At 27.6% G+C, this 57,671-nt stretch carries 45 protein-coding genes and 2 pseudogenes (1 of these 47 running past the window's edge); 32 read left to right on the forward strand and 15 right to left on the reverse strand.

Translation table 11 applies throughout. The features are described from left to right. Positions 1 to 69: 69 nt before the first annotated feature. From rpmA to Q1K13_RS07835, 7 genes are all read left to right on the forward strand, one after another. The gene (gene rpmA, locus Q1K13_RS07805; protein ID WP_300349168.1) at positions 70 to 372 is read left to right on the forward strand and encodes a 50S ribosomal protein L27; all 303 of its coding nucleotides are present in this window, start codon (positions 70 to 72) and stop codon (positions 370 to 372) included. A 165-nt stretch (positions 373 to 537) separates the two neighbouring features. After that, positions 538 to 1,824, forward strand: coding sequence for a GTPase ObgE (gene obgE / locus Q1K13_RS07810; RefSeq protein WP_300349170.1), 1,287 nt, complete (start codon positions 538 to 540; stop codon positions 1,822 to 1,824). A 16-nt stretch (positions 1,825 to 1,840) separates the two neighbouring features. Next, on the forward strand, positions 1,841 to 2,143 hold the full coding sequence (gene yhbY / locus Q1K13_RS07815) for a ribosome assembly RNA-binding protein YhbY (RefSeq protein ID WP_300349173.1): 303 nt from the start codon (positions 1,841 to 1,843) through the stop codon (positions 2,141 to 2,143). A 1-nt stretch (position 2,144) separates the two neighbouring features. Further along, positions 2,145 to 2,753: a nicotinate-nucleotide adenylyltransferase gene (nadD, locus tag Q1K13_RS07820; RefSeq protein WP_300349176.1), complete on the forward strand. Its 609-nt coding sequence runs from the start codon at positions 2,145 to 2,147 to the stop codon at positions 2,751 to 2,753. A 2-nt stretch (positions 2,754 to 2,755) separates the two neighbouring features. Further along, a complete protein-coding gene (gene yqeK, locus Q1K13_RS07825) occupies positions 2,756 to 3,325 on the forward strand; it encodes a bis(5'-nucleosyl)-tetraphosphatase (symmetrical) YqeK (protein WP_300349178.1) in 570 nt (189 codons plus the stop codon). 76 nt (positions 3,326 to 3,401) lie between these two features. Then, positions 3,402 to 4,697 (forward strand): LCP family protein, encoded by a 1,296-nt coding sequence (locus Q1K13_RS07830; protein ID WP_300349181.1) that lies wholly within the window; start codon positions 3,402 to 3,404, stop codon positions 4,695 to 4,697. Next, a complete protein-coding gene (locus Q1K13_RS07835; RefSeq protein WP_300349184.1) occupies positions 4,694 to 5,590 on the forward strand; it encodes an RluA family pseudouridine synthase in 897 nt (298 codons plus the stop codon). The genes Q1K13_RS07830 and Q1K13_RS07835 overlap by 4 nt, the downstream gene beginning before the upstream one ends. A gap of 31 nt (positions 5,591 to 5,621) precedes the next feature. Here the strand turns inward: Q1K13_RS07835 and Q1K13_RS07840 are convergent, their stop codons facing one another. Then, complete coding sequence (locus Q1K13_RS07840; protein WP_300349186.1) at positions 5,622 to 6,959, reverse strand: D-alanyl-D-alanine carboxypeptidase family protein; 1,338 nt, start codon at positions 6,957 to 6,959, stop codon at positions 5,622 to 5,624. Positions 6,960 to 7,112: 153 nt separating this feature from the next. Between Q1K13_RS07840 and Q1K13_RS07845 the strand changes: the two genes are divergently transcribed. The 6 genes from Q1K13_RS07845 to rlmD all read left to right on the forward strand — a co-directional run bounded on the left by Q1K13_RS07845 (position 7,113) and on the right by rlmD (position 14,349). Next, positions 7,113 to 7,937, forward strand: a complete 825-nt coding sequence (locus tag Q1K13_RS07845; protein ID WP_300349189.1) for a helix-hairpin-helix domain-containing protein — start codon at positions 7,113 to 7,115, stop codon at positions 7,935 to 7,937. Positions 7,938 to 7,982: 45 nt separating this feature from the next. Then, on the forward strand, positions 7,983 to 9,014 hold the full coding sequence (selD, locus tag Q1K13_RS07850; RefSeq protein ID WP_300349192.1) for a selenide, water dikinase SelD: 1,032 nt from the start codon (positions 7,983 to 7,985) through the stop codon (positions 9,012 to 9,014). 17 nt (positions 9,015 to 9,031) lie between these two features. Continuing rightward, positions 9,032 to 10,420: an L-seryl-tRNA(Sec) selenium transferase gene (gene selA / locus Q1K13_RS07855; protein ID WP_300349195.1), complete on the forward strand. Its 1,389-nt coding sequence runs from the start codon at positions 9,032 to 9,034 to the stop codon at positions 10,418 to 10,420. Position 10,421: 1 nt separating this feature from the next. Continuing rightward, on the forward strand, positions 10,422 to 12,335 hold the full coding sequence (selB, locus tag Q1K13_RS07860) for a selenocysteine-specific translation elongation factor (RefSeq protein ID WP_300349198.1): 1,914 nt from the start codon (positions 10,422 to 10,424) through the stop codon (positions 12,333 to 12,335). Between the two features lie 181 nt (positions 12,336 to 12,516). Further along, entirely contained in the window at positions 12,517 to 12,963 is a 447-nt protein-coding gene (locus Q1K13_RS07865) for an RDD family protein (protein ID WP_300349200.1), read from the forward strand. Between the two features lie 30 nt (positions 12,964 to 12,993). Beyond that, the gene (rlmD, locus tag Q1K13_RS07870) at positions 12,994 to 14,349 is read left to right on the forward strand and encodes a 23S rRNA (uracil(1939)-C(5))-methyltransferase RlmD (RefSeq protein WP_300349202.1); all 1,356 of its coding nucleotides are present in this window, start codon (positions 12,994 to 12,996) and stop codon (positions 14,347 to 14,349) included. Positions 14,350 to 14,514: 165 nt separating this feature from the next. On the opposite strand, the gene Q1K13_RS07875 is transcribed toward rlmD, so the two are convergent. Beyond that, on the reverse strand, positions 14,515 to 15,936 hold the full coding sequence (locus Q1K13_RS07875; protein WP_300349205.1) for an MFS transporter: 1,422 nt from the start codon (positions 15,934 to 15,936) through the stop codon (positions 14,515 to 14,517). Positions 15,937 to 16,293: 357 nt separating this feature from the next. On the opposite strand from Q1K13_RS07875, the gene Q1K13_RS07880 reads away from it, so the two are divergent. Next, the gene (locus tag Q1K13_RS07880; RefSeq protein WP_300349207.1) at positions 16,294 to 16,743 is read left to right on the forward strand and encodes a GNAT family N-acetyltransferase; all 450 of its coding nucleotides are present in this window, start codon (positions 16,294 to 16,296) and stop codon (positions 16,741 to 16,743) included. A 374-nt stretch (positions 16,744 to 17,117) separates the two neighbouring features. Here Q1K13_RS07880 and Q1K13_RS07885 read toward each other — a convergent pair whose 3' ends face one another. Next, positions 17,118 to 17,789: a helix-turn-helix transcriptional regulator gene (locus Q1K13_RS07885; RefSeq protein WP_300349210.1), complete on the reverse strand. Its 672-nt coding sequence runs from the start codon at positions 17,787 to 17,789 to the stop codon at positions 17,118 to 17,120. A 115-nt stretch (positions 17,790 to 17,904) separates the two neighbouring features. Between Q1K13_RS07885 and Q1K13_RS07890 the strand changes: the two genes are divergently transcribed. Continuing rightward, positions 17,905 to 19,635: an alpha-glycosidase gene (locus Q1K13_RS07890; protein ID WP_300349212.1), complete on the forward strand. Its 1,731-nt coding sequence runs from the start codon at positions 17,905 to 17,907 to the stop codon at positions 19,633 to 19,635. Positions 19,636 to 20,045: 410 nt separating this feature from the next. Here Q1K13_RS07890 and Q1K13_RS07895 read toward each other — a convergent pair whose 3' ends face one another. Further along, entirely contained in the window at positions 20,046 to 20,906 is an 861-nt protein-coding gene (locus tag Q1K13_RS07895) for a 50S ribosomal protein L11 methyltransferase (protein ID WP_300349214.1), read from the reverse strand. Positions 20,907 to 21,226: 320 nt separating this feature from the next. On the opposite strand from Q1K13_RS07895, the gene Q1K13_RS07900 reads away from it, so the two are divergent. Further along, positions 21,227 to 22,984, forward strand: coding sequence for an SUV3 family DEAD/DEAH box RNA helicase (locus Q1K13_RS07900; RefSeq protein ID WP_300349216.1), 1,758 nt, complete (start codon positions 21,227 to 21,229; stop codon positions 22,982 to 22,984). A 92-nt stretch (positions 22,985 to 23,076) separates the two neighbouring features. Then, the gene (locus tag Q1K13_RS07905) at positions 23,077 to 23,469 is read left to right on the forward strand and encodes a hypothetical protein (RefSeq protein WP_300349218.1); all 393 of its coding nucleotides are present in this window, start codon (positions 23,077 to 23,079) and stop codon (positions 23,467 to 23,469) included. A gap of 93 nt (positions 23,470 to 23,562) precedes the next feature. On the opposite strand, the gene Q1K13_RS07910 is transcribed toward Q1K13_RS07905, so the two are convergent. After that, a complete protein-coding gene (locus Q1K13_RS07910) occupies positions 23,563 to 24,342 on the reverse strand; it encodes an EFR1 family ferrodoxin (RefSeq protein ID WP_300349220.1) in 780 nt (259 codons plus the stop codon). A 178-nt stretch (positions 24,343 to 24,520) separates the two neighbouring features. On the opposite strand from Q1K13_RS07910, the gene Q1K13_RS07915 reads away from it, so the two are divergent. Together Q1K13_RS07915 and Q1K13_RS07920 are read left to right on the forward strand one after the other, a co-directional pair. Continuing rightward, positions 24,521 to 26,029 carry an ABC transporter permease subunit gene (locus Q1K13_RS07915; RefSeq protein ID WP_300349222.1) on the forward strand — a complete coding sequence of 503 codons (1,509 nt, stop codon included), beginning with the start codon at positions 24,521 to 24,523 and terminating at the stop codon, positions 26,027 to 26,029. Between the two features lie 17 nt (positions 26,030 to 26,046). Then, positions 26,047 to 26,784 carry an amino acid ABC transporter ATP-binding protein gene (locus Q1K13_RS07920; protein WP_300349224.1) on the forward strand — a complete coding sequence of 246 codons (738 nt, stop codon included), beginning with the start codon at positions 26,047 to 26,049 and terminating at the stop codon, positions 26,782 to 26,784. 140 nt (positions 26,785 to 26,924) lie between these two features. Here the strand turns inward: Q1K13_RS07920 and Q1K13_RS07925 are convergent, their stop codons facing one another. The 7 genes and pseudogenes from Q1K13_RS07925 to Q1K13_RS07955 form a co-directional block, all read right to left on the reverse strand. Next, a complete protein-coding gene (locus Q1K13_RS07925; RefSeq protein ID WP_300349227.1) occupies positions 26,925 to 27,230 on the reverse strand; it encodes a PadR family transcriptional regulator in 306 nt (101 codons plus the stop codon). A gap of 318 nt (positions 27,231 to 27,548) precedes the next feature. Next, positions 27,549 to 28,886: a lipid II:glycine glycyltransferase FemX gene (locus Q1K13_RS07930; RefSeq protein WP_300349230.1), complete on the reverse strand. Its 1,338-nt coding sequence runs from the start codon at positions 28,884 to 28,886 to the stop codon at positions 27,549 to 27,551. 162 nt (positions 28,887 to 29,048) lie between these two features. After that, complete coding sequence (locus Q1K13_RS07935; protein WP_366522625.1) at positions 29,049 to 30,182, reverse strand: RNA-guided endonuclease InsQ/TnpB family protein; 1,134 nt, start codon at positions 30,180 to 30,182, stop codon at positions 29,049 to 29,051. Next, a pseudogene (locus tag Q1K13_RS07940) lies at positions 30,154 to 30,783 on the reverse strand (IS607 family transposase). The gene Q1K13_RS07935 and the pseudogene Q1K13_RS07940 overlap by 29 nt, the downstream one beginning before the upstream one ends. 317 nt (positions 30,784 to 31,100) lie before the next feature. Beyond that, complete coding sequence (locus Q1K13_RS07945; RefSeq protein ID WP_300349236.1) at positions 31,101 to 31,274, reverse strand: hypothetical protein; 174 nt, start codon at positions 31,272 to 31,274, stop codon at positions 31,101 to 31,103. Positions 31,275 to 31,341: 67 nt separating this feature from the next. Continuing rightward, positions 31,342 to 31,671, reverse strand: coding sequence for a TIGR01906 family membrane protein (locus Q1K13_RS07950; RefSeq protein ID WP_300349239.1), 330 nt, complete (start codon positions 31,669 to 31,671; stop codon positions 31,342 to 31,344). 203 nt (positions 31,672 to 31,874) lie between these two features. After that, positions 31,875 to 32,552 (reverse strand): YesL family protein, encoded by a 678-nt coding sequence (locus Q1K13_RS07955; RefSeq protein WP_300349242.1) that lies wholly within the window; start codon positions 32,550 to 32,552, stop codon positions 31,875 to 31,877. Between the two features lie 340 nt (positions 32,553 to 32,892). Between Q1K13_RS07955 and Q1K13_RS07960 the strand changes: the two genes are divergently transcribed. From Q1K13_RS07960 to fabV, 10 genes are all read left to right on the forward strand, one after another. Then, positions 32,893 to 34,632 carry a sensor histidine kinase gene (locus Q1K13_RS07960; RefSeq protein WP_300349246.1) on the forward strand — a complete coding sequence of 580 codons (1,740 nt, stop codon included), beginning with the start codon at positions 32,893 to 32,895 and terminating at the stop codon, positions 34,630 to 34,632. 1 nt (position 34,633) lies between these two features. After that, positions 34,634 to 36,160: a response regulator transcription factor gene (locus Q1K13_RS07965; protein WP_300349248.1), complete on the forward strand. Its 1,527-nt coding sequence runs from the start codon at positions 34,634 to 34,636 to the stop codon at positions 36,158 to 36,160. Between the two features lie 377 nt (positions 36,161 to 36,537). Next, positions 36,538 to 37,506, forward strand: coding sequence for an ABC transporter permease (locus tag Q1K13_RS07970; protein WP_300349250.1), 969 nt, complete (start codon positions 36,538 to 36,540; stop codon positions 37,504 to 37,506). Positions 37,507 to 37,522: 16 nt separating this feature from the next. Beyond that, complete coding sequence (locus Q1K13_RS07975) at positions 37,523 to 38,479, forward strand: carbohydrate ABC transporter permease (protein ID WP_300349252.1); 957 nt, start codon at positions 37,523 to 37,525, stop codon at positions 38,477 to 38,479. Between the two features lie 180 nt (positions 38,480 to 38,659). Continuing rightward, entirely contained in the window at positions 38,660 to 41,797 is a 3,138-nt protein-coding gene (locus Q1K13_RS07980) for an alpha-mannosidase (protein WP_300349254.1), read from the forward strand. Positions 41,798 to 42,057: 260 nt separating this feature from the next. After that, complete coding sequence (locus Q1K13_RS07985; RefSeq protein WP_300349256.1) at positions 42,058 to 43,506, forward strand: ABC transporter substrate-binding protein; 1,449 nt, start codon at positions 42,058 to 42,060, stop codon at positions 43,504 to 43,506. A gap of 354 nt (positions 43,507 to 43,860) precedes the next feature. Continuing rightward, a complete protein-coding gene (locus Q1K13_RS07990; RefSeq protein ID WP_300349258.1) occupies positions 43,861 to 44,754 on the forward strand; it encodes an ROK family protein in 894 nt (297 codons plus the stop codon). Between the two features lie 18 nt (positions 44,755 to 44,772). Next, a complete protein-coding gene (locus Q1K13_RS07995) occupies positions 44,773 to 47,013 on the forward strand; it encodes a glycoside hydrolase family 31 protein (protein WP_300349260.1) in 2,241 nt (746 codons plus the stop codon). A 432-nt stretch (positions 47,014 to 47,445) separates the two neighbouring features. Beyond that, on the forward strand, positions 47,446 to 48,930 hold the full coding sequence (locus Q1K13_RS08000; protein ID WP_300349262.1) for an amino acid permease: 1,485 nt from the start codon (positions 47,446 to 47,448) through the stop codon (positions 48,928 to 48,930). Positions 48,931 to 49,101: 171 nt separating this feature from the next. Then, a complete protein-coding gene (fabV, locus tag Q1K13_RS08005) occupies positions 49,102 to 50,271 on the forward strand; it encodes an enoyl-ACP reductase FabV (protein ID WP_300349265.1) in 1,170 nt (389 codons plus the stop codon). A 175-nt stretch (positions 50,272 to 50,446) separates the two neighbouring features. On the opposite strand, the gene ytaF is transcribed toward fabV, so the two are convergent. From ytaF to Q1K13_RS08020, 3 genes and pseudogenes are all read right to left on the reverse strand, one after another. Then, a complete protein-coding gene (ytaF, locus tag Q1K13_RS08010; RefSeq protein ID WP_300349268.1) occupies positions 50,447 to 51,055 on the reverse strand; it encodes a sporulation membrane protein YtaF in 609 nt (202 codons plus the stop codon). Between the two features lie 84 nt (positions 51,056 to 51,139). After that, positions 51,140 to 52,378, reverse strand: coding sequence for a UV DNA damage repair endonuclease UvsE (gene uvsE, locus Q1K13_RS08015; RefSeq protein ID WP_300349270.1), 1,239 nt, complete (start codon positions 52,376 to 52,378; stop codon positions 51,140 to 51,142). A 204-nt stretch (positions 52,379 to 52,582) separates the two neighbouring features. Continuing rightward, a pseudogene (locus tag Q1K13_RS08020) lies at positions 52,583 to 52,828 on the reverse strand (RNA-guided endonuclease TnpB family protein); the annotation flags it as partial. A gap of 936 nt (positions 52,829 to 53,764) precedes the next feature. Here Q1K13_RS08020 and Q1K13_RS08025 point away from each other — a divergent pair. The 3 genes from Q1K13_RS08025 to Q1K13_RS08035 all read left to right on the forward strand — a co-directional run. After that, positions 53,765 to 55,165, forward strand: a complete 1,401-nt coding sequence (locus Q1K13_RS08025; protein ID WP_300349272.1) for a glycosyltransferase family 2 protein — start codon at positions 53,765 to 53,767, stop codon at positions 55,163 to 55,165. Positions 55,166 to 55,376: 211 nt separating this feature from the next. Beyond that, complete coding sequence (gene mnmH, locus Q1K13_RS08030) at positions 55,377 to 56,459, forward strand: tRNA 2-selenouridine(34) synthase MnmH (protein ID WP_300349275.1); 1,083 nt, start codon at positions 55,377 to 55,379, stop codon at positions 56,457 to 56,459. Further along, positions 56,449 to 57,671 carry the 5' portion of a DNA gyrase/topoisomerase IV subunit B gene (locus tag Q1K13_RS08035; protein WP_300349278.1) on the forward strand. The gene runs 724 nt beyond the window's last position, so only the first 1,223 of its 1,947 coding nucleotides appear in the window; its start codon is at positions 56,449 to 56,451; its stop codon lies off the right edge, out of view. Before mnmH ends, Q1K13_RS08035 begins: the two co-directional genes overlap by 11 nt.

Here is a 57,671-nt window from a genome sequence, read left to right on the forward strand (position 1 = left end):
CTGGATAGCAGTTTAGGAAAGAAAACGCGTTGTAAATATATAGAGATAATAAAAGAGGAGGTGTAGACTATGTTAATAATGAACCTTCAATTATTTGCACACAAAAAAGGGGTTGGTAGCTCAAAGAACGGTAGAGATTCTGAGAGTAAAAGACTTGGTGTTAAATGTGCAGATGGACAATTTGTTCTTGCTGGAAACATATTAGTAAGACAAAGAGGAACTAAGATTCATCCAGGTGCTAACGTAGGTAAAGGTGGAGACGATACTTTATTCGCTAAAATCGATGGTGTTGTTAAATACGAAAGACTTGGAAGAGACAAGAAAAAAGCTTCTGTTTACCCAGTAAACGTAGAAGAAGTTATAGCTGAATAATATATTTAGTTTTATTAAAGCACCCTTACTTTGAGGGTGCTTTTTAATTAAAAATAAAAATTTACTATAGAGAAGCATAGCTTTTTAAAAGCTGTGTTTTTATATTAAACTAAGGTTATAATATAAATAAAAATATATTTTATAGAGAAAGCAAGGTGAGAAAACATGTTTATAGATACGGCCAAGATATTTGTGAAATCTGGAGATGGTGGTCATGGATCAGTTTCTTTTAGAAGAGAAAAATACGTTCCACTTGGAGGTCCAGATGGTGGAGATGGTGGAAAAGGTGGAGATGTTACTTTTGTAGTAGATCCAGGAATGACAACACTTTTAGATTTCAAATATAAGAGAAAATTCGTAGCAGGTAGAGGACAAGATGGTCAAGGATCAAAATGTTACGGAAGAGATGGTGAAAACCTAACAATAAAAGTTCCAATGGGAACTATCATAAGAGATGTTGAAACTAACAAGGTAATGGCAGACCTTTCTCATAGAGATGACACTTATACTATATGTAGAGGTGGAAAAGGTGGAAAAGGAAATTGTAAATTCTGTACACCTACAAGACAGGCACCAACTTTTGCTGAGCCAGGAATGCCAGGAGAAGAAAGATGGGTTGGACTAGAATTAAAACTTTTAGCTGATGTTGGTCTTTTAGGCTTCCCTAATGTTGGTAAATCAACATTGCTTTCAGTTGTAACAAAAGCTAAACCAAAGATAGCTAACTATCACTTTACAACATTAAAACCTAATTTAGGGGTTGTGGCAGTTCCAGGAATAGAACCATTTGTTATGGCTGATGTACCAGGTATTATAGAAGGAGCGTCAGAAGGTGTAGGTCTTGGATTAGACTTCTTAAGACATATAGAAAGAACAAGACTTTTAATACATGTTGTCGATATTTCTGGAGTTGAAGGAAGAGATGCTGTTGAAGACTTTAAGAGAATCAATGAAGAATTAAAGAATTATAGTGTAAAACTTTGGGATAGACCTCAAATAGTTGTTGCAAATAAATGTGATATGTTATTTGATGAAGAAATCTTCGAAAACTTCAAAGCTGAAGTTAATAAAATGGGATTTGATAAAGTATTTAAGATGTCAGCAGCTACTTCACAAGGAGTAGAGGAAGTTATTAAAGAAGCAGCTAGAATGCTTAAAGATATTCCAGTAACTGACCTAGAAATTCCAGAAGATGAAAGATTCATCCCAGAAGATAAGAAGTTTACATATACTATAAACCCAATAGATGAAGATGGATTAAGAGTTTATGTAATAGAGGGTACATTCGTAGATAGATTATTATTAGCTGTTAATGTAAATGATCCAGATTCATTAAGATACTTCCATAAAGTTCTTAATAATAAAGGAATATTTAATGAATTAAGAGAAATGGGAATAGAAGATGGAGATATGGTAAGACTAAACGACTTTGAGTTTGAATACTTACTATAATATTGGAGGATAAATAATGATAACAACTAAACAAAGATCATACTTAAGAGGAATTGGTGCTAAATTAACACCTATATTCCAAATAGGAAAAAATGGAATAGAAGAGAACTTCTTAAAGCAAGTTGATGATGCTTTAGAAGCAAGAGAAATACTCAAAATAAACGTTCTAGAGAACAGTGGATTAGAGACAAGAGAAGCTTCAAATTTCATCTGTGAAAGATTAAATTGTGAAGGTGTTCAATCTATAGGAAATAAGATTGTTATTTACAGAGCATCAAAAAATAATCCTAAAATAGAGTTACCTAAAAAAGGAAAATAGGATGAAAAGAATAGGAATTATTGGGGGTACATTTGACCCAATACACATAGGTCATATTTATATAGCCTATGAAGCCTATAAAGAATTGGAATTAGATGAAGTTATATTCATGCCAAATGGTAATCCTCCACATAAGAAGGATAAGAATATAACTTGTGAAAGAATTAGATACGAAATGGTTAAAAAAGCTATAGAACCTTATAGCTTTTTTTCCATAAGTAACTATGAAATAGAGAAAAAAGGATTGAGCTTTACTTATGAAACTTTAGGATATTTAAAAGAAAGTTTTAACGAGGTAGAGCTCTATTTTATAACTGGTGCAGATTGTCTTGTAAATCTTAATTCATGGAAAAATATAAGTGAAATTTTTAAATTAAGCAATTTAGTGGTTTTTAATAGACCTGGATTTGATAAAGAAGATTTATTAAAGAGGAAAAGAGAGTTTGAAAAAGAATATAATACTCATATCTTTTATTTAGATTTACTTAATATTGAGATAAGTTCTACTTTTATAAGGGAGAGAATTGAGAATTCTTTTGAGGTTTCTTTCTTTTTACCGTCTGGTGTAATGGATTTAATAAATAAAAATAAACTTTACAGGAGAGAGTAACTATGTGGGAATTAGAAAAAATATATGACTATATAAAAGATAATTTAAAAGAAAATAGATACTCACATACATTAGGAGTGATTAAAACTTCTAAGGAATTGGCAATACTAAATAATGAAGATGAAAGTAAGGCTGAACTTGCAGCTCTTATTCATGATGTTGCTAAATATATGCCTGTTGAAGAACAGATAAATATTTTAAAAAACAATGGGTATGAACTAGATGAAATAACTTTAAAATCACCTCAAGTTTTACATGGATTTGTAGGTGCTATAATTGGAAAAGAAAAGTTTGGAATAGATGATTGTGATGTTTTAAATGCTGTAAAATATCATACACTAGCTAAGGAAAATATGACTACTTTAGAAAAGATAGTTTATATAGCTGATTATATTGAGCCAAACAGAGATTTCAAAGGTGTGGAAGAATTAAGAGAAATAACTAAGGAAAACTTAGATAAGGGTGTATTAAAAGGTTTAGAAAATACAATTTTATTTGTAATAAAGCAGGGAAATCTTATTCATCCACAAACTATAGAAGCTAGAAATTTTTTAATATTAAATATGAAATAATTTAAGTTAGCTTTAAATAGTAAAAATTTAATATGAAATGAATATGAAATCCCAATAATTTATTTGGAGGGGATTTATGGGAAATGAAGAAAGAAAAGACTTAGAGAAAAGTAATAGAGGGAATAAAAAGGGAAGAAAGATTTTATTAATCATCTTACTTGTTATTTTATTTTTCTTTGTGAGTGTTTTTGGAATTGTTTATGCTAAATATGGTGATTTTCTAGGAAATGTTTTTCATATTGTAAAAGATGTTAAGAAAGAGAAAATTAAGGTGGAGAAGCCTTTGAATGTTCTACTTTTAGGCATGGATATAGGTGATACTAATGATATGGAAAATGAAGCTATCAAAAGGACTGATACTATAATCCTTGCAAACTTTGATCCTATAAGTAAAAATGTTAAGTTAGTATCTATTCCAAGGGATACGAGAGTGAAAATTAATGGGAAATCTCAAAAAATTAATGTTGCTTATCCAATAGGTGGAGAAGAGCTTGTTGAAGAACTTGTTGAAGATATTCTAGATATAAAAGTAGACTATGTTATGAAAATAGACTATGAAGGATTTAGAGGAATAATAGATGCCATTGGTGGTGTTGATATGTATATTGAGCAGAATATGAACTATGATGATTCTTCTCAAAATCTACACATTCATTTTAATAAGGGTGAAACAGTTCATCTAAATGGAGAAAAGGCAGAAGAGTTTTTTAGGTGGAGAAAGAATAATGATGGTACAGGGCTTCCAAATGGAGATATTGATAGAATAACAAATCAACAGAAGCTAATAGATGCTGTTATAGAGAAATTACTTTCTTTATCAACATTAACTAAGATTGATGATATAGTTAATGTTTTGAAGAACAATGTTGAAACAGATATTCCTTTAGAAGTTCTAGTATCTTATGGAATGGAAGGAATAAAGGTAGATAGCAATAATATAGAAATGATAACCTTACCTGGAGAAGGAAAATACGTTGGAAATGTTTCTTATTTTATTGAGGATAAAAAGGCTACAGAAGAACTTAAAAGTCAATTGAAAAGTAGTGATTCAAAGGAAGGTAGTCCATCTAAAATTTCAAGAAATGATTTATCAATAAAGGTTTTAAACTGTACAAAAATAAATGGATTGGCAGGAATTGTTGAAAAAGAGTTGAAAGAAAAGGGATATTCTAAAGTTGATATTGGAAATGGAGTTGAAAGAGCAACTTCTCAAATATTAATAAGAGAAGAGAGTGCTAGAGGTTTCATGGAAAATGATATGAATATTAAGGATATAGAAGAGGGAATACCATCTAAATATGATAAGAATGATTCATACAATGTAATAATTTTCTTAGGAAAAGATTATAAGGATTTTGGAGAAACAAAATGAGTATTTTAGAAAGTAAAATAACTAAGGAATATGATAATAGAAAGATACGAGAATTTTTAAAAGAGGAATTAGGTCTTTCATCTAGATTAATAAGAAGTGCTGCCATAGATAAAAGAATTAAGGTTGATGGTGTTGCTGTAAAAATGAATTATGTTGTTAAAACTGGGGAAGAGATAAAGATAGAACTTTCTAAGAAAGAAACTCAAAATATAGAACCAGAAAATATAGATATAGAAATTGTTTATGAAGACAGTGATATATTAGTTTTAAATAAGAAGCCATTTATGGTTGTGCATCCTACTAGAAGCCATCCAAATGGAACTTTAGCTAATGGAATCTTATATTACTTTAAAGAAAGTGGGCAAGATTGCATAGTTAGACTTGTTAGTAGACTTGATATGAATACTTCTGGACTTATTATTATTGGTAAAAATCAGTACGCTCATATGGTGTTATCTAATGAAATGAAAACAGATAAATTCCAAAAGAGATATTTAGCAATAGTACATGGAAATTTAGAAGAAAAAGAAGGGACTATAAATAGACCTATATATAGACCTAAAGAAGATACAATAAAAAGAGTTGTTGATGAAAGAGGACAGGAAAGTATAACTCACTATAAAGTTGTAGAAAGTTTTGAGGGAGCAGACTTAGTTGAATGTCTTTTAGAAACAGGAAGAACTCACCAAATTAGAGTTCATTTAAGTAGTTTAGGCCATCCAATCTATGGTGATTCACTTTATGGAACCGAGGATTTAGATGATATAAGTAGGCAGGCATTACATGCTTATGGATTAGATTTTTATAGCCCTAAAACTAAGAAATCATTAAGTCTTAGAGCTGAACTTCCAGATGATATGAAAAAATTGATAAATAAATTAAAAAACAAGTAGTTTTAGGCATTGCTTAAAACTACTTGTTTTTTTATTTATAAAAATAAGTGTTATTACGTTTTTTTCTATTTCTAAATCTTTTTATTGAAGATACTATTCTTATTATAAATAGTATTAATATTACTAAAGCTACTAATGAAACTATAGTTAATGTAATATAGAATCCTTTAAAACTTTGTAGTTTTATCATAATTTTTTCAAATTTTGAAGTGGTTATATTGTTACCATTTAATAAGCTGATGCTTTTATAAGGTGTATTACCAATCATAATTGTTCCAGTAAAATTAGATTTATTTTTAGTTAAATCTGTTCCTCTTGAAATAGGAGTATTTGATTTAACAGTAAATTGTATATGCTCCTTGCTTCTTATTTCAGGTATAGAAAGATTTTTAACTTCTTCTTTTGGAAAAACCATATATATATCTTCAGGAACTATAAGTTTTAAAGTATTTTTATCATTTATGAAGTATTCTTTTGCTATATCTCCTTTAGAATATATTTTTTCTTCAACAAAATTATTAAATCCATAATCTAATAAGGGTTTTACTTCCTCATAGTATTGTTCTTTTGTATCATAGTAGAAAAGAGTAAGTATAAGGGTTCTATCCCCTCTTTTAGCAGCACAGGCAAATGTATGTTTAGATTTTGTAGTATAGCCAGTTTTGCTGTAAATAATATCTTTATAATAATATTTACTTGTTTTATGTATAATTTGGTCATTATTATTTGCCCAAATAGGTTCTCCGCTTACTACGCTTTTAGGCATTTCATAAACTATTTTTCTTGTTATTTCACATAGTTTAGGCATTTTAGAAGCATAGTTTACTATTAATGCTAAATCATGAGGAGTGGTGTAGTGATCATCTTCATAAAGTCCACTAGAATTTACAAAGTGAGTATTTGTACATCCAATTTCTTTAGCTTTTTCATTCATAAGTTTAGTAAAGTTAGCTTCAGAACCAGAAATATGCTCTGCTAAGGCCATTGCAGCATCATTAGCTGACTGAACTAACATTGCATTTAAAAGCTGTTCAACAGTATATTTATCTCCTTCTTGAAGCCCTACGCGAGTTCCGTCTGCAAAAGGAGGATTCTTTCCAATAGTAACTACATCATTTAGATTACATTTTTCAATTGTAAGTATAGCTGTCATTGTTTTAGTTGTTGAGGCTGGGGCCATTTTTTCATTAGCGTTTTTTTCAGCTAGTATTTGGCCAGTTTTTCCATCCATAAGAACCATTCCTCTTCCAAGTGTCTTAGGTGGATTAGTATTAGCAAATGCATTTACATTAGAAAATAATATAAAGACAAAAGCTAATGAAATTATAAACTTTAATTCTTTTTTTAAATTTTCATATGTTATATTCATTTAGACCTCCAATAAATACTATAGGTTACAATATTTTTATTATAGCAATTTTCAATTTTATTTTCTATATATTTCTATTATGTATGAGTTAAAATTTATTGAGGTGTCAATAATATTAAGGAAAATTATAATTTTAATAAGATGGAGAATTTTATGAAGAAAAAAGAGAAAATTATAGGTTCTTTGGTTATAGCTATTTTAGCTTCAATATTTTTGTTTGTAGGATATTCAAAATCAAATGATAAAAATATTAGTGAAAAGGAAATGGAAAAATTATTTTTAGACAATGAGGAAAATAGCCAGAGGGATGAGAATAAAAATTATAAAGCTGGCTCAGAGCATAAGGAAAATGATTTAAATGAAGGGGACAACAAAAATGATAAAACTCTAAAATCAAATGGTGATTCAGATGGAAAAGAAATAAGTTTAGAAGAAGGAATAAGTAGTGGAGAGAATGAGAGTGAAGTTTCCAAGAAAAATTCAAATAAAATTATGGTTGAAGTAAAGGGAGAGGTTAGAAATCCTAATGTTTATGTTTTAGAAGATGGAAGTAGAATTTTTGAGCTTATAGAAATGGCAGGTGGACCTACTGAAAATGCAGATTTAAGTAATATTAATAGGGCTTTATATTTAAGTGATGGTCAATGTATTGTAGTTAACAATATAAATGAAAAAACTTTAGAAAAAGTAAATGAAGAAAACCCAGTTAATATGGGTAATAGTAGAATAGTAACAAGTACTAAACCTAAAAATAATAATGAGGAAAGTAAAGAGGATAATGGAGAAGTTATAAATATAAATTCGGCATCTAAAGAAAAACTTATGACCTTAAATGGAATAGGAGAAAGTAAGGCTCAGGCCATAATAGATTATAGAGAAGAAAATGGTGGATTTAAGAGTGTTGATGATATTATGAATATAAGTGGAATTGGAGAAAAAACTTTAGAAAAGATAAAAGATAAAATTTCTATAAAGTAATATGATATAATGAATATTATTAATTTAGAAAAGAGGTGGAGTTTTATGATAGAAAAAAGATTAACAGAGCTATCAAAGACTTCTGGTTGAGCAGCTAAAATAGGGCCGGGGGCTCTTTCAGAGATTTTAGGAAAATTACCCAAAATGAGTGATGAAAATTTAATTGTTGGAATAGATACATCTGATGATGCAGCAGTATATAAATTAAATGATGAAATGGCTACAATACAAACATTAGATTTCTTTACACCAATAGTTGATGATCCTTATACATTTGGTCAGATTGCAGCAGCAAATTCATTAAGTGATGTTTATGCTATGGGTGGAAAACCAATAGTAGCCTTAAACATAGTTTGTTTCCCAAATTGCCTAAGTATGGATATATTAGGTGAAATATTAAAAGGGGGAGCAGACAAGGTTTTAGAATCTGGGGCTGTAATTGTAGGTGGACACACAGTTCAAGATGATGAACCAAAATATGGTTTATCAGTTACAGGATTAGTTCATCCTGATAAAGTTCTAAAAAATTATGGCGGTGAGACAGGTGATATTTTAATTCTTACTAAACCAATTGGAACTGGAATAATAAATACTGCAATCAAAGCTAAAATGGCTTCTAAGGAAGCTTACGAGAAAGCAGTAAAAATAATGGCATATTTAAATAAGTATGCAGGTGAAATAATAACTGACTATGATATATCATCATGTACGGATATAACAGGATTTTCACTAATTGGTCACGCCTTTGAAATGGCTGAACCATCTAATAAAACATTTAGAATATTCAAAGATGCAATACCATTTATTGAAGAAGCTAAAGAATATGCTAGTATAGGATTAGTTCCTGCTGGATGCTATGAAAATAAAAAGTATTTAGAAGGAAAATATAAGTTAAATAATGTAGAGGGATGGATGGAAGATATATTATTCGATCCTCAAACTTCAGGTGGATTATTACTTACTTGTAAAGAAAAAGACTATATAGATATACTAACTAGATTAGAAAAATTAGAAGTAGAAAGTGCTGTTATTGGGCGTGTTGAAGATTTTCATGATACATATATTATAGTAGAGTAACTTTTTAGGAGGAAAATATGAAGAATGAACTTCTTAGAGGATTGCCTAAGATTGATGAAATACTTAGTATTTTTGATGAAAATTTTTTAAATACAAATGGCAGAGAGGTAGTTTTAACTACTTTAAGAGAGATAATCGATGAAAATAGGAAAGCAATTTTAAAGGGAGAAGTAAATTATACTTTAACTAAGGAAGATGCAAAAGTTGAATGTGAAAAAAGATTATTGAAGAAAAAAGAAAAAAATTTAAAAAGAGTTATTAATGGAACAGGCGTTATTATTCATACTAATTTAGGAAGGTCTTTGTTAAGTGAAGAAGCGACTTATGCTGTATCATCAGTTGCTTCAAGCTATAGCAATCTAGAGTATGATTTAGAAAAGGGAGCTAGAGGTTCTAGATATTCTCTTATAGAAGAAATAATAAAAGATATTACAGGGGCTGAGGGGGCCTTAGTTGTAAATAATAATGCATCAGCCATAATGCTTGTCTTAAATTCACTTTGTGAAAATAAAGAAGTAATTGTTTCAAGAGGACAACTTGTTGAAATAGGTGGATCTTTTAGAATTCCAGATGTTATGAAATTTTCAAGAGCTAAGCTTGTGGAAGTTGGAACTACTAATAGAACTCATATTTATGATTATGAAGATGGAATAACAGAGGAAACAAGTGCCTTATTAAAAGTTCATAGTTCAAACTTTAAAATAGTAGGTTTTACTAAGGAAGTTAGTACAAAGGAACTTTGTGATTTAGGAAAAGAGAGAAATATACCTGTAATTGAGGATATTGGAAGTGGAGTTTTAATTGATTTAAGTAAATATGGATTAGAAAAGGAGCCAACAGTAATAGAAAGTTTAGAATCTGGGGTAGATGTTGTAACTTTCTCTGGTGATAAAATGCTAGGGGGAGCACAGGCTGGAATTATTGTAGGTAAGAAAAAATTCATAGAAAAAATAAAAAGAAATCAATTAACCAGGGCTTTAAGAGTGGATAAATTCACATTGGCTGCTTTAGAAATTACTTTAAAACATTATTTAAATGAAAAAGAGGCAATTGAAAAAATACCAACACTTCATATGATGACCTTATCTTCAGAAAAAATTAAAAAGAGAGCTGAAAGATTTGTTTGCATGACTAAATCTTTGAATTCATATTATGATTTTTCTATTGAAGAAGGATTTTCTACTGTTGGTGGGGGAGCAATGCCAGATAGTAAGTTAGAAACTTATTTAGTTAAAATAATTTCTAAAAATATAAACGAAGTAAATCTAGAAAAGGAATTAAGAGCATATGAAACTCCAATTATAACTAGAGTTTATAATGGAAGTGTTTATATAGATTTTAGAACTATTTTAGAGAAAGATTACGAAGTTATATTTAATGCTTTAAAGGAAATAGGTGAAAAATAAGATGAAACATGTGATTATAGGAACATCAGGACATATAGACCATGGTAAAACATCTCTTATAAAAGCTTTGACAGGAAGAGAAACAGATAAGCTAGATGAAGAGAAAAAAAGAGGAATATCCATAAATTTAGGATTTACTTTTTTTGATTTACCATCAGGAAAAAGAGCTGGTATTATAGACGTTCCTGGGCATGAAAAATTCATTAAAAATATGTTAGCAGGAGCTACATCATTAGATGTAGTTCTTCTAATTATTGCATTAGATGAAGGAATAATGCCTCAAACAAAGGAACACTTAGAAATATTAGAACTTTTAAAAGTTAAAAAATGCATAGTTGCCTTAACAAAGAAGGATTTAGTTGATGAAGAGTGGGCTAATATGATGAAAGAAGAGATTAAATCTTATTTAAGCTCAACAAGCTTTAAGGATGCAACTATGATAGAGGTTTCTTCTAAGACTAAGGAAGGAATTGATGAATTAATTTCTGAAATTGATAAATCAGTTGAAGAAATAGAACAAAAGGATAAGGAAGGACATTTTAGACTTGCTGTAGATAGAAGCTTTTTAGTTAGTGGATTTGGAACAGTAGCTACTGGAACAATTTTAAGTGGAAGTGTAAGAGTTGGAGATATTGTTCAAATAAATCCAAAAGGTTTGGAAGCTAGAGTTAGAAATATTCAAATTCATGATGAAAATGTGGAAGTTGGAGAAGCTGGGCAAAGATGTGCGTTAAACTTAGTGGGAGTTACTAAGGAAGAGGTTTCAAGAGGATCAGTAGTTTGCACACCTAACTTTATAGAACCATCTTATATGGTTGATTGTAAGTTTAAATATTTAGAATCTAATGATAAAAACTTAGTAAATAGACAAAGAGTTAGGATTTATCAAGGAACTTCTGAGATATTTGGAAGAATAGTTTTACTAGATAAGGAAGAATTAGAACCTGGAGAAGAGGGCTATGTTCAACTTAGATTAGAAGAGGAAATGTGTTCTCAAAAGGGAGATAGGATTGTTGTAAGAAATTACTCACCTATGATAACTATAGGAGGAGGAAATATTATAAATCCAAGGGCTAAAAAAGCTAAGAGATTTAAAAAAGAGTATTTAGATGAATTAAAGCTTATGGAAAAAGGAAGCTTAGAAGAAGTTATTGAGAATGTGGTTTTATCCTTAAGTGAGAACTTTCCTAATTCACAGGAAATAGTTAAAGGCTTAGGAAGAAATGTTGAAAATATAGATGAAATTCTAGAAAAGCTTTGTGAAAATAAAAAGATAATAGGAATTGAAAGTGGAAAAGCAAAAGTATTTATACATAACAAATTTTTTATGAAGAAAAGTGAAGAAGTATATGACATATTAAAAACTTTCCATGAAGAAAATCCTTTAAAAGTTGGAATTAATAAAGAAGAACTTAGAAGCAAGGCCTTTTCAAATAAACTTAAACAGAAAATTTTCCAAAGTTTCTTAGAACTTATGAAAGAAAAAGAAATCATAAAAGAGGGAAATAACATAGTTTCCTTAAAGAATTTTGAAATTCAACTAACTAAAGCTCAAAGAGGAATAAGAGATAAGATAGTTAAAGCTTATTTAGAAGGGGGAATAACTTCTCCTAAGATAAAAGATATTATAGAGGATAAAAAATTAGAAAAAGAATATATGAAAATATATAACCTTTTAATTGAAGAGGGGATTTTAGTGAAATTACCAGAGGATGTTGTTATGCATAAGGACATAATAAATTCTACACAAAATAAGGTTATAGAATACTTAAAAGAAAATAACTCCATAAACTTAGGGGGAGCAAAAGAACTACTAGGTGTTTCAAGAAAATATCTAGTTGCTATTTTAGAATACCTAGATCAAATAGAAGTGACTAAAAGAGTAGATAACGAAAGAGTTTTAAACCTTATTTAAATTTAAATAACATCTTAAAATAGAACCTAATTTAATGCGGTGGTAATAATAAGGAAAATGTAATAGTTTTGCCATAATAATACACTATAATTTAAGGAGATTTGATTTACATAATAAAATAAATATAGTATATTTAATTAATGTATTTCAGAATAATATTTAATGCTTTTAGGAGGGAAATATGGCTGATAAGAAATTCACTGATGAGCAAAAAGACACTTTAAAAAGTGATGAAACAAAATTAACAGATGAAAAAATGGACTCATATGAAAAGGAAGCATCAATATTAGAGGAGGTTTCTTTAGGAACTGGCACAATGGCTATTGATGACACAGAATTTATGAATAAAAAAGAAGCAATTAAAGAGAATACATCAGATGTTCAAACAGTATCTTTCTTCAAAAGATTAATTGAAGGAGTTATTGATCAAACAATAGTATTATTATTATCATTAGGAGGGTTCTTCATTGTTGATTTATTAATGAGACCTTTTGGATATAAGATATCACCTGAGGGAAGAATACCATTTTATTTTATAATATTTGTTGTTATGAACATAATTTACAGAGCTATAATGGAAGGAAAGAAATTTAAATTAACATTAGGCGAAAAAGTATTTAGAAAATAAATAATAATTTATTAGTAAGGGAGATAACCAATGAGAAAAGGTAGTGAAATTGAATTACTAATAGAGGGAATTGAGTTCCCTGCTAAAGGATTCGGATTTGTAGATGGATTAAAGGTCTATGCAAAAGGTACTTATCCAGGACAAAGAGTTTTTGGAAGAGTAACTAAAAAAAGAAAAGAATATGCAGAGATTAGAGTTTCTGAAGTTAGAGAAAGAGCTAGCTACGAAGAAGATAAGAAATGCCCTCATTTTGGAGTGTGTGGAGGATGTTCTTCACAAACAATTCCATATGAAAAACAATTAGAATTAAAAGTGGAACAAGTTAAGAAGTTATTCGAAGATGCAGATGTTACTACTGGAGACTTCTTAGGTATAGAAACTAGTCCTATTCAATGGGAATATAGAAATAAGATGGAATATACTTTTGGTGATGAAGAAAAAGGTGGTCCACTTACTCTTGGAATGCATATGAAAGGAAAATCTTTTGGAATAGTAAATGTAGATCAGTGTGTATTAGTTGATGAAGATTTTAGAAACATATTAGATACTACTGTTAAATATTTCAGAGAAAAAGAATTACCTTTCTACAGAATAATGCCTAGAACAGGGTACTTAAGATACCTTGTTGTAAGAAAGAGTGTTAAAACTGAAGAGATTCTTGTAAACTTAGTTACAACTACTCAAATAGACTTTGATTTAACAGAGTTTACTGAACTTATAAAAGGATTAAACTTAAAAGGAAAGTTAAAATCAATAATACATACAGAAAGTGATACTTTATCAGAAGCTGTTGTACCAGATAAAGTTAATATTCTTTATGGAGATGATTTCATAACAGAAAATCTTTTAGGATTAAACTTTAAAATATCACCATTCTCATTCTTCCAAACAAACTCATTAGGTGCTGAAAAATTATATAGCATAGTTAGAGATTTTATGGGAAGTGCTGATAATAAGGTTGTATTTGATTTATATTGTGGAACAGGAACAATAGGTCAAATTGCAGCAGGAAAGGCTTCTAAGGTTGTAGGAATAGAACTTATAGAAGAGGCTGTAGTTGCTGCAAATGAGAATGCTAAATTAAATGGACTAGATAATTGTAATTTCATAGCAGGAGATGTAGCTAAGGTTATAACAACTATTAAGGATAAACCAGAAATAATAATTCTAGACCCACCAAGAAGTGGAGTACATCCAAAAGCTTTAGACTATGTTATAAAGTTTGATGCTCCTCAAATAATATATGTTTCATGTAACCCTAAAACTTTAGTAACTGATTTAAAAGTTTTAGAAGAAAAGGGATATGAAATAGAGAAAACTCTACTTATGGATATGTTCCCTAACACTCCACACGTAGAGACAGTTGTTAAACTAAATAAAAGATAATTTAAATGAAAAATAAAAATACCATCAAATTTTAATTTGGTGGTATTTTTTTATTACTTTAATTTTTGAAAATTATGATCTGTTTTGAAATTAACATATTATTAAAATACAGCTAAGAATTAGATTAATAAAACTCTGACTAAAATTAGTCAGAGTTTTAAAAATTTATTTTATAGTTTCTTCTATGCTATCATCAACAGAAGCAATTGCAGTCTCTGCATTAGCCTCTATAATCTCAGATTCTTGATTATTTCTATTATATTTTTTAGTAAATACTATAAGAAGTAATATGCTTGCTATAAGATAAAGGGTACCTGCTATATAATAAGCTCTTCCATATCCAGCGTTAGTTTTTAATAAATAATATCTTGTAAAGAATCCAGCTCCAAATCCAATTAAGGAGTTAACAACTAGCATAAGTGAATTAAATGCAGGAACTAAGTTCTTAGAAACAAAGGTTAAAGGTAGTGAACCTTGGATTGGTGCAGAAACATTAGCAACCCCTGATCTTAAGAATAAGATTATTCCAACTATCATAGCCACATTAGAACCAAACATAGCACCGTTAGCCATTAATAACATTAGTGGAACACATAATATAGTTGTTGTAGCTATTGTTACGATTGAACCTAATTTTTTTTCTAAATGAGGAGTAAGGAAATAACCAAGCACCATAGCAACAGTTTGTGCTGTAATTATTGTTGAAACTGTACCCCTGCTTATATGTAAGAAGTTATTTAGATATATTGGGAAGAATGGTGTTACTAATGAAGCACCAAATCTTATTATTCCGAATATAAGAATCCATAAAACAACGAATTTACTAGTAAGAAGTTTAAAGTCAAAGGCTTTTTGACTTTTTCTAGCTTTTAATTCTTCTTCAGTTTCTCTATAGTCTTCTTGTTTTTCTCTTAAGAATAGTAAGAAGAATGTAGCTATTATTGTTAATATAATTGCAATCCAAAGTACGAATTTATATGCATTTGCATAAGCACTTAATTGTAATGAATTTAAAGAAGATTGATTTTCTGATAATATAGAAGCTTTATCGTATGAAATTCCTAAATATTTTGCAAATTTCCAAACAACAATTTTACCATTAAAAAATGTTAAAATTGATTGAGAAATAAGGTTACAATACATAACTCTTGCAAACATCTTAGTTCTTTCTTCTCTAGGTGTGTATGATGTAAACATTACTGGATAAATACAGTCAAACATACCTATACCAACAGAGGCAACTATATAAGCAATTTTTATGCTTAGCCCATCCCTACTATAGATACAAACTAATAAACCAGCTATTGAAAATAATGGTGCTAGTAGTATTAGTTTTTTATATCCTACTTTGTGTATTAATAATAAAATCATTGCTATTACAAAGGTTCCAACTGCTGCGTATGAAGGAAGAGCTTTAACTAAGTTTGGAACAGTTATATTTAAGTAGGATAAATATGAGTCATTTGTTATTCCTGTTACAGCCCCCATGAAAATATAACTTAGTATGAAAAATGCACAGTTGCTTTTCCATCTTTTGTCCCAAGTTTCATTTTTGTTTGTGATTAAATTAACTAGACCTGATTCCATAAAAATTCCCCCCCAAGTTATTATAAATTTTGTCTAAGTTTACACTTTAATAATATAACTTTATGGATAAAAAAACCAAAATATTAAAAAATCATTATGTGAAAAAATAAACATAAAATTAATCAATATTTTAAAAATACATATGTCTTTCATTGAAAATCAGAAAATAAAGATAAATTTTAAATTAAATTCATAATTTTATAACATATTTGTTAAAAAATAGGTTTTTAAAGAAAGGAATTTGATGTAATATATATAATAAAGTTTATTAAAAAATTAAAAATAAATAAAATAGAAGTTTATTTAAAACAGAACCAAAATCTTAAGAATAAAAATATAAATTAGGAGGGTTTAACTATGATAAAAAGTATTGAAAATATAGAATTAAAAAAAGATTTAGCCTATAATTTAATGGTTGATTTTAAAGATGAGATTCATAATAAAAACATATTAGAGAGAATAATAGATAAAATAGAAAAAATTCCATTTTATACTTATATTGAAGAAGGAAAAGAAATAGGATTTCTTTCAATTAAGCCTTTAACTGAGGAGGCTGCAGAGATATATTTTATAAAAATGTTAGAAGGTTATGAAGAAAAAGGATATGAACAAGTTTTAATTAATAATATAGCAGCTTTTTATAAAGAGCATGGATATAAGCTTTTAAGGGTAAAGATATTAGCTGATGGAAATCATGATGATTTAATAAGTTTTTATAAGTCAGTTGGATTTTTTAAATTAGAAGAAAGAGTTGAATTAGAAGATATGGAGAATAAAGTTTTAGTTATGATTAGACCTTTAGTATAGTAAGTGAATTACTATCTATAGAGGGGTGGCTTATTGGTAAATGTTCTAAAGCGGAATTAATTTATCAAAGCTACCTCATTTTTATAATAAGCTCTGTTTTACTAAAGTGTTGATTTTAGCTTTTTCATAAAACTTACATAGTTCTATTTAAAATCAATGCTCTCTTAAAATAGAAATCTATAGATTAATGGCGTAAAACCTAGTGGCTTTATGCCAGAGGTAGTTTAAAATTATGTTATACTAAGTTTAGCTTAAAGAATGTATTGGAATACTAAAGCTTTCAGATATTAATTTTACAAACTTAGAGGGGGAAGAATTCTTTCTAAGTTTTTAGTATTTTATCTAAAAATAATTTAGTTTTCTTAAATAAATTTTTATTTGTAGTTTGTATTGCGGAATTTAGATGGAGAAATTCCTTCAAAGCTTTTAAAGGTTCTACTAAAATGGCTTTGATCATAAAAGCCTAAGGTTAAGCCTATTTCTAAAATACTTTTAGTAGTTGTTGTAAGAAGTACTTTAGATCTTTCTATCTTTGATTTTTTCATATATTTCATAAGTGAAATTCCCATATGCTTTTTGAAGCAGGAAGCTGCATACTGGGGAGTTATATTAAGAGTATTTGCAATATCTTCTAAAGTAATATGACTTTCAAGATTAATATGAATTTGTTGCAAAATCTTGTTTACTACAAAATTGTCTTTTACTTCTATATCACTTATTAATAAATTCATATAAGTTTTTGCCATATCTAATTCAATTTTTTGAAGGGTTTCTATATGAGAGGATTCTAGGGTTTTTTTATAGTATTTATTATAAATAGGATGTAGATATTTTCTTGAAACACCATGTCTTATTATTTCTCTGCAAAAAACAGCATTCCAAATAATTAAATCATATTTTTTAATCTCAAGAGGTATGGATTCTTCAAGTTCATTCTTATGTTTTTCCTCTAAATTATATAGCAAATCTTTCGTATTTCTTGTATCTATAAGTGTATTGAATTTATTGTCAAAAATATTATTATCTGATATAAAACTTTCAAACATAATTACCTCCAAAATAAATCATGTGTAATATATACATATTATATTAAAAATATACAATGGTTTACAATGATTATTAATATAATATGTAGTTAATAAAAATCATGAGGTGATGAAAATGAATAAACATGCTATGTTTCATGTTTTAGATGCTCCATATGCTTATGGAAAAGATAAGGATACATTAGTTTTAAGATTAAGAGTAGCGAAAGATGATATAAAGGAATGTTCAGTATTATATAGATGTAGATATGACTGGGAAAATGATTATGAAAGAAAATCGATGAGAGTAGTAGCTGAAACAGAGTTATTTACTTATTATGAAGTGGAGTTATCCATAGAAAAAAATAGATATAGATACTATTTTGAACTTAAGGATAAAAATAATAAAGTAGCTTTATATACTGAAAGAGGGGTGGTTAATGTTGATTATAAAAATATTAATATAGCAGCATTCCAGTTCCCTTATATTGCAGAGGATGATTTATATAAAGAAGAAAAATGGCTTCAAGAAGCAGTTGTATATCAAATCTTCCCAGATAGATTTTTTAATGGAGACAAAAATAATAATCATGAAAACCTTAGTGAATGGGGAAAAGGTAAGATAACTAGTCATTCAATATTTGGAGGAGATTTAAGAGGTATAATAGAAAAGTTAGATTATTTAGAGAGTTTAGGAGTAGATTTAATATATTTAACTCCAATATTTAAGTCTGATACTAATCATAAATATAATACAACAGATTATTTTGAGATAGATGAGTCCTTTGGAACTTTGGAGGATGCCAAAGAATTGGTTAATCTATGTCATGAAAAGAATATGAAGATAGTATTTGATGCAGTATTTAATCATTCAGGAAGTGATTTTTTTGCTTTTAAAGATTTATTAGAAAATCAAGAGAATTCAAAGTATAAAGATTGGTATTTTACTTATAGTTTCCCAGTTGATTTTAAAAAGTCAAACTATTATACATTTGCAAATAATTGCAATAATATGCCTAAATTAAATGTTGGTAATAAAGAAGTTAGAGATTATTTATTAAATGTAGGAAAGTATTGGGTTAAAGAGGTTGGAATAGATGGATGGAGACTTGATGTATGTGATGAGGTTTCTCATAGTTTCTGGAGAGAATTTAGAAAAGCTATAAAAGAAGTTAATAGTGAAGCTATAATAGTTGGAGAAATAATGCATGAAGCTAATTCATTTTTAAAAGGTGATCAGTTAGATTCAATTATGAATTATCCTTTTAAAAATGCAACAATAGATTTCTTTGGTAATCACAGTATTTCAGCAAAGGAATATTTAGATATACTATCTGAAAATAGAATGTTATATATGGATAGTATAACTAGACAACTTTGGAATTTAGTTGGAAGTCATGATACAAAAAGAATATTAAATGAATGTGAGTATAATGTTGAAAAAGTTAAGATGGCTTTAGCTATGCAATTTACTTATGTAGGTGTGCCATACATATATTATGGAGATGAGATTGGAATAGATGGAGGAGATGATCCTGATAATAGAAAATGTATGATTTGGGAAGAGGAGAAACAAAATAAAGAATTACTTAAGTTAACTAAGGATTTAATATCTATAAGAAAGAAAAATAAATCTTTAGTATATGGTGATTTTCAAGTTAAGTATTGTAAAGAGGAGGTATTTGCTTTTCTTAGAGAATACAATGATGAAAAAATATTGGTGATATTTAATAATAGTGAGGAAGAATATTCTTTTAACTATAATAATAACTCAATAGGTATTGATTTGATTACAAAGGAAGAGGTTGATTTTTCTAATAAAATAAAATTAGAAGCCTTATCATTTAAAATAATAAAGCTAATATAAATAACAAAATTTATTTGATTGTTATATTATGTAAAATAAAAATTTTTTGTGAAACCTTTTTATAAAACTTACAAACAATGGGAAGAAAATATCTAGATTACTTATAGAATTTAAATTATTACATAGAAAATATCACTTTAAAAAGCTTAGATCACTTAAAGTGTAGCAAGTTTCTAAGCCTTAGTGATATTTTCGTAGTAATGATTATAAATATTTAGAGAAATATAGTAATATATTTGTAAGTTTTATTAAAAAGTTATATTGATACAGCCCTCTCTATTTACTATGAACAATTTTTAAAATCAATACTCACTTAAACCAGAGCTAAAAATTAATTATATTTTACTACTAAATCAATTGTACATATTGATTGAATCATAAAGTTGGTAACTTTATTTTAAATACATAATTTACTTAGTGAAAATAGCTGTACACCATTCATTGGTTTGGAATTTTTCTTGAAGTTTAAAGTTTTTAGCCTCGACTTTTTCTCTTACCCAATCAAAACTCCATTCTACAAGTCCAGAAACAAGAAGTTTTCCATCTTCTTTTATGTGAGAGTCTATGAAATTCATAAACATTTCAGTTTCTTCTCCACCTATGTTTATAAATATCCAATCAAATTTTTCTTTTAATTCATATTCTTCATCAAGTACATTTCCTACAACAACATCGATATTATTTAAGTTGTTTAAGGAAGCATTTAAAAGAACTTCATCTTCAACATCTCTTATATCAACAGCAACAACCTTTGAAGCGCCTTTTACAGAGGCTGCAATAGAAAGTATTCCAGAACCAGTTCCAAGGTCAAGAAGTGATTTATTATTAAAATCCTCTTCAACTATGAATTTTAATATATCTTGAGTTGTTTCATGTAATCCAGTTCCAAAGGCACCTTGAGGAGAGAAATATATAGTATTTTTATTTTCAAAGCTTTCATTTGGATCACACATAACCCATTCTTCATTTAAGTGAATTGGTTCTATATAAAATTCTTCAAAATTATTTTCTATTTCATCAATAGAAGAAGGTTCAGATTTTAGTAAAGCTGATACTAAAACTTCAAAATTATCTAAGTCATCTTTAGAACCATCAAAGGCTACTTTTAAATCAACAACAACTCCTTCTTTTTCTTCATATCCATATCCAAACATATCAGTTGTTATGTTTAGTGGTGAGTCATAGTAAACATTATAAATATCATTTATTTGAAGTAATTCAATTTTTTCATCAACAAGTTCTTTTGATGTTTTATAAGTAAGTATAAACATATAAAAATCCCCTTTTTAAGTAAAATTAATTATATAAAGATTATAGCATATGATTATTATTTACTATTTATATAGAATTAAATTTTATTTAATGGTGAAAAATATTTTAGATGTTTTTATAATTTATATTAATTAAAGTGTAAAATCTTATAGTATATTTAAGGTGAAAAATTAAAAATTCTAAAATAGGACATTACGTAATATTAAATTGTTTTTTTTGAAAAGATAAACAAAAAAGAACTATTTGAGATATTTATAGAAAAAGATTACAATTAGGGAAGAGGTTAGATTATTAGGAATTTTAACTTGGAGGAATTTTAATGAAAAAAAATGGAGCTCAAAGAGAGTATAAGAAATTATCAAATCAAATAAGCCAAATTGAGAATATAGTTAAAAATTCAAAAATTGGGGCTTTGTTTGAACATGAATCAACCTTAAGGAAAAAGATTTTACAATTAAAAGAAATGAAAAATCAAGGGCTTAAAGGATATGATGCCCTTTACAATAGATATGAAGAATTACTAGAGGAAGTAGGAAAGAGGATTTTAGAAAGCTATAATAAGAAAAATGATACTAATTTTGATTTTTATGATGTCTTAAGAAATAACTACAATGTATTTTTAAACTCTGGAATAATGACTCTTTTAGTTAAGTACCATATACCAAAATTAATATCTAAGGAGTTTGATGAGAAGTTTCCATCTAATCCTAAGGATGAGTATTCTCATACAAGAAGACTTAAAAGAAAATTTTATCTTCATTTAGGAGAAACAAACACAGGAAAAACATACACAGCTATGCAAAGACTTAAGGAAGTTAAAAAAGGTGTATATTTATCACCACTTAGAATACTTGCCTTGGAAAATTTTGAAAGATTAAATAATGAAGGTGTTAGATGTAATCTTTTAACTGGGGAAGAGGAAATAATATTTGAAGATGCAACTCATGTTTCATGTACTATTGAAAAAGCCAATATACATGAAAGGTATGATGTAGCAGTAATTGATGAGATTCAAATGATAGATGATTCTCAAAGAGGATATGCTTGGACTAGGGCTTTACTTGGATTATATTGTAATGAAATTCATATATGTGGGGCTTTCAATGCTAAAAATATCTTAAAAGAGATAATAGAAGATTGTGAAGATGATTATGAAATTATAGAGTATCACAGAGATATTCCTTTAGTTGTTCAAGATAAGAGTTTTCATCCTAAGGATGTGGAAGATGGCGATGCTTTAGTTTTATTTTCTAAAAAGAAAGTTCTTCAGATGGCAGAACAATACTCTCAAATGGGTATTAAATGTTCAATAATTTATGGGGATTTACCACCGGAGGTTAGAAAAAAACAATATGAAGAATTTATCTTAGGAAAAAATAAAATTTTAATAACAACTGATGCTATTGGTATGGGTGTTAATCTTCCTATTAAGAGAATAGTGTTCTTATCAATAAATAAGTTTGATGGGGAGCAAATGAGAGAACTAACTTCTCAAGAAGTTAAGCAAATAGCAGGGAGAGCAGGAAGAAAAGGAATTTATAACACTGGATATGTAGCCTCATATAGAGATAATTTAAATTTTATTGAGGAAAGATTAGAGGAAGAGGATATTAAAATAAAAAAAGCTGTTTTAGGGCCATCAGATGCCATATTAGAAATTGATAATCTTCCTTTAAATGAAAAATTAGCCTTATGGAAAACTAAGAAAAGTGAAGTACCTTATTATAGAAAAATGGATATAAGTGAATATTTAATCATATTAGAAAGATTAAAGCCTTATAAACTTTTAGAAGAAATTCAATGGGAGCTTTTAAAAATTCCTTTTGACATTTCAAAGGATGATTTAATGAATCAATTTTTAAATTTCATAGATCAGTTATTTATTAATGACCAAGAGGAACTTTTTAAGCCTCAGTGTTATTCAGGAACTTTATATGACTTAGAAACATATTATCAAAGGGTAAATATGTATTATTCATTTAGCAAAAGATTTGATTTAAATTTTGATTTAGAATGGATAGAAAATGAAAGACTCTCTGTAAGTGAAGAAATAAATAATATTTTAATGCGAATTTAAAATTAAAAAGTGAATTCCAAAAGTTGTTAAGTATAAGGCTTTTTAGTGAGGGAAAACTAGAATAAAATAAACAAGCTTAGGAGGAGATTTTTATGAATCTATACGAAGCACCAGAAAATAATTATATATTAGTTATGCCTGATGGAAAAGTGGTAGGTTTTGAAGATATTGATATAGCTAAAGCATACGTAAATAGATATTATCAAGAAAAATTAGATGTTTATTCTAATAAGGTTGATTTTTCGGATTTTGATATAACAGATGAAAAAGTAAATGAAACAATATCTAGAGTAGTAGGTGTTGATGAAGGAATATGTACTATTTATAATTTAGAAGATCTTATAAATAGCATACAAAATTCTTCTATATTTGAGGATGAAAAAAATGAACTTATTTTTAAACTTAGAGAAAGAAGAATTGATTTAAATATTAATGATTACCAAGTAGATGATATATTAGCTAATGTTGATGAGGTAATATATTAATAAAACATAATTTTATTTAAAAAGATGTGGTAAATTGTAGTTTAGCAATTTACCACATCTTTTTGTTTTATGAATTATTTTAAATATTAAGTTTTACTTTCTAAGAAGTTCAGAGGTTGAAATATAAGGATTTCTATATCTGTTTTTCTTTTGGGTTTTATGTCCTATATTAATACATTTATGAGGACAATTATTTATACAACCCATACAATCACAACAATCTCCATTCCATTTAGGTTTTTCATTAACTATTTCTATATTTTTGTTAGGACAAATTCTAGCACATATTCCACATGCTGTACAGAATTCATTTGTATTAAATTTTTTATCTTTATTTTTAAAGGTGTTTTTCCACATATTATATAAAGCCATGTTAATTCCAACAAAACTTTCTTTTAAGTCTTTAGTTTCTCTATTTATTATTGATAGGGAAAAGTTTTCTATTTTGAACTTATTAGAATCTATAACTTTTTTAGCTTCATTACCTATTTTGGGGTTTCTTCCCATTCTTATATAGTTTGAGTTCATCATAAATTTTTCTCCATTGCTTAATTTTAATTTCTTTGGAGATAAGATTTTATTTATCATTTCAAAAGTTATTCCTTTTCCACCACCAGTACACTCAACTGCGTATATATAAGTATCTGAGTTTAGATTTGATTTGTTTATAAAATCATGTACCATTGGAGGAAGTCCACCTGCATAAATTGGATAAACAAAACCAATGGTTTCAGCTTCATAAGAAAATTCTTCAGAGTAGAAAGCATCTACTATTGATATTATTTCGCTATTTTTTAAATGTTTTGATATCTCTTTAGCTGTGTAAAGTGAATTTCCAGATGTTGAAAAATAAAAAATTAAATTCTTTTTCATAACTAACTATCCATCCTTGTTTAAAAATGATTTATTATAATAATTTTAATATTAAAAATACATAATTTCTATATAAAGGTCAAATATAATTAGTTCAAAGTTAGAATTTAAAGTTGACAATTCCTATGGGAATTCATATAATTAAGGCTATATAAAAAAGAGAGAAGGAAGTGAGCGAATGAAGAAGAAAGTAATGTTATTATTTCTAACAATAAGCATTTTTATGGCGGTGTTTATAGGCTGTAAAAATAATAGCAATAATATTCAAAAAAATAATTATAATAAAGAAAAAATAACAGTAGCAACTTCAGGGACATATTACCCGTTTACTTTTCTAGAAGGTGGAAAACTTAAGGGATTTGAAGTTGATGTATGGAATGAGATAGGAAAGAGATTAAATTATGATGTTGAATTTAAAACTGCCTCTTTCAGTGGTCTTTTTGGTATGCTTGAAAGTGGAAAGGTTGACACAATAGCTAACCAAATTACTATAACACCTGAAAGAGAAGATAAATATTATTTCTCAAATCCAGATGTATATAGTGGAGCTCAAATAATAGTTAAAAAGGGAAATGATAAAATAAAATCTTTTGAAGATTTAAAAGGGAAAAAAGTTGGAGTAGACCTTGGAAGCAACTATGAAAAAATTGTAAAAGATAAAGACAAAAATGGAGAAATAAAAGTTTTAACATATCAGAATACAGATGCAGCCTTCAATGAGCTTTTGCTTGGAAGAATTGATGCTGTTGTAATAGATAGAATATCGGCCTTAACTGCAATAAAAGAAAAAAATCTAAATCTACAGTTAGCAGGAGAACCTATAGATAATATAGAAAATGCTTATCCATTTATTAAAAATGATAAGGGAAAGGCATTGTCAGAAGAGGTTAATAAGGCTTTAAATGAGATGAAAAAGGATGGAACTCTTAAAAATATTTCAGAAAAATGGCTTGGAATGAATGTAACTGTCAAAAATAATAAGGAAACTTCTAATAAATTAGGAATAAATAATGAAGTAAAAAATCTAAGTTTTGATTTTATGTATTCCTTAGAATTGGTTCCAACTTTACTAAAGGCTGTTAAAGTGACCATATCATTATCAGTTTTTGGTATGATACTTGGATTAATAGTTGGAATAGCCCTTGCAATAACAAGGATTTATAAAGTGCCAGTATTAAAACAATTAGCTGAAATTTACATATCATTTTTTAGAGGAACACCACTTTTAGTACAATTATTTTTATTATACTTTGGAATACCTCAAATTATACCAGCGCTTCAAAATATGAGTGCATATGTAGCGGCTTTAATAGGATTAGGACTAAATGCATCAGCCTACATAGCAGAAATTTTAAGAAGTTCAATAGATGCTATAGATAAGGGACAAATGGAAGCAAGTCTTTCATTAGGAATGACTAGAGGGCAAGCTTTAAAAAGAATAGTGTTGCCACAAGCATTAAGGATTGCAGTTCCTCCTTTAGGAAATATATTTGTAGATACAGTAAAAGGATCATCATTAGCATTCACTTTAGGGGTGGTAGAACTTTTAGCTAAGGCTCAAATGGAAGCTGCAACAAGTTATAAGTTTTTTGAAAGTTATGTTGTAGTAGCTATTATGTATTGGATAATTATAGGCTTCTTTAACTATTTACAAAAAATTTTAGAGAAGAAACTTTCAGTTTATTAGTAAAGGGGAGAGAAGTAATGATAAAGGTTAAGAGTTTGAAGAAAAGTTATAAAAATTTAGAGGTATTAAAAGATGTAAATTTAGAAGTTAAAAAAGGAGAAGTAGTTGTTATAATAGGTCCTTCAGGTTCGGGAAAATCAACATTTTTAAGATGTTTAAATTATTTAGAAACTCCTGATAAAGGAGAAATACAAGTTGGAGATATTAAACTTAATGCTGAGAGTGTTAGTAAAAAAGAAATAAATAAATTAAGAAAACAATCAGCCATGGTTTTTCAGAATTATAATTTATTTAATAATAAAACTGTACTTCAAAATGTTACTGAAGCATTAATTGTAGTAGATAAAATGGATAAGGATAAAGCTTTAAAAATAGCTTTAGAGAATCTTAAAAAAGTAGGAATGCTTGATAAAAAAGATAATTATCCAAACACATTGTCAGGGGGGCAGAAACAGAGGGTTAGTATAGCAAGAGCCATGGCAATAAATCCTAATGTTACTCTTTTTGATGAGCCGACATCAGCTTTAGACCCAGAGTTAGTAGCTGAAGTTTTAGCTGTAATAAAAGAATTGGCAGATGAGCATAAAACAATGATAATTGTAACTCATGAGATGAGTTTTGCTAGAGATGTAGCAGATAGAGTAATATTTATGGATGGAGGAGTAGTTGTTGAAGAGGGGACTCCAAATGAAATTTTTAAAAATCCCAAAAATGAAAGAACAAAACAATTTTTAGAAAGATTTATAGTAAGTTAAAAACTGGTGGATTAATTCCGCCAGTTTTTCTGTTTAGGTTAAATGTAAATTTTCTTTTTATGTTTAATCTTTTGGTTTTAAATACTTAAAATATATTTTTCTTTGAAAAATAAAAATATATGGTATTTATGTTAAAGAAATTAATTGATTTCTTTAAATAATTCAAAGGCTTTAGTTTTAGCTTCTTCAAGAATTTCATTACCTTCATTTGTTAAGCTATAATATTTTCTTATTTTACCATCAATAAGTTTATCTTTTCTTAATAAAAGACCATCTCTTTCCATGTTGTGAAGAATAGGATAAAGAGTACCAGGACTCATAGAATATCCATGGTCATGAAGTTCTTCAATCATTTGAGAACCAAAGAAAGGTTCTACTTTTGCATGATGTAAAATATGAATGTGAATAAAACCTAAAAAGAGTTTTCTTAAGACTTTTTCTTGCATTGGGTCATCTCCTAAAATATATGTATATAAATTCGATATCGAAAACAGATAATTTAAAATAGTTTCCATTATATTATACTATTTATTATTTTAAAATCAAAAGATTAATATACATTATTATGGTGCAAATTAGCCTATAAGAATGAATTAGAGTGATTCACTTTAATAATGTAAAGCATAAAGGTATATTATGAGTAAATAGAGTACATATTGAATAGAAAAAAGTAAGTTTTATGATAAAGTTGTTTTTATACATGACCTTAGTTCATAATAAAGACGAACTCATATAAAAAAGAGTGCAAATTTGCACTCTTTTTCTTATTGTTTTTTATTCATTATAGCATTTCTTATTTTCTTAAATTGTGGGAATGCTTTTTTGTAAAGTGTATAGATTCCATTATCTACAACAATATCAAATTCACCTATGAATTCTACGAAATTACCGTTAAATCCTTTTTTGAATTTATAAAGTCCATATAATGGGTTTTCTGGATTTAAGTCTCCTGAAACTCCTCTAAAGTCGTAAACATCACAGCCTAAATCAACAGAATCGCATATCATAGCCCATTGCATAGCAAAGTTAGGCATTGTATCTCTTAATACATTTTCTGATGCTCCGTAAAGATACCATGCTTTATTTCCGTAGTAAAGATAAATTGAACCAGAAAGATAAATTTCTTGTCCTTTGAATGGTTCAATATCAGAAAGTTTTTTATTGAATCCTTCTATTTGTCTTTCAGCTTCTTTCATTCTCTTATCTTGGTCATTTATTTTCTTTTCGATTCTTGATTTCTTATCTTCATCAGTTTCAGCTTCAAACTTAACTTTTAGTTCTTCTATTTTATTAATAGCTTTAATTTTAGCATCCTCTTGTTTCTTTAACTTTTCTGATAATCTGTTAAAGTCATTTTCGTAGCTATATTTAACCATATATAATCTACAGTGAGGGTATAAGAAATCTATCATATCCTTAAAATATTCTCTATGTCTAACTAAGAAGTTATCTCTCTTACCAGTAGTAACCATGATTTCATGGAATCTATCTAATACATCTTCATTTAAAGTTTCTTTATCATAAACTTCAACTGATAGTCCTCTTTCTTCAGCAACTTTGATATTATATCTAGTTTTGCTTGAGAATTTTTTAAATACAGATTTTTTTATATCCATTTTTTCCCCTTCTGTTGGAAGTGGAAGTCTGAATACAAAGTTTGGTTGGATTGCCTCAAAGTTTTTGCTGTCAGTATTTTTATATCCTAAGCTTTTTAAGAAGTTCTTTATTTCAGTTCCTTCTGAAAGACCCTCTTCATTTTCTTTTAAATGGATATCTGGATCTATTGTTATAAAGCTTATATTATTCTTTTTAGCAAAATCTCTTAGATACTCAGTAAATTCTATTAATAATTTTTTATTTGTATAATCACATGTAAAACTTCTTGGAATATATCCCATATATTTATTTATGTATGGGGCTTTTCTTAAAAGTATTGTAGCTGTTATAACTACATTGTTTTCATTATCATATCCAGCTATAAATTTTGATTTCCAATCTTTTTTTAATTCCGCCCAATAAGAAGTTTGGAATATGTGACCTTTTCTATTAGATTCATTAAATTTATCAATTTCTGATGAACTTATTTCTACAAATTTATACAATTTAGTTTCCTGCTACTCAAAATATGGTCAAATGTATCCATATCGAGATTATTCCTTTTTCATAGAGCCTCGCCTTGCCTAAGCTACTACGATTTTTTTATGGCTCTCCAAAGGCTTAAATTCCGAAGTTAGCCCTCCGTACATATATGAGTGCTTTTGATTTTAAGCTATCTTATATTTCTTAGCATTTTTAAGATTAATACTTGCATTTAAATCTCTATCAATAGTAATTCCACAATCACACCTATAAATTCTATCTTTAAGTTTTAAATCTTTCTTAACCTTTCCACATTGACTACAAGTCTTACTTGATGGATAAAATCTATCAACTATTCTAAGCTCTATATTATTTTGTTTACATTTAGAAGTTAATTTAGTTTTAAACTCAAAAAATTTCTGACTTGAAATAGCTTTAGATAAATGCTTATTCTTCATCATTCCTTTAACATTTAAATCTTCAATAGTTATATAGCTTGGTTTTTGCTTTATAATTGAAGATATGGTTTTATTTATATAATCAGTTCTTATATTTGTTAATCTTTGATGAAGCTTTTGTACTTTGACTACTTGTTTTTTGATATTTTGACTAGTAGCTCTCCCTTCTTTTATATTTTTATTTCTAATTTTCAAACTTTCATATTTCCTTGAAAGTTTTCTTTGTTCTATTTTTAACTTCTTTTCGATTTTCTTAATCTTTGAAGTTTTATTTATATTTTTAAATTTATTACCATTTGAAAATATTGCAAAATCCTTTATGCCTACATCAATCCCTATGCCCTCATTTGTTGGATTAGCCACTTTATAGTATCTATCAGCTTTTTGACTTACTGTTCCACTTTTAACTATTGAATTAGTGGGTATGTATCCAAACTCTTTAAACCTTACCCATCCAAGCGTAGGTATTTTGACTTTATGTCTTTCTAAAGTCCAATCAGTTTTATTATTCTTAGGAAAATAAGCTTTTACATCTTGATTTTTCTTTTTCTTAAATTTAGGAAATCCTTTAGTTTTCTTAAAAAAATCTTTAAATGCTTTGTCACCATTCATAATAGCTTGTTTAGTAGCTTTAGAAGATACTTCTTTAATCCACTTTTTATCTTGATTATTTGGCATATATTCGTTATTTAACCATTTAGAAAAATCCATACCACTTACAAATTTTCCTTCTTTCTCATAAACTTCTTTATTATGAGCAATATAAAAGTTATATATAAATCTTGATACACCAATAGTTCGGTGTATTTTAGATTTTTGTTCATCAGTTGGATTAATTTCTATTTTGTATGCCCTTTTCAACTTCTTCATCCTCTCTAATCTTCTTTTTATATTTTCTTAATCCATATATGCGACAACTAAAAATATGAAGTATTGAAATTATATCTTAAACTAATTCTTCTTGTGGTGAAAGACTTTCGTTATTAACTACTATAATTTTCACATTAAATTTAGCTAAAAATCTTTCAAACCATTCATAATCAAATCGAACAAATCTATCTTTATGAGCTATGATAATTGTACCAATCTCATTTGTCATACAACTATCAATAAGTTTATTCCATTTTTTTCGGTTATAATTAAATCCACTTCCTAAATCTTCAATAACTTCATCTACTATTATTCCTTTAGTATTAGCATATTGCCTAAGAAATTCTACTTGATTTTTTAAATCATCTTTTTGATTAGAGGTTGAAACTCTTGTATAAATAACAGTTTTTTTGTCAGTTTCTTCTTTTTGAATACCCTTATACTCAAGATATTGCTTATAAGTGTAATATCTTCTATTTGTAGGTGTTCTAAATGCTTTTAGTTTTTCTTCCACATCCCAACGTTGCAAAGTTCTAACTGAAACATTAATTAATTCTGCAAACTCATTTGGTTTATAGTTATTATTTTTCAAAACAATCACCTTTTGGCTATATTTTACTATAAATAACTATATTTACCTATATTTTTATCGACTATTAATTTCTCCTTAAACTTCATCAGTTCTAAACTTTATATATTAAAATGCAATAAGTATATTGTAATATGAAATAATTTTCTATTCAAGTACAACATTACTATTATATAGGAATGATGATGGTTTATGTAATTTTTGAAAAAAGATGAGTGTAAAAATAGAGTGATTTTTAAGGATAGAATAAAGAAGGTATTCTTTTTATTATTTTTCATATTGAAACAATGATTTATTTGAACAATAAAAAAGGGATTAGTTTATACTAACTCCCTTGAACTGTTTATATTACACCATTTTCTTCTCCACTTATTATATATTTTTTCAGCTTCTAAAATGTCTGTTTTAAATCTTCTAGAAAATAGTTTAATAGCTTCTGATTTGTTTATTCTAATAATTTCATCATCAAAAAAATCTTTGAATTTATTGTCCATAAAATCACCTCTAAATTATATGCATAAATAGTAGTATTAAATTCCAATGATAAAAATCTTAAGAACTTTAAATAAACTTAGGACTTTCTGAAAAATTTTTACTAATCCTTTTTTTCTTATTTTTAACATGGGTATAAAATATTTTCGATGTTATTGAAAATATCATTTCTATAAGTAAAATAAAAATTGCCAAAAATAAAAAATAAGATTCAGGTAAAATATTTATTAGTTGATCTTTTTTAGGATCAAATATCCAGTAGTTATTATTGAAAATTATTTTATGGAATAAAATAAAGATTTTCGAGAAGTTTAAGTAAAAGCTTAAGATTAAACTAATAAAAATAAATAAAACTTCATAGAAAAAAATATTTAAAGTTTTTTTATAATAAAAAAACATAATTCCACTTTCGATTCAATACTAACTATTATTTAATAACTTTTCAATATAATATGTTTAAATGCTTATATTTTATGTAAAATTGATAATTTAAAATAATAACAAAATCTTTTTTTATTAAAAGATTTTGTTATGTTAAATTTAATTCACAAATATTTAATATATTATGAAATTAAATTACTATGAGAGACTGTTTTGATAATTTAAGTTTGATTACTTTTTTCTTCTAGATTTTCTAAAAGATTTTTATTTAATAACATTACTAAAAATGAGGCTATACTTCCCATAAATATTACTGTGGTTCCTGGGCTTATTTCAAATAATATCAATGTAAATAAGAATATAAGTACATTTCCAATTGAAATTAATGGCTTTGTGAAAGTTAAAATTACACTGGCTCTTAATATTTCTATTGAGTTCATAGAGAATCTTGATATCAAAACAAATATATAAGTAGTAGTTAATAATGTAATTATTAAAAATCCTATGAATAAGGAACTTAAAATTAAATTATAGTAAGTTGTTGAGAAAAATCTTAAGTTAAAGCTTAATAAAAAAATTAAAAGAAGCTCTAAAGACCACATTATAGTTGATTGTTTAAAGTTATATTTAAGCCCTTTTTTTAAATCTTCTATTAAAGATATATCTTTGTATTTAATAAGTTTCCTCATACAATAAAGCAAGGTAGTAAAACTTGCCCCAAAAGGTATTAATGAAATTAAAAATAATGGTAAATAAGTTGTTACATTTCTAAGACCAATAAACATAAAGAATAAAATTACTGGTATATTTAATACTATAAAGAATATATTAAGCATAAAAAACCAGAAAATATAATTAAACAGGGTTAGTATTTTTTCAAGGTTAAAAAATTCACTCATTTTAATCACTCCATAAATAAATGTAATGGTTTAAATTTATAAATATAGTTTAAAATAAGTGAATTTTAAAAACAATTAAATATGCGTTAATTTTATAAAAACAATAAAAAATACAATAAAACAATAAAATGTTATATTTTATACTATTTTACTGAGTTTTAAGTTAAGTTTGGATAAAAAATTATGTTAGGAAGATTAATAAAGGATTGCAGTTTAAAAGTAAGTTAAGTTGTGAAAAGTTCATTAAATTAAAAAAGGATAAAGGGGTATAGGTATATAAGATGTTTTATCCGCTTATGTATTAAATTAGAACAAGAGAGAGGGCAAAGGGAGAAAACTAATGAAATTTAGTAAGTCAAATTTATATAGAAGATTATTTATAACATATACATTAGTAATATTGTCTGTTGTAAGCATTTTATATGTATATTTTCTTAGGAAAACAGGAGAAGAGGTTAAGAAAAACAATCTATACATAAATGAGAAAATATTACAGGATGTAAATGAGAATTTAGAGTATGACAATAATACTTCTAAAACAATTATGAGTATGCTCTATGAAGATGAATTTAGATTAAATGATGTTATAAAATATTTGAATAGTGATCTTATGGATTATATAAAAACAAAACTTGATTATTATAGTAAAAGCGATAAGTTTTATTATAATGGTGTAGAAAATTTTGTTAAAGGATCTTTTAAAATTAATAGTTATTTGAAAAATATATCCTTTGTAAGTTATTCAAGAAATGAAGTTTCTGTTTTTAATAGAAAGGGAGAAATAAAAACACATCCTTTTAATTTAAAAACTTTTTTAGATAATGGAGAAATCAATAAAATTATACATAACAAAAATGAAATAAGCACAATAAATGAAATTAAGGATCCAAATTCTTTAAAACCCTATGGAAATCTTATAGCCACTTACCATATAGGTATAATAGATAATATTTTAAAAAAATATAATGATACTCTTTCAGAGGTTTTAATTTTAAGTTCTGATGGAATGGTTTTATATGATTCAAGTGGAACTTATGATTATGAAGAATACCCATATTTTAAAAAGTTAAAAATGGGACATAAAGAAATTCTCTTAGAAGATGATTATTATGTAGATATGTTACCAAATAATAATGGATTAATATCTATTGTTAGAATAAAAGCTAGTTATGCAAATAGAATACCCTTAGTATTTAAAATTTCTGCTTTTTTAGTGAGTTTAGCTTTATTTATACTAGCTGAGTGTATTTTATTCTTAAAGATTAAAAAGTTAAGTGAAAGAATGGATGAACTTGTATTAGCAATGGAAAGGGTTGAAAAAGGGGATATAGATGTTTATATTCCTTTAAGTAATGACAAAGATGAAATCACATTTATTGCAGAGAATTTTAATAAAATGTGTGGAAAACTAAATGATCACATAAAGAAAAGTTACTTAGCAGAGCTTCATCAAAGAGAAGCTGAAATAATAGCCCTTCAAAATCAAATTAATCCACATTTTCTATATAATACTTTAGAGTCAATAAGAATGAAAGCTATTTGTAATGGGGATAAAGAAGTTGGAAAAATGCTTTATAGTTTAGCATTTTTATTTAGAAGTCAAGTTAAAGGAAATCTTATAGTTTCAATTGACCAAGAAATAAAATATTGCAATAAATATCTTGAGCTTTTCAAGTTTAGATATGATGAAAAATTTAAATTTACAATAGACTGTGAAGAAGATCTATATGATAAGGGGATTATTAAATTTACACTGCAACCTTTAATAGAAAATTACTTTGTTCATGGTATTAGATTAGAAAGAGATAATAATGAACTTAAAATTTTTATCTACAAATATTTAAATGAGGTTGTTGTAGAAATAATAGATAATGGAAGAGGTATTCCTAAGAAGAAATTAGATGATATAAATAGAAAGATAAGAGGGGAAGAACATTCAAATAAATCCATAGGAATGCTAAATGTTCATGAGAGAATAAAAATAAAATATGGAAATTCTTATGGTTTAACTGTTACTAGTGAAGAGAATAAGGGAACTAATATGATACTTAGATTCCCTATGGAAGAGGGGGAAGAGTAATATGTACAAAGTTATGTTAGCTGATGATGAAAATTTAATTTTACAAGGACTTGAAAATATTATTGAATGGGAGGAATTAGGCTTAGAAATTATTAATAAGGCTAGCAATGGAAAAGAAGCAATAGAAATGTTTAAGGAAAAACCAGTTGATATTGTGGTTACAGATATAAATATGCCTCAAGTTACAGGACTTGATTTACTTAAAGAACTAAGGAAGATTAATTCAGATGTTAAATTTATAATATTAAGTGGATATGATGATTTTTCTTATGCTAAGAAGGGTATAGAATTAGGTGTTGAAAATTATATTTTAAAGCCTATAGATGAGGAAGAATTAGAAAAAACATTAAGAAACACCATAAGCAAAATAGATTTAGAGAGAAAAGAGAATAAATCAAAATTAGGGAAACATAATTTCCTTATTAAGCTTATAAAAGGTAAATTAAGTGAGAAAGAATTAGAAGTAAATAAAGAAAATTTCCACGTTGATTTTAATAACTCAAAAATGTATTCTTTATGTATCATAAATACTAGGAGTAGGTATGATAGTGAAGAAATGCTCCATGCTATAGTTGATGTCATTAATGACAATACAACAAATAATTTTGAAACAATATACACTTTAGATGAGGAGATTATATTAATAAATGCCTGGGATGACAAAATATCTAAGGAAAAAGTAAAAGATTATTATGAAAAATTAAAAGAAATAATAATAAATAAACATAGAATAAATGTTTTTCTAAGTGTAGGAGACCTAGTAGAAAATATTTATAATATAAGTGAAAGTTTTAAAGAAGCTAATAATTTAAAGAAGTATGTTCTTACTTTAGGATATAATAAATGCATTTCATTAGAGGATGTTAAGGATATTAATGAAAATGTAATTAATTTTTCAAAAATATTAGATAAATTAAATAAAAGAATTATTGCTAAGGATATTGATGGAGCAGAAAATATCATTGAGGAAGCAATGGAAGATAAGAGTTTAACACCTAGAAATATATATGATTTATCAGTTAAAATTTTATTTTTAATAGATAAAGTTGTAGAAGAATTTAAGGTTGAAAAGCAATATTCAGGAAATAGTTTAGGAGATGAAATTGTAGCTTTATGTAGTGAAGATACAAGAGAAGATATTAAAACTTTATTATGTAGTGAAGTGAGAGAAGTTATTGAGCTTATGCATCCAACTACTATAAAATATAGCCCAGTAATTCAGCAGATTATAAGTTATGTTAATGAAAATTATTATGAAGAGATAAGTCTTAAAACTTTAGCACAAAAATACAATATAAATACTTCTTATTTAGGACAAGTATTTACTAAAGAAGTTGGTTGTTCATTCTCAGAGTATTTAAATAAGACTAAAAATATAAAGGCTAAAGAGTTGATTTTAAATACAAACATGAAAATTAATGATATAGCTAAGAAGGTTGGTTATTTAGATACTAGCTATTTTTATAGAAAGTTTAAGAAGTATTATGGAGTCTGTCCATCAACTCTTAGAAACATTAAAAACTATTAATCTTTACTAAAATAGTATATTAAATAAATTACTGGTGAAAATTATATGAAATTTTTACCTATTTATATAGAGATAAGAATAAAAACTATATATTTTTAGTAGGTCTTAAGGATAGCTAGAATAAACACTATTTAAAAACAGAGCCTAAAGAAAAAAGACTTTGAAAAGGAGAATTTTACTCAGTTTAAGAGTAGAATTCTCTTTTTTTAATATACAAATTATATATTTTATGGACATTCTATTGGTATCTTAGAATTCATAAATTAGTAATTGAAATTTATACAGTAAAACTAAATATTTTCAACTTTTCCACTAATAAATAAGGTGCTAATATTTAGAATATAAGAAACGTTTACAACAAAAAGGAGGAAGAAAGTGTGAATAGTAAAGCAAAAAAGCTTCCGAAAGAGAAGCTTACAATGAAAGACAGAATGAAACGTTTTAAAAACAATAAAGAATTATTACTATTAACTATACCAGGAGCAATATGGTTTTTAGTTTTTGCATATTTGCCAATGTTTGGAGTGGTTGTAGCATTTAAAAGATGGAGAATTCATGGAGGATTCTTTGAAAGTTTATTTAATAGTAAATGGGTTTGGTTTGATAACTTTAAATTTCTATTCAAAAGTAGTGATGCTTGGCTAATAACTAAAAATACAGTTTTATATAACATGGTATTTATAGTATTAGGAATATTACTTCCAGTAACATTAGCAATATTATTAAATGAATTAATAAATAAAAAGTTAGCAAAGTTCTATCAAAGTAGTATGTTCTTACCATATTTCTTATCTTGGGTTGTTGTAAGTTATTGTTTATATGCATTCTTAAGCCCAGAAAAAGGATATATAAATGGACTTATAGAAGCAATGGGTGGAGAAGGTATTTCTTGGTACACAGAACCAAAATATTGGCCATTTATTATAATCTTTATGAGTCAATGGAAAGCAGTTGGATACGGAACTGTAGTTTATTTAGCTTCAATATGTGGAATAGATAAGAGTTACTACGAAGCTGCAATGATTGATGGAGCTACTAAGTTCCAACAAATTAAATATATAACTCTTCCTTTATTAAAACCAGTAATGATTATAATGTTTATAACTTCAATTGGCGGTATGTTTAGAGGAGATCTAGGTCTGTTCTATCAATTACCAAAGGATTCAGGTGCTTTATATCCTGTAACAAACGTAATAGATACCTATGTATATAGAGGTCTTATGAACTTAGGAGATATTGGTATGAGTTCAGCAGCAAGTTTATATCAATCATTTGTTGGATTAATACTTATAGTAACTTCTAATGCCATAGTAAGAAAAGTAGATGAAGAAAATGCATTCTTCTAAAAAGGTGGTGTAATGTGTGTTAGAAACTTTTAAAGAAAAAAGATTGAAAAAGAAATTAGAGCCTAAAGAAGTTCCAAGTAAATTTAATTCTATATCAAAGAAAAATAACTTCTTATTAAACGTGTTATTTTCAATATTAGCTTTCTTAGCAATAATGCCATTTATATTTGTTATGGCTATATCATTAACTGATGAAAAATCATTACAGCTAAATGGATATAGATTTATACCAAAAGAATGGAGCTTGGAAGCTTATAAATATATATTTACAGGTGGTAGTCAGATAATAAAATCATATGGTGTAACAATAACAGTAACTATACTTGGTACATTAATTGGATTAGCTATCATGTCAATGTATGGATATGTTTTATCAAGAAAAAGTTTTGCTTACAGAAAATTCTTTACAAAATTAATATTTATACCAATGTTATTTTCAGGTGGTATGGTTGCTTCATACTTAGTAGTTACAAAATTTTTAGGATTTAAGAATACAATATGGGCATTAATACTTCCAATGTGTGTAAGTTCATTCCATATAATCATACTTAGAACCTTTTTTAAAACATCAGTACCAGATGCCATCATAGAATCAGCTAAGATAGATGGAGCATCAGAGTTTACATTATTCTTAAGAATAGTATTGCCTATATCTTTACCAGGTATTGCGACTATAGGATTATTCTTAACACTAGGATATTGGAATGACTGGTTCAATGCTATGTTATATATTGATGAACCAAACTTAATACCTTTACAATATTTATTAATTAGATTAGAAAACTCAATGGAGTTTTTAGCAAACAATGCAACTCAACTTGGAGCCAATGCAATTGAAGCTACTAAAAACATGCCAAAAGATACTGCGAAGATGGCAATAGTTGTTATTTCAACTCTACCAATAATATTTGCTTATCCATTCTTCCAAAGATACTTTGTAAATGGATTAACAATTGGAGCAGTTAAAGAGTAATAAAATAGAGTGATATTTTAAAAGGTCTGTGTCAAAGGCACTTAAATAAAACTTATAAATATATTTTGAGTATTACTGAATTTTACTAAGAATTTATAAGTTTTATTATTTAAGCTTGTGATACAGTCCTTTTTTAGAGATAGAAAGCGATTAAAGAATTAAAAGAAGGAGAAAATGATTATGAGATTTATATCAGAAAGAATAAGAAAAACTTATGAAGAAATAGGAAAATATGTTTATTCTAAAACATTAAATATAGATAATTATAAATTTATTTCAGGAAAATATGATAATATTGATGAAATAAAAAATGCACCTGAAAATGGATGGAGAGATTTTAAAACAGGAGATCTTTGGGGAGAAGAGAGTCATGGATGGTTTAAGACTAGTGTAACAATTCCAGAGAATTTTGAGGGAGAAACAGTTGCATTAAGTTTTCACACTTTTTTAGGAGATTGGGACAACACAACAAACCCACAATTTATTCTTTATATAAATGGAGAGCATATACAAGGGTTAGATGTAAATCACAAAGAAACCATATTAACTCACAATGCAAAGGCTGGAGAGGTTTATAATATAGATTTACATGCTCATATTGGAAGAATAGAAGGAAAAAAATCTACTTTACATGGTAAATTAGTAGTTATAGATGAAGAAGCTAGAAAATTATACTTTAACTTAAGTGTTCCTCACATAGTAGCAACTAAGTTACATAAAGAAGATAAAAGAAGAATAGATATGTTAAATGTGTTAAATGACACAATTAACTTAATAGATTTAAGAAGACCTTTTACTAAAGAATATCATGAAAGTTTAAAGGTGGCTAATAAATATATAGAAGATAATTTCTATAATAAGATGTGTGGTCATGAAGATATGGTGGCAACTTGTGTTGGACATACTCATATAGATGTTGCTTGGCTTTGGACAGTAGCACAGACTAGAGAGAAAGTTGCAAGAAGTTTTTCAACAGTATTAAAACTTATGGAAGAGTATCCAGAATATATTTTCATGTCATCTCAACCACAGCTTTATAAATTTTTAAAAGAAGACCATCCAAAGGTTTATGAAAAGGTTAAAGAAAAGGTTAAAGAAGGTGTTTGGGAACCAGAGGGAGCTATGTGGCTTGAGGCTGATTGTAACGTAACTTCAGGAGAATCTTTAATAAGACAGATTTTACATGGAAAAAGATTTTTTAAAGAAGAATTCAATGTTGATAATGAAATACTTTGGCTTCCAGATGTTTTTGGATATTCAGCAGCACTTCCTCAAATATTAAAGAAATCAGATGTTAATTACTTTATGACAACTAAGATTTCTTGGAACCAGTTTAATAAAATGCCTTATGATACATTTATGTGGAAAGGAATAGATGGAACAGAGATTTTAACACACTTTATAACAACAACTTACCCAGACCAAGATCCATTTAAAGAAACAATGACAACTTATTGTGGTAATATTCACCCAGGGTCAATAATGGGAGCATGGAATAGATATCAACAAAAGGATATAAATAATGATGTTTTAGTTGCTTTTGGATTTGGTGATGGTGGTGGTGGTGCTACCTATGAAATGCTTGAAAATAGTAAAAGACTTTCAAAAGGAATACCAGGGGCACCAAAGGTTAAGATAGGCAAGGCTAAGGATTATTTTAAAAAGTTAGAAGAAACAGTTGAAGGTAATAGAAAACTTCCTAAGTGGGTTGGAGAATTATATCTTGAGTATCATAGAGGAACTTATACTTCCATGGGAAGAAATAAGAGAGATAATAGAATTTGTGAAAATTTATATACTTCAGCAGAAAAATTTAATTCTATGGCTATGTGTTTAGGAAAAAATTACCCACTTTCTGATTTAAATAAGGCTTGGGAAACAATACTTTTAAATCAATTTCATGATATTTTACCTGGTTCATCAATTAAAGAGGTTTATGATGTAACAGAAAAAGAATATAAAGAATTAATTGAAAAAGGAAATGGATTTTTAGATTCAGCACTTGAAAAAATAACATCAGAGATAGACTTAAAAGAAAGAAGTGTAGTAGTATTTAATTCACTAGGATTTGAGAGAGATGATATTGCAACTTTTGAGGTGCCAGAAGATATAGAAAATCCTGCTGTTTTAGATGGAGAAGAGGAGATTATCTGCCAAAGAATTGAGGATGGAAAAAAAGCTATATTCTTTGCTAAGGGAGTACCTGCTAATGGATACAAAAGCTTCAATATAATAGAATCAACTAATATAAAAGATTTTGAAAATGTTTTATTAAGCCAAAGAGAAGGAGAAAATGACTTTATAAGAATTAAGTTTGATGAAAATGGAAATATATCTTCTTTATATGATAAGAGAGCTAATAGGGAAGTATTAAAAGTGGGTTATTTAGGAAATAGACTTGAAGCCTTTGAAGATAAACCTATGGAATACAGTAATTGGGATATAGATATTTACTATAAAGAGAAAATGTGGAACATTGATAAGTTAGAAAGTATTGAAGTTGTAGAAGAAGGACCAGTAAGAAGTACACTAAGAATAGAAAGAAAGTTTTTAGAGTCTAAGATTATTCAAAATATTTATATTTATAAAGATTTAGAAAGAATAGATTTTAATTCATATGTTGATTGGAAAGAGCATGAAATATTATTAAAAACTTCATTCCCAGTGGAATTAAATACAACGGAGGCAACTTATGAAATTCAATATGGAAATGTTAAGAGACCAACTCATAGTAATACATCATGGGATGAGGCTAGATTTGAAGTTTGTGGCCAAAAATGGGCTGACCTTTCAGAGGGGGATTATGGAGTTTCATTATTAAATAATTGTAAGTATGGACATGATATTCAAAATGGAGATATGAGACTTACTTTAATTAAATCAGGAACTCATCCTTTTGAAGAAACAGATCAAGAAGAACATTTCTTCACATATTCAATATACCCACATATGGGAACTTGGAAAGAGGGGAATACAGTTCAAAAAGCTTATGCACTTAACCAACCATTCTTTACTAAGGTATGTAAAGAAAATAAAGGAAAATTATCTAATACTTTAGGATTAGCTAAGGTTAATAGTGATAATGTGATTATTGAAGTTATTAAGAAAGCTGAAGATACAGACCATTTAATAGTTAGAATGTATGAATGTCATAATAGTAGAAGTAAAACTTCCTTAGAATTTTCAAGAGAAATAGAAGAGGCCTTTGAATGTAACCTAATGGAAAGAAATTTATGTGAGGCAGAAATAAAAGAAAATAAAATAAGTTTTACCATAAAACCATTTGAGATAAAAACATTTAAAGTTAAATTAAAATAATATATGCAATGCTCTTGAAATGCAAAAAAAAGTTAAAAAAACATGAGGATTTCCTCGTGTTTTTTATTTTTATATTAAATATTAAAATAACTAGTTAAAAGATTTTTAAAATAAATATTATTATAAAAATTTATATGTAGAGAATATCAAATAAATATGGAAAATATCCACTATAAAAAAGATTTTATAGAATTTATAATAAAAATGTAAACGATATTAAGGGATTAAAAACGAAGGTTTAAAATGGAGGGAAAAACAATATGTTAAAATTTAAAAAACTATTATTGTTAGCAACATGTTCAATGCTAACAACTTCAATTGCTTTAACTGGTTGTGGGTCAGAGAAAAGTGCATCTGCTAATGAAGGGGAAACAGTAAAATTAACTTGGTATACAATTGGACAGACACCAAAGGATTTAGAGCTTGTAGAAGATAAAGCAAATGAATATTTAAAAGAAAAAATAAATGCAACAATTGATATGAAATTCATAGACTATGGTGAATATACTCAGAAAATGGGAGTTATCATAAATTCAGGAGAATCTTATGATTTAGCATTCACTTGTTCATGGGCTAATCCATATTTAGAAAATGCAAGAAAAGGGGCTTTCTTAGAAATAGATGATTTAATAGAGTCAAAAGGACAAGATATGAAAAAAGTAATAGATCAAAGATTTTGGGATGGTGCCAAAATAGATGGTAAAACATATGCAGTTCCAAATCAAAAAGAAATTGGAGTTGCTCCTATGTGGGTATTCACTAAAGAATATGTGGATAAGTACAATATACCTTATGAAGAAATCCACAGCTTAAAAGATTTAGAGCCATGGTTAAAAGTTATAAAAGAAAAGGAACCAGATGTTACTCCTTTATACATAACAAAAGGTTTCTCAGCACCAGCTTACTTTGATCAATTAGTTGATCCATTGGGAGTTGAATATGATGATGAAAACTTAACAATAAAAAATATGTTTGAAACAGATAAAATGAAAGAAGAGTTAAATACTCTACAAGATTTTTATAATAAAGGATATATAAACAAAGACGCAGCCACAGCTAAAGATGATAAATCAGTTAAGAGATTAGTAACTAAAGCTGATGGACAACCTTATGCTGATGGTTTATGGTCAAAAGATTTAGGATATGATGTAGTTTCATCACCAATAATGAAAACTCATATTACTAATGGTTCAACTACAGGTTCTATGATAGCTATTTCTAAAACTTCAGAAAATCCAGAGAAAGCTATGGAGTTTTTAAATTTATTAAATACTGACGTATATTTAAGAAACTTACTTAACTATGGTATAGAAGGTACTCACTATGAAAAAACTGGAGATACTCAAATTAAGTTAACTTCAAAAGCTAAAGATTACTCAGTTGGATACTATACTTTAGGTAACTTATTCCTTACTTATACTTTAGACACTGAGCCAGTTGATAAGTGGAAAGAATTCGAAGCATTTAATAATGATTCAGTTCAATCACCAGCTTTAGGATTTAAATTTAATACTGAAAAAGTGAGTAGCCAAATAGCTGCAATAAATAACGTTCTTGAAGAATTTAAATCTGCAATTTATAGCGGATCAGTTAATGAGAGCGAATACTTAGATAAAATGAACAAAAAGTTAAAAGAAGTTGGATTAGATGATGTTCAAAAAGAAATGCAAAGTCAAATAGACGATTGGAAAGCTGAAAATAAAAAATAATTAGTTAAATAATTTAGTAAACTCTATGCAAAAGCATAGAGTTTACTTTTATAAAATTTAGGCTCTGTTTTAATACAGTATTGATTTTTAGACATTCCTTAAGACCTACTTAATTTTGCAGAGAGTTTCTATTGAATATTCCAGAATAATAGCTAAAGCGAAGAAACTCCCATAGGTCAAACAACTTCGCTTTTTAACGCTATTATTCTTCCATATTCAATGAAACTCTAAACTGCTTATTAAGATGGTCTTACATTCATATCTAAAATCAATACTAGCTTAAAATATAGCCGAAAATCAAAATAAATTAAAGGAGTAAAAAGATTTAAAAATATAAGTAGGAGGTATTATTAAATGAAAAAATATGTTGCCATTGATATTGGAGGTTCAAGCATAAAACATGCTCTTATGACTGAAAATGGAGATATACTGGAAAAAGGAAGTATAAAAACAGAGGGAAATGATATAAATTTATTCATAGAATCAATAGGAAAAGTTGTTGATTCATATAAAGAAAATAATGAGGTTAATGGATTAGCTTGTAGTTCACCAGGGGCTGTAGATGTCTACACGGGATTTGTAGGTGGTGGAAGTGCAGTAGATTGTATTCATGGTCCTAATATAAAAGAACTTTTAGAAAATAGAACTGGATTAAAGGTTTCAATAGAAAATGATGCAAATTGTGCAGGATTAGCTGAAGGATGGATTGGGGCTACTAAAGGAATAAAAAATTATGCCTGTGTTGTAGTTGGAACAGGTATAGGTGGATGTATTGTTATTAATGGAGAAATATTAAGAGGAAAACATCTTCATGGAGGAGAGTTTGGTTATATGTTTACTAGAGATAGTAAATCTAAAATAGATAATAATTGGAGTGAGGTTGCATCTACAAATGCTTTAGTTAATAGAGTTTCTAAGCTTAAGGGGATAGATAAGTCAAAACTTGATGGAAAGAAAGTATTTGAACTAGCTGAATCAGGAGATGAGGAAATAAAATTAGAAATAGATTCATGGTATATGGATTTAGCAAGAGGAATTTACAACATTCAATATATTGTAGACCCAGAAAAAATAGTATTAGGTGGAGCTATAAGTAATAGAGAAGGATTTGAGGATAAAATAAATGAAAAGCTTGCTTTATTAAAAGGGGGCCTGGCAACCTTAGATATTAAAGTTGAAAAATGTAAGTTTGAAAATGATTCGAATTTAATAGGTGCATTATATCATTTTCTTTATGTGAGTAAATAATATTAGGGAGATGTTTATATGAATCAATTAAATTATAGGGAGAATTTGAATAAAAAATTCAAAGATTATAGAGGTGGTCTTAGAGTTTTTGAAAATTTTAAGGTTAATGAAAATAATGTAGAAGTTAATTTTGAGGGGTTAAAGATAAGTTTAACCATATTAGAAAATGATATTGTTAAAGTTTTTATTGGAGATAAGTATGAGGAAAGTATTCCTACTAATGGAGTTGTTAATTTATTAGGAAAAGGTTCTTTTGAAGTATTAGAAAAAGAGGATTTCTTGGTGATAAGTGGAAATAAGGTTAAAACTTATATAAATAAGAATACAACTGAGATATCATTTAGAGATTTTGAAGGTAACATAATTTGTGAAGATTTTCAGCCAAGTTTTAAGGATGAAGAGGGGCATATTTATATATCAAAAGTTAATGATTGTTTATCTTATTATGGCTTAGGAGAAAAAGGGGGCTCTTTAAATAAAAAAGGGTGTTATACAGAAAACTTTAATACTGATGATCCAGAAACAGATGAGGAATCCTTAACTTATTATAAAACAATTCCTTTTTATGTAGGTTTAAAAAATGAAGGGACTTATGGAATATTCTTTGATAATAGTTTTAGAAGTTATTTTGATATGGGGAAAGAAAGAGAAGATAGAATATTCTTTGGTGCTATAGGTGGACAAATTCAATATTATTTTATACCAGGAGAAAATATTAAGGATGTAGTTAGAAATTATACTGCATTAACAGGAAGAATGGAAATGCCACCTCTTTGGAGTTTAGGATATCAACAATGTAGGTTTAGTTATTTTAGTCAAGAAGAAGTTAGGGAGTTAGTAAAAACTTTTGAAGAAAAAGAAATTCCATTAGATGTTGTTTATTTAGATATAGATTATATGGATGGATTTAGAGTAATGACATTTAAAACTCCAAATTTTGATGATGCAAAGGGACTTATAAATAACTTAAAGGATAAGGGGATAAGAACTATCACAATTTTAGATCCAGGAGTTAAGGTTGATGAAGAGTATGGGGTTTATAGAAGAGGAAGAGAAGGAAACCACTTTACAAAGAAATTAGATGGAGAGATTTTTATTGGTGCAGTATGGCCAGGAGATAGTGCATTTCCTGATTTTTCAAACAAAGATTGTAGAAAATGGTGGAAAGATGAGCTTAAGAAATTTATAGCAGAGTATGATATAGATGGAATATGGAATGATATGAATGAACCATGTGTATTTAATAATGATCACAAAACAATGTTAGAAACTTGTCTTCACAATAGTGATTATGGTGTCATAAATCATAAGGAATTCCATAATAGATATGGTTTTGAAATGAGTAGATGTTCAAAGGAAGCTCAAGAAGAATTACATCCAAATGAGAGAGGATTCTCTATGACAAGAGCTACCTATGCTGGTGGACAAAGATACTCTTCAGTTTGGACTGGAGATAACATGAGTATGTGGAGTCAAATTAGGATGTCAATTTCAATGAATTCTAATTTAGGAATAAGTGGATTCTCTTTTGTTGGAAATGATGTTTCAGGATTTGGACTAGATTCTACAGAAGAATTATTCATAAGATGGATGGAAATGGGACCATTTATTCCTATATTCAGAAATCACTCAAATATGTACACTAGAAGACAGGAACCATGGGCTTTTGGACAGAGAGCAGAGAAAATAGCTAAGAAATCAATTGAATTAAGATATGAGCTTCTTCCATATATATATGATTTATATTATATTTCTCATAAAGAAGGAATTCCAGTATTTAGACCAATGGTTATGGAATATGAGAATGATATGAATGTATTAAATCTTAGAGAACAATTTATGTTTGGAGAAAATATGCTTGTTGCTCCAGTTTTATATGAAGGAGAGAGAAAGAAGAGAATATATCTTCCAAAAGGAGTTTGGTTTAATTACTTCACTAAGGAAAAGTTTGAAGGAGGAAAGTGGCAGAGTATTTCTTGTGAATTAGATGAAATTATTGTTTTAGTTAAAGAAGGAGCCATAATACCTACTTATAATAAGAAGTTTAAAAATGTGGAACAAAGACCAAAGGAAATACTTTTAAAAGTATTTGGAGTTAATGCTTCAGGATTTCATTATAATGATGATGGGCGTACAATGGAGTATTTAAAAGGCAAATACAACTATGTAGACATAATGGTTAAAGATTCAAATTTAGTTTTAGATTATGTAAATAAAGGTTTTGAAGAAGAGGTAATAAACTTTGAGATTATCAATTGATTTTAAAATTTCGTTGATTTAATTTGTGAAATAATTTGTGGTGGGAACATTCTTTTTTTAAAAATATTTTAATAAATAAAAGTTTCTTAATGCTGATTAATCAGTGATATACCATATATTTCTTGTTGTTATATGAATAAATTAAAAATAAAACTTTCAAAAAACACAGGTGTTTTTTAAACGAAAACAAGAAAAATGAAGAAAATAAAAGCATTAATAAGGTACATTGTATTTTTTATAATAATCTAGTAAAATAATGAATTTTGTTAATTTGCGTGAGAATTAGTAGGGTGTTAAAATTAAACTGTAATATTTAACGTTAAAATAATTTATTAAATGTTTTTTAATGATTATTTTAAATAGACAAGCAATTAATTTTGAAATTATAAAAGAGAAATTTTATGAAAGAGTTAAAATGAGGAGGAGAAATGCATGAGCAATAATGATGGAAAGAAGCTTATGTGGTATAACCTTGGTTTGATGGCATTCGTGTCAGTTTGGGGTTTTGGTAACATTGTAAATAACTTCGCAACTCAAGGATTATCTGTAGTAACTTCATGGATATTAATAATAGCATTATACTTTGTACCATATGCACTTATGGTTGGAGAATTAGGTTCAACATTTAGAGATAGTAAAGGTGGAGTAAGTTCTTGGATAAGTAAAACAATGGGGCCTACATTAGCTTATTTAGCAGGATGGACTTACTGGGTAGTACACATCCCATATTTAGCACAAAAGCCACAGGGTGTTCTTGTTTCATTAGGATGGGCATTATTCCAAGATGGAAATACTATAAAAAATATAGATCCTAGAATAACTCAAGCCGTGTGTTTAGTTATATTCTTATTTTTTGTATGGATTGCTTCAAGAGGAGTAAATTCATTAGGGAAAATTGGTACAGTGGCAGGGACTTCAATGTTTATCATGTCAATACTTTATATAATACTTATGTTATCAGCACCAGCTATAACTGGTACACACATACAAACACCAAATATGACATCAATTAAAACGTATATACCAAAATTTGACTTTGCATACTTCACAACAATAGCAATGCTTGTATTCTCAGTAGGAGGAGCTGAAAAAATATCTCCATATGTTAATGATATGAAAGATTCTAAAAAAGGTTTCTCAAAAGGTATGATAGCATTAGCAATAATGGTTGCTGTGACTGCTTTACTTGGTTCAGTAGCAATGGGAATGATGTTTGACGCAAATAATATTCCTGATGACTTAATGTTAAATGGTGCTTATTATGCGTTCCAAAAATTAGGTAATTACTATGGAATCGGAAATACATTCTTAATACTTTATGCATTAGCAAACTTTGCTGCGCAGGTATCAGCATTAGTATTCTCAATAGACGCTCCATTAAAAGTTTTATTATCAGATACAGATGCAAGATATGTACCAATAGCTTTAACTAAGACTAATAAAAATGGTGCTCCAATAAATGGATATATTATGACAACAATTTTAGTAAGTATATTAATAATAGTTCCAGCTTTAGGAATTGGTAACTTCAACGCTTTATTTACTTGGTTATTAAAATTAAATGCTGTTGTTATGCCAATGAGATACTTATGGGTATTCCTAGCTTATATAATGTTAAGAAAAGCTACAAAAGGAAAATTCAAATCAGAGTACAAATTTGTTAAGAATGATAAGTTTGCAAGAATAATAGGTGGATGGTGTTTCGCATTTACAGCATTTGCTTGTATATTAGGTATGTTCCCATCAGATGTTAAAGCATTTTCAGGACAATGGATATTCTTAGTTGGAATGAACATTGCTACTCCAGTAATATTAATAGGATTAGGATTAATATTACCTAAGATTGCTAAGAAAACAAATGGACAAGCATATGAAGATGCAGTAAGAGAAGCTGCTGCTACAAAAATAGAAAATTAATAATTTATATAAGAAAGACATCTCTAATTGAGATGTCTTTTTATTTTGGTAAAAAAAACTAATATTTTTAATAATGTAGCTGTTTATTAATGACAAAAGTGATTTATTGTGATAATATGTTAATTATAAAATATTTTGATAATCAAACGAATTAGTTAAGGAGAAATCAGAATGATAGTAGAACCAAAGTTTAGAGGTTTCATATGTACTACCTCTCATCCAGTAGGATGTAAAAAGAATGTTGAAAATCAAATAGAGTATGTAAAAAAAAATGGGAAAATAAATGGTGTGAAAAGAGCTCTTGTTTTAGGAGCTTCCACTGGATATGGATTAGCAAGTTCTATAGTTGCTTCAGAGGCCTGCGATGCTGAGGTTATAGGAGTTTCCTTTGAGAGAGAAGCTTCAGGAAAGAGAACTGCATCAGCTGGCTGGTATAACATAGAATCATTGAAAGAATTTGCTTCAAAAGAAGGTAAGAAATTCTTGTCAGTAAATGGGGATGCATTTTCTAATGAAGTTAAGAATGAAGTTATAGAGTTAATAAAAGAGAATATGGGTAAGGTAGATCTAGTTATATATTCATTAGCTGCGCCAAAGAGAAAGGATCCAGTTACAGGAGAAGTATATAGTTCATGTCTAAAAACTGTAAGAAAACCTTTTAGCAGTAAAACTTTAGACTTCCATACAGGAGAAATTAATTCAGTAACTATTTCACCTGCTACAGAGGAAGAAATAGAAGGAACAAGAAAAGTAATGGGTGGAGAAGACTGGATGTTATGGATAGAAGCTTTAAAAGAAGCTGATGTTCTAGAAAGTGGTGTTAAGACTATTGCTTACTCATATATTGGACCAGAGGTTACCTATCCTATATATAGGGAAGGAACTATAGGAAGAGCTAAAAATGATTTGGAAGGAACAGCTAGCAAGATTACAGAATTATTAAAATCCTTAAATGGAGAGGGATATATTTCTGTGAATAAAGCTTTAGTAACTCAAGCAAGTTCAGCAATTCCAATAGTATCACTTTACATTTCAATACTTTATAAAGTAATGAAAGAAAAAGGAACTCATGAAGGATGTATAGAGCAAATATATAGATTGTTTAAGGAGCTTTATGAAGGAAAGTTAAATTTAGATTCTGAAAATAGAATAAGAATTGATAATTTAGAGATGGAAGAAGATGTTCAAAAGGCTATAGAGGAGATATGGCCTAAAATAAATAGTGAAAATGTATTTGAACTAAGTGATGCTGAGGGTTTTAGAAAAGAATTCTTTAAGTTATTTGGATTTGGCTTAGAAGGCGTAGACTATTCAAAAGATGTAGATATTAAGAGAGTATAATATTTTTATAAGAAAGTTATAAAATCTATGAACATATTACAAGTTTTTATTTATAGTTAACATTAAGAGATTATAAATTAAATATGGCTTGTATTATGTCATAGATTTTTTATTTATATTATGAAATAGTATTATAAGATTTATACTAAAAATATTTTTGTGTAGTACTAATTTGTTAGAAAATTATAAAAAGAGATAATAATATGATTATTATTCCAGAGATTAAATTGCTGTTATTAATTACTTTTTTGTTTTTTATATTTTTAGAAAGAAAAACACCTAGAGATATAAAAATTAGTGAAACAAAAAGTGTTGATATTGTTGTAAAGGAAATGTTTAATCCAGAAATGCTAGCCCCTATACCAAGACCAAAATTATTTAAAGAAAGTGCTATGGAAAGTGAAAGAGATTCTTTTAAATCTATATTTCCTGACTTATCTTTATCGGCTATTTCTGGATTTTCTAGTATGCAGATAGGGGAATTTGGATTACATGAGTTTTCTATGGAAAGTGACTTTTTTTCTTTAAAGTAAGTATATATAAAGTAAAAACCTATTCCTAATAAAATAATTCCACCTATTAAGTCAGTCATTTTAATTGGAATTGTGTCTACAAAAAATTGACCAAGTAGCATTGAAATTAAAGTTCCTAATGAGGATATTAATGTTATGACCATTGTGCTTGAAAAATTTATTTTTATGTTTTTTAGCCCGTAGGCAAATGCAACCACTAGAATATCTAAACTTGCAGCTATTACAAAAATAATTGCGTTCAAAAAGCTCACTTTTATTGCCTCCAAAACTTTACTGTTAATCACAATATATTACAAAAAAGATTAAAATGTTACAGTTAAGGAGGCTAGATAAGATTAATTCCTAGAAAAATAATAGCTTAATTCTTTTGGGGGAGTCTCTATTTTTTTTGATATCTTATTTAAGTAAAGCTTAGCCTTCTTAAATTCTTTTGAGGAAATTAGTTTGGTAAAGTGAGAAATCTCTCTTTTTGTCATGGAATTTTTTATTATGTTAAATGCTAATTCAAGGGAATACTCAAAGCCTAGTAAGTCAAAATCTCTTAATAAAAGTTCATCTAAATATGAGTAGAAGTCTAAAATGCTACCTTTAAATTTATTTAAATTAAGAGAATTATTTTTATCGTATTGAAATAAAAGCAATTTGTAGTTATCTATTTCTTTTAAGATTTCCTTTTTAGAAAGAGTTCCTTTAAGTTCTTTAATTATATTTATACATTTAATAGAGGATATATCTTTATCTTTAACTTCTAGCATTATGTCAGGATCGAAAGCTTTTATTGATTTATAGTATTTTATAAATTCTTCTGAGGAAATAGAAGGAGAATGGGAGCCTTTTTTTCTGTTAATATCTTGTTGACTATAATGAACCTTTATTTTCCCATCTAAATTATTGTTCCAAGTTTTACTTATTAATGAATATATTTCAGACAAAGAGTAATTATTATCTCCATAGCATTTATTGTGTAGATTATCAAATACAACTGGAACATGAATTTTACTTGATATATCTAAAACATCATCTAAAGAAAAGTTTTTTTCATCATTTTCAATTATTATGCGTTTCTTTGAGGATTCTGATAATTTTGAAAATCCTTTTATGAAATTCTCTTTTGCTAATATCTTATCTCCATAAACACCACCAATATGTATTATTATTTTATTTTTATAATCCACATTTAGAGAGTCAAGAAAACTGCAGTGATATTCAATATCTCTTAATGATTTTTTTAGTGTTTTTTCATTAGGAGAATTTAAAACTGTGTACTGACCTGGATGCATAGAAACTCTCATATTATTATTTTTTATATATTTTCCAAGTTCCTTTAGGAGAGAGTTAAATTCTTTTCTCCAATTAAAACTGTTAATTTCATGGGAGCCTAGAGGAATTATATCTGAACTTATTCTAAAAAGAAAAATTTCGTTTTTTAAGTTGTTTTCTAAAATTCCTTTTAGGTCATTTAAATTGTTTTTAATAATACTATCTAATTTAGTATGAGAAAAATCTTTTAAAAGTACTCTTCTATTAGTTCTTAAATTTGTTGTAATAGGAGTACAGGCATAACCTATATTCATGGTATCTGCTACTCAAAATATGGTCAAATATATTCATATCGAGATTATTTCCTTTTTCATAGAACCTCGCCTTGACTTAAGCTACTGCGATTTTATATGGCTCTCCAAAGGCTTAAATTCCGAAGTTAGCCCTCTGTACATATATAAGTTCCTTTGTTTTTAAGTATTCTTATATTTTTAGCATTTTTAAGATTTAATACTTGCATTTAAATCTTCAATAGTTGTATAGCTTGGTTTTTGATTAACTATTTTTGAAACTATTTTATTTATATAATCAGTTCTTATATTTGTTAATCTTTGATGAAGTTTTTGTACTTTGACTACTTGTTTTTTGATATTTTGACGAGTAGCTCTCCCTTCTTTTATATTTTTATTTCTAATTTTCAAACTTTCATATTTCCTTGAAAGTTTTCTTTGGTATCTTTTTAACTTCTTTCTATACTTTCTTAAAATATATATTCTTTAGTGTTCTCTTTATTTAGAAAAGATATGTCATAGAATAACTAAAAGCCAAAAAAATTAAGGAACAATTCATATGTAAGAAGCTTTTGTGTCAATAAATTATTAAGAAAAAATAACATATTATCTATTATGTAAAACCTTAAAAAATAAGGAAGTGCAAAATTTGAAAATATAAATTAAGAATTTTGTAATAATTCATGAAGCCTTATATGGCAGAATTATATTATGAAAAAAATATAATTTTAGAGTATCTTACTAAAATAAAGTTGAAAGTTTATACCTAAAGGGAAGTAATATTGATTAACCTTTTGTTATTCAATAAAATTTTAGTTAAGGGTAGAGTTTCAAACTTATTTAATATAATATGTTACAAAAGATTTAGTACATATGAAAATAAGGTAATTTAAATTAGGAGTATGACTTTAGTAATAAATTTATTACTAAGACTTTTAAATTACGTCTAAATATGAAACTTATAGTAAGTGATAAAAGTAGGGGTGTTTTAGGGGGAGTATTAATAAGACTAACTAGGTTAACCTTAGCAATTTGTACTTATTATGTGATTATATGGTTATAAAATTATTAACCAAACTAAGAAAATTAATTTTATCTTAGAAAATTTCAATTTTAAGCCTTTGAAAGAGGAAGGTTGTTTTATATTTTGAAAATTTATTAATAAATATAATTTAATAAAGTTAAATAATAGATGTTTAACAAAAGTAGAGATTCATAGCATAATAACTTGTTCTATGAATTAATTTTTGTAAAAATTCTCATGAATATGGGCATAAAATTATTATTTTTATTTAAAGTAAATGTATTTTTTAATAGTTTATTAAGTTGATAATGAAAAATGTATTTTGCAAAATATATGAACAACTGTTATAATGGCAGAGGTTAATTTAAATTATAGGAGTGGAATTTATGGAAAAGTATATATTTTGGATAACAGCTATTTTCCAAACAGGCGTATTTGCCATAGTGTTATACTATCTATTTATATCATTGTTTGGATTTTACAAGAAAAAAGACAAAAAAACTTTTGATCCTCAAAAGAGATTTGCAATGCTTGTATCTGCACACAATGAAGAAGTTGTTATAGGAAATCTAGTTGAAAGTTTAAAACATTTAGATTATCCAAAAGAGTTATATGATATATTTGTTATTGCTGATAACTGCACAGATAATACTGCTAAAGTTGCAAAAGAGGCAGGAGCAAACGTATTTGAGAGATTTAACAAAGAAAAGAGAGGTAAGGGTTTCGCTTTAGAATGGATGTTTGATAAAATATTCAAAATGGAAACTCATTATGATGGAATAGCTATTTTTGATGCTGATAACTTAGTAGACAAAAATTTCTTAAAAGAGATGAACAATAAAATGTGTGAGGGATACAAAGTTGTTCAAGGTTATATAGATTCAAAAAACCCTCAAGATTCATGGATAACAGAATCTTATGCTATAGCATTCACATCAGCAAACAGAATGCTTCAATTAGCAAAGAGTAATATAGGATTATCAGCTCAGATAGGTGGAACAGGATTTGTTGTAGATACTGACACACTTAAGAAGTTAGGATGGGGAGCTACTTGCTTAACAGAGGACTTAGAGTTTAGCTGTAAACTTATATTAAATGGTGAAAAGGTAGGTTGGGCACATGAGGCCATAATCTATGATGAAAAACCTTTAACTTTAAAAGCTTCTTGGAATCAAAGAAAAAGATGGATGCAAGGATTTGCAGACGTTGCAAGCAGATATGGACTTAAGCTTTTAAAACAAGCTATAAAGAAGAGAAGTTTTGTTACATTTGACTGTCTTTTATATTTATTACAACCATATGTTACATTAGCAATGGGATTAGTAGGTTTATTAACATTCATTCAAATAAGAGCCGTTGATGGTCTTGGAATATTCGTTATAAGTTACTTATTTAATGCAACTGCATGGCAGTTATTCTGCATATTCCAATTCTTATTAACACCATTTGCTTTGTTATTTGATAAGAAAATTGGTGGAAAGTTATTTATATTATTAGGATTATATTCATGTAATGTATTTATTCAACCATACTTAATAAATCAATTAGGTATATTAGACAATGCATTATTATTAGGACTATTTAACGTAGCATATATTGGAATATTCTTAATAGCAACTTTATTACTATTAGGAAAGAGAAACTTCCAAGTATTCTACAGATACTTAATCTACCCAATATACACATTAACTTGGATACCAATAACAATCCAAGGTATAATTGATAAAGATAAGAAAGAATGGTCACATACTAAACACGTTAGACAAATTGGAATATACGAAGTTTAATATTAATAAGACATCCTTAGTGGATGTCTTATATTTTTGCTAAAAATAATATTTAGATAAAATAAAAGTTTAGTGTGATTTTTTTATTTCATAAACTTTTGATATAATTAATAATCGTGAAGCACTATTAGGTGTAATGGACGGGAACAAATGTTTGACAATGTTTTTTTTAGGAATTATACTATTTTAGTAAATTGAAAGGATGATATAGATGTTTGGATTAATAGCTTATGAAGAGATATATGGAAACGAGGATAAGTATATTTTTATAGATGTAAGAAGTCCTAAAGAGGCTAGGGAGGAACCTATGATAGGTTCTATTAATATTCCTGTGCTTTTAGACGAAGAAAGAGATGTAGTAGGTACTTTATATGTAAGAGAAAGTACAGAGGCTGCTAAAGAACAAGGAATAGAGTTTATATCAAAGAGATTACCAAAAATATTTAAGCAAATTCAAGAAATTTACAATAATAGGAATGGTAAAGAACTTGTTATTTTCTGTGCTAGAGGTGGAATGAGAAGTGGAAGCCTTCAAGCTCTTCTTAATAGCCTTAAAATAAATTGTTATAAATTACAAGGGGGATATAAGTTTTATAGAAAGTTTATTGTGAAAAAGCTTGAAGATTTTTCAAAAGAAACTAATTTTATAGTTCTGTACGGAAATACTGGAGTAGGTAAAACAGAAATGCTATATAAATTAGAAGAAAGAGGATACGATATATTAGATTTAGAAGGATGCGCAAATCATAGGGGATCAATACTAGGTGGAGTTGGTCTTGGAGATTGCAACACTCAAAAGAGATTTGATGCTTTAGCATATGATAAGCTTAGACATAGAAAAACTAACCTTGTATTTATAGAAGGGGAAAGTAAGAGAATAGGTAGAATATTAATCCCAGATCCTTTATTTGAAAAAATGTATGAAGGGGAGAAGATAAGAATAACTGCTAGCCCTGAAGTTAGAGCAAAAAGACTAGTTAAAGATTATACTAGTTGTGAAAATGTAAATGAGCAGTTAATAGAAGCATTGAGTGTTCTTAAAAGACATATTAGTGAGGAAAGGGTGGAACACTATAAGAATCTAGTATCAAAAGGTGATTATACTACAGTTGCTCTAGAACTTATGGAAAAATATTATGATCCTATGTATGGAAATAGTGCAAAAAAACGTACATTTAGAACAGAATTAAATATAGATGATATAGAAAATGAATTATATAAATTAGAGAAAATATATAATGAGATTTCAGAAGAATTGAAGAAAGAATCAAAGGAGGATATACATGAGCAATAGAAATAATAGTTATGATGTTACTTCTTTAACTTCTTTAGAAAAATTAGAGCCAGTTAGAGTAAGACCAGGAATGTATATAGGTTCTACTGGAAGTAAGGGACTTCATCATTGTATTTGGGAAATACTAGATAACTCTATAGATGAAATATCAAATGGATATGGTGATAGTGCCAAAGTTATTTTAAATAAGGATAAAAGTGTAACCATAATAGATAATGGTAGAGGTATTCCTACAGGAATGCATCCAACTAAGAAAAAAACGGGAGTTGAGATGGTATTTACTGAACTTCATACTGGAGGTAAATTCAACAACCAAAACTATAAAACATCTGGTGGACTTCATGGAGTTGGGGCAGCGGTCGTTAACGCTTTATCAAGATGGTTAGAAGTTGAAGTAAAACAAAATGGTAAAATATATAGACAAAGATTTGAGTATGCCTATGATAAAGAACTTAAAAAAGATATGCCAGGAACTCCTGTAACTCCATTAGAAGTTATAGGAGAAACTAAGGATAAAGGAACAAAGGTTACTTTTTTACCAGATAGAGAAGTTTTTTCAACTGGAGATTTTAAATTTGACATAATAGATGAAAGATTGCAAGAATTAGCTTTCCAAAATAAAGGAATAAGACTAGAATTTATTGATAATAGAAAAGAAGAAGTTGTTTCTAAGGAATATTATTCAGAAAGAGGACTTTTAGATTTTATAGATTACTTAAATGAAAGTAAAACACCTCTTCATCCAACACCAGTTTTATTTGAAGGGGAAAGAGAAGTAAATAATATTCAAATGTATGGAGAAATCTGTCTTCAATTTACAGATTCAACAACAGAGAATATAGTAAGTTACGTAAATAATATACCTACAACAGAAGCTGGTACTCATGAAACTGGTTTTAAAACAGGTATGACACGTGCTTTTAAGGAGTGGGCTAGAAAGCTTAATCTTATAAAAGAGAAGGATAAAGAGTTTGAAGGTGATGATTTAAGAGAAGGAATGACTGCAATTGTTAGAATTAAAATAACAAATCCAGTCTTTGAAGGTCAAACTAAAACTAAGCTTGGAAATAATGAAGCTTACACAATGATGAATGATTTAGCTTATACTAAATTTGGTCATTGGATAGAAGACAACAAAGAAATCGCAACAATGGTCATAAATAATGCCTTAGATGCTGCTGCAAGAAGAGAAAAAATTAAAAAGATTAATGA

This window comes from Clostridium sp., assembly GCF_029267215.1.
Taxonomy (GTDB): Bacteria; Bacillota; Clostridia; order Clostridiales; family Clostridiaceae; genus Sarcina.

What these genes read in the sequence shown, in the direction of transcription:
- rpmA (WP_300349168.1), top strand. Translation starts at nt 70, where the DNA reads ATGTTAATAATGAACCTTCAATTATTTGCACACAAAAAAGGGGTTGGT.
- obgE (WP_300349170.1), top strand. Translation starts at nt 538, where the DNA reads ATGTTTATAGATACGGCCAAGATATTTGTGAAATCTGGAGATGGTGGT.
- yhbY (WP_300349173.1), top strand. Translation starts at nt 1,841, where the DNA reads ATGATAACAACTAAACAAAGATCATACTTAAGAGGAATTGGTGCTAAA.
- nadD (WP_300349176.1), top strand. Translation starts at nt 2,145, where the DNA reads ATGAAAAGAATAGGAATTATTGGGGGTACATTTGACCCAATACACATA.
- yqeK (WP_300349178.1), top strand. Translation starts at nt 2,756, where the DNA reads ATGTGGGAATTAGAAAAAATATATGACTATATAAAAGATAATTTAAAA.
- Q1K13_RS07830 (WP_300349181.1), top strand. Translation starts at nt 3,402, where the DNA reads ATGGGAAATGAAGAAAGAAAAGACTTAGAGAAAAGTAATAGAGGGAAT.
- Q1K13_RS07835 (WP_300349184.1), top strand. Translation starts at nt 4,694, where the DNA reads ATGAGTATTTTAGAAAGTAAAATAACTAAGGAATATGATAATAGAAAG.
- Q1K13_RS07840 (WP_300349186.1), bottom strand. Translation starts at nt 6,959, where the DNA reads ATGAATATAACATATGAAAATTTAAAAAAAGAATTAAAGTTTATAATT.
- Q1K13_RS07845 (WP_300349189.1), top strand. Translation starts at nt 7,113, where the DNA reads ATGAAGAAAAAAGAGAAAATTATAGGTTCTTTGGTTATAGCTATTTTA.
- selA (WP_300349195.1), top strand. Translation starts at nt 9,032, where the DNA reads ATGAAGAATGAACTTCTTAGAGGATTGCCTAAGATTGATGAAATACTT.
- selB (WP_300349198.1), top strand. Translation starts at nt 10,422, where the DNA reads ATGAAACATGTGATTATAGGAACATCAGGACATATAGACCATGGTAAA.
- Q1K13_RS07865 (WP_300349200.1), top strand. Translation starts at nt 12,517, where the DNA reads ATGGCTGATAAGAAATTCACTGATGAGCAAAAAGACACTTTAAAAAGT.
- rlmD (WP_300349202.1), top strand. Translation starts at nt 12,994, where the DNA reads ATGAGAAAAGGTAGTGAAATTGAATTACTAATAGAGGGAATTGAGTTC.
- Q1K13_RS07875 (WP_300349205.1), bottom strand. Translation starts at nt 15,936, where the DNA reads ATGGAATCAGGTCTAGTTAATTTAATCACAAACAAAAATGAAACTTGG.
- Q1K13_RS07880 (WP_300349207.1), top strand. Translation starts at nt 16,294, where the DNA reads ATGATAAAAAGTATTGAAAATATAGAATTAAAAAAAGATTTAGCCTAT.
- Q1K13_RS07885 (WP_300349210.1), bottom strand. Translation starts at nt 17,789, where the DNA reads ATGTTTGAAAGTTTTATATCAGATAATAATATTTTTGACAATAAATTC.
- Q1K13_RS07890 (WP_300349212.1), top strand. Translation starts at nt 17,905, where the DNA reads ATGAATAAACATGCTATGTTTCATGTTTTAGATGCTCCATATGCTTAT.
- Q1K13_RS07895 (WP_300349214.1), bottom strand. Translation starts at nt 20,906, where the DNA reads ATGTTTATACTTACTTATAAAACATCAAAAGAACTTGTTGATGAAAAA.
- Q1K13_RS07900 (WP_300349216.1), top strand. Translation starts at nt 21,227, where the DNA reads ATGAAAAAAAATGGAGCTCAAAGAGAGTATAAGAAATTATCAAATCAA.
- Q1K13_RS07905 (WP_300349218.1), top strand. Translation starts at nt 23,077, where the DNA reads ATGAATCTATACGAAGCACCAGAAAATAATTATATATTAGTTATGCCT.
- Q1K13_RS07910 (WP_300349220.1), bottom strand. Translation starts at nt 24,342, where the DNA reads ATGAAAAAGAATTTAATTTTTTATTTTTCAACATCTGGAAATTCACTT.
- Q1K13_RS07915 (WP_300349222.1), top strand. Translation starts at nt 24,521, where the DNA reads ATGAAGAAGAAAGTAATGTTATTATTTCTAACAATAAGCATTTTTATG.
- Q1K13_RS07920 (WP_300349224.1), top strand. Translation starts at nt 26,047, where the DNA reads ATGATAAAGGTTAAGAGTTTGAAGAAAAGTTATAAAAATTTAGAGGTA.
- Q1K13_RS07925 (WP_300349227.1), bottom strand. Translation starts at nt 27,230, where the DNA reads ATGCAAGAAAAAGTCTTAAGAAAACTCTTTTTAGGTTTTATTCACATT.
- Q1K13_RS07945 (WP_300349236.1), bottom strand. Translation starts at nt 31,274, where the DNA reads ATGGACAATAAATTCAAAGATTTTTTTGATGATGAAATTATTAGAATA.
- Q1K13_RS07950 (WP_300349239.1), bottom strand. Translation starts at nt 31,671, where the DNA reads ATGTTTTTTTATTATAAAAAAACTTTAAATATTTTTTTCTATGAAGTT.
- Q1K13_RS07955 (WP_300349242.1), bottom strand. Translation starts at nt 32,552, where the DNA reads ATGAGTGAATTTTTTAACCTTGAAAAAATACTAACCCTGTTTAATTAT.
- Q1K13_RS07960 (WP_300349246.1), top strand. Translation starts at nt 32,893, where the DNA reads ATGAAATTTAGTAAGTCAAATTTATATAGAAGATTATTTATAACATAT.
- Q1K13_RS07965 (WP_300349248.1), top strand. Translation starts at nt 34,634, where the DNA reads ATGTACAAAGTTATGTTAGCTGATGATGAAAATTTAATTTTACAAGGA.
- Q1K13_RS07980 (WP_300349254.1), top strand. Translation starts at nt 38,660, where the DNA reads ATGAGATTTATATCAGAAAGAATAAGAAAAACTTATGAAGAAATAGGA.
- Q1K13_RS07985 (WP_300349256.1), top strand. Translation starts at nt 42,058, where the DNA reads ATGTTAAAATTTAAAAAACTATTATTGTTAGCAACATGTTCAATGCTA.
- Q1K13_RS07990 (WP_300349258.1), top strand. Translation starts at nt 43,861, where the DNA reads ATGAAAAAATATGTTGCCATTGATATTGGAGGTTCAAGCATAAAACAT.
- Q1K13_RS07995 (WP_300349260.1), top strand. Translation starts at nt 44,773, where the DNA reads ATGAATCAATTAAATTATAGGGAGAATTTGAATAAAAAATTCAAAGAT.
- Q1K13_RS08000 (WP_300349262.1), top strand. Translation starts at nt 47,446, where the DNA reads ATGAGCAATAATGATGGAAAGAAGCTTATGTGGTATAACCTTGGTTTG.
- fabV (WP_300349265.1), top strand. Translation starts at nt 49,102, where the DNA reads ATGATAGTAGAACCAAAGTTTAGAGGTTTCATATGTACTACCTCTCAT.
- uvsE (WP_300349270.1), bottom strand. Translation starts at nt 52,378, where the DNA reads ATGAATATAGGTTATGCCTGTACTCCTATTACAACAAATTTAAGAACT.
- Q1K13_RS08025 (WP_300349272.1), top strand. Translation starts at nt 53,765, where the DNA reads ATGGAAAAGTATATATTTTGGATAACAGCTATTTTCCAAACAGGCGTA.
- mnmH (WP_300349275.1), top strand. Translation starts at nt 55,377, where the DNA reads ATGTTTGGATTAATAGCTTATGAAGAGATATATGGAAACGAGGATAAG.